At 39.7% G+C, this 57,671-nt stretch carries 30 protein-coding genes, 8 tRNA genes, 3 rRNA genes and 10 pseudogenes (1 of these 51 only partly in view); 42 read left to right on the top strand and 9 right to left on the bottom strand.

Features of this window, described 5'->3' with window-relative positions; genetic code table 11:
* A pseudogene (locus P4S65_RS15860) lies at positions 1 to 1,174 on the bottom strand (bifunctional alpha/beta hydrolase/OsmC family protein); it reaches 28 nt to the left of the window's first position.
* 267 nt (positions 1,175 to 1,441) lie between these two features.
* Between P4S65_RS15860 and P4S65_RS15855 the strand changes: the two are divergent.
* Both P4S65_RS15855 and P4S65_RS15850 read left to right on the top strand, forming a co-directional pair.
* Entirely contained in the window at positions 1,442 to 2,281 is an 840-nt protein-coding gene (locus tag P4S65_RS15855) for an isopenicillin N synthase family dioxygenase (protein WP_337120555.1), read from the top strand.
* Positions 2,282 to 2,481: 200 nt separating this feature from the next.
* Positions 2,482 to 3,876 (top strand): DEAD/DEAH box helicase, encoded by a 1,395-nt coding sequence (locus P4S65_RS15850; RefSeq protein ID WP_008139081.1) that lies wholly within the window; start codon positions 2,482 to 2,484, stop codon positions 3,874 to 3,876.
* 71 nt (positions 3,877 to 3,947) lie between these two features.
* On the opposite strand, the gene P4S65_RS15845 is transcribed toward P4S65_RS15850, so the two are convergent.
* Positions 3,948 to 4,703: a DUF3307 domain-containing protein gene (locus P4S65_RS15845; protein ID WP_007377986.1), complete on the bottom strand. Its 756-nt coding sequence runs from the start codon at positions 4,701 to 4,703 to the stop codon at positions 3,948 to 3,950.
* Positions 4,700 to 5,317 (bottom strand): hypothetical protein, encoded by a 618-nt coding sequence (locus P4S65_RS15840; RefSeq protein WP_007377985.1) that lies wholly within the window; start codon positions 5,315 to 5,317, stop codon positions 4,700 to 4,702. The genes P4S65_RS15845 and P4S65_RS15840 overlap by 4 nt, the downstream gene beginning before the upstream one ends.
* Positions 5,318 to 5,402: 85 nt before the next feature.
* Between P4S65_RS15840 and P4S65_RS15835 the strand changes: the two genes are divergently transcribed.
* The 8 genes and pseudogenes from P4S65_RS15835 to P4S65_RS15800 all read left to right on the top strand — a co-directional run bounded on the left by P4S65_RS15835 (position 5,403) and on the right by P4S65_RS15800 (position 14,515).
* The gene (locus P4S65_RS15835; RefSeq protein WP_007377984.1) at positions 5,403 to 5,891 is read left to right on the top strand and encodes a LabA-like NYN domain-containing protein; all 489 of its coding nucleotides are present in this window, start codon (positions 5,403 to 5,405) and stop codon (positions 5,889 to 5,891) included.
* 174 nt (positions 5,892 to 6,065) lie between these two features.
* Entirely contained in the window at positions 6,066 to 6,986 is a 921-nt protein-coding gene (gene nudC, locus P4S65_RS15830) for an NAD(+) diphosphatase (RefSeq protein ID WP_096794121.1), read from the top strand.
* Positions 6,987 to 6,995: 9 nt separating this feature from the next.
* Positions 6,996 to 8,177, top strand: a complete 1,182-nt coding sequence (locus tag P4S65_RS15825) for a cystathionine beta-lyase (protein ID WP_337120554.1) — start codon at positions 6,996 to 6,998, stop codon at positions 8,175 to 8,177.
* Positions 8,178 to 8,319: 142 nt separating this feature from the next.
* Complete coding sequence (locus P4S65_RS15820) at positions 8,320 to 9,147, top strand: ABC transporter permease (RefSeq protein ID WP_007377981.1); 828 nt, start codon at positions 8,320 to 8,322, stop codon at positions 9,145 to 9,147.
* A pseudogene (locus P4S65_RS15815) lies at positions 9,144 to 10,051 on the top strand (ABC transporter ATP-binding protein). Before P4S65_RS15820 ends, P4S65_RS15815 begins: the two are co-directional and overlap by 4 nt.
* Complete coding sequence (locus tag P4S65_RS15810) at positions 10,051 to 10,425, top strand: PH domain-containing protein (protein ID WP_007377979.1); 375 nt, start codon at positions 10,051 to 10,053, stop codon at positions 10,423 to 10,425. The pseudogene P4S65_RS15815 and the gene P4S65_RS15810 overlap by 1 nt, the downstream one beginning before the upstream one ends.
* 241 nt (positions 10,426 to 10,666) lie before the next feature.
* The gene (locus P4S65_RS15805) at positions 10,667 to 11,470 is read left to right on the top strand and encodes a putative porin (RefSeq protein WP_007377978.1); all 804 of its coding nucleotides are present in this window, start codon (positions 10,667 to 10,669) and stop codon (positions 11,468 to 11,470) included.
* Between the two features lie 769 nt (positions 11,471 to 12,239).
* Positions 12,240 to 14,515, top strand: a pseudogene (locus P4S65_RS15800) (acyl-CoA dehydrogenase).
* A 343-nt stretch (positions 14,516 to 14,858) separates the two neighbouring features.
* Here the strand turns inward: P4S65_RS15800 and P4S65_RS15795 are convergent.
* The gene (locus P4S65_RS15795; protein WP_033023777.1) at positions 14,859 to 15,293 is read right to left on the bottom strand and encodes a hypothetical protein; all 435 of its coding nucleotides are present in this window, start codon (positions 15,291 to 15,293) and stop codon (positions 14,859 to 14,861) included.
* Positions 15,294 to 15,438: 145 nt separating this feature from the next.
* Positions 15,439 to 16,407 carry a cysteine synthase A gene (gene cysK, locus P4S65_RS15790; protein ID WP_337120553.1) on the bottom strand — a complete coding sequence of 323 codons (969 nt, stop codon included), beginning with the start codon at positions 16,405 to 16,407 and terminating at the stop codon, positions 15,439 to 15,441.
* Positions 16,408 to 16,767: 360 nt separating this feature from the next.
* On the opposite strand from cysK, the pseudogene P4S65_RS15785 reads away from it, so the two are divergent.
* The 12 genes and pseudogenes from P4S65_RS15785 to P4S65_RS15730 all read left to right on the top strand — a co-directional run bounded on the left by P4S65_RS15785 (position 16,768) and on the right by P4S65_RS15730 (position 22,223).
* Positions 16,768 to 17,918, top strand: a pseudogene (locus P4S65_RS15785) (dicarboxylate/amino acid:cation symporter).
* Between the two features lie 107 nt (positions 17,919 to 18,025).
* A complete protein-coding gene (gene uvrY, locus P4S65_RS15780; protein WP_007377972.1) occupies positions 18,026 to 18,676 on the top strand; it encodes a UvrY/SirA/GacA family response regulator transcription factor in 651 nt (216 codons plus the stop codon).
* Positions 18,677 to 18,686: 10 nt separating this feature from the next.
* Positions 18,687 to 20,509, top strand: a pseudogene (uvrC, locus tag P4S65_RS15775) (excinuclease ABC subunit UvrC).
* A 41-nt stretch (positions 20,510 to 20,550) separates the two neighbouring features.
* Entirely contained in the window at positions 20,551 to 21,096 is a 546-nt protein-coding gene (gene pgsA, locus P4S65_RS15770) for a CDP-diacylglycerol--glycerol-3-phosphate 3-phosphatidyltransferase (RefSeq protein WP_033016396.1), read from the top strand.
* A gap of 213 nt (positions 21,097 to 21,309) precedes the next feature.
* Positions 21,310 to 21,385 (top strand) — tRNA-Gly (locus P4S65_RS15765).
* A 31-nt stretch (positions 21,386 to 21,416) separates the two neighbouring features.
* Positions 21,417 to 21,490, top strand: a tRNA-Cys gene (locus tag P4S65_RS15760).
* A gap of 37 nt (positions 21,491 to 21,527) precedes the next feature.
* A tRNA-Leu gene (locus P4S65_RS15755) sits at positions 21,528 to 21,614 on the top strand.
* 64 nt (positions 21,615 to 21,678) lie between these two features.
* Positions 21,679 to 21,754: transfer RNA gene (locus P4S65_RS15750), tRNA-Gly, on the top strand.
* A gap of 39 nt (positions 21,755 to 21,793) precedes the next feature.
* Positions 21,794 to 21,880 (top strand) — tRNA-Leu (locus tag P4S65_RS15745).
* Between the two features lie 49 nt (positions 21,881 to 21,929).
* Positions 21,930 to 22,005, top strand: a tRNA-Gly gene (locus tag P4S65_RS15740).
* 19 nt (positions 22,006 to 22,024) lie between these two features.
* A tRNA-Cys gene (locus P4S65_RS15735) sits at positions 22,025 to 22,098 on the top strand.
* 38 nt (positions 22,099 to 22,136) lie between these two features.
* Positions 22,137 to 22,223: transfer RNA gene (locus P4S65_RS15730), tRNA-Leu, on the top strand.
* 921 nt (positions 22,224 to 23,144) lie between these two features.
* Here the strand turns inward: P4S65_RS15730 and P4S65_RS15725 are convergent.
* The gene (locus tag P4S65_RS15725; protein ID WP_337120552.1) at positions 23,145 to 24,560 is read right to left on the bottom strand and encodes an alanine/glycine:cation symporter family protein; all 1,416 of its coding nucleotides are present in this window, start codon (positions 24,558 to 24,560) and stop codon (positions 23,145 to 23,147) included.
* A gap of 615 nt (positions 24,561 to 25,175) precedes the next feature.
* Here P4S65_RS15725 and P4S65_RS15720 point away from each other — a divergent pair.
* The 8 genes from P4S65_RS15720 to ihfA all read left to right on the top strand — a co-directional run bounded on the left by P4S65_RS15720 (position 25,176) and on the right by ihfA (position 35,985).
* Positions 25,176 to 26,711 (top strand): 16S ribosomal RNA (locus P4S65_RS15720).
* 300 nt (positions 26,712 to 27,011) lie between these two features.
* Positions 27,012 to 29,902 (top strand): 23S ribosomal RNA (locus P4S65_RS15715).
* Between the two features lie 211 nt (positions 29,903 to 30,113).
* Positions 30,114 to 30,228, top strand: a 5S ribosomal RNA gene (rrf, locus tag P4S65_RS15710).
* Together the 16S, 23S and 5S rRNA genes form the textbook arrangement of a ribosomal RNA operon.
* A 221-nt stretch (positions 30,229 to 30,449) precedes the next feature.
* The gene (locus tag P4S65_RS15705; RefSeq protein WP_033039151.1) at positions 30,450 to 31,505 is read left to right on the top strand and encodes a DUF2066 domain-containing protein; all 1,056 of its coding nucleotides are present in this window, start codon (positions 30,450 to 30,452) and stop codon (positions 31,503 to 31,505) included.
* The gene (gene hda, locus P4S65_RS15700) at positions 31,505 to 32,215 is read left to right on the top strand and encodes a DnaA regulatory inactivator Hda (RefSeq protein WP_007378325.1); all 711 of its coding nucleotides are present in this window, start codon (positions 31,505 to 31,507) and stop codon (positions 32,213 to 32,215) included. The genes P4S65_RS15705 and hda overlap by 1 nt, the downstream gene beginning before the upstream one ends.
* An 84-nt stretch (positions 32,216 to 32,299) precedes the next feature.
* Positions 32,300 to 33,280, top strand: a complete 981-nt coding sequence (pheS, locus tag P4S65_RS15695) for a phenylalanine--tRNA ligase subunit alpha (protein WP_007378326.1) — start codon at positions 32,300 to 32,302, stop codon at positions 33,278 to 33,280.
* Positions 33,281 to 33,295: 15 nt separating this feature from the next.
* Positions 33,296 to 35,683 carry a phenylalanine--tRNA ligase subunit beta gene (pheT, locus tag P4S65_RS15690; RefSeq protein WP_033039153.1) on the top strand — a complete coding sequence of 796 codons (2,388 nt, stop codon included), beginning with the start codon at positions 33,296 to 33,298 and terminating at the stop codon, positions 35,681 to 35,683.
* A gap of 2 nt (positions 35,684 to 35,685) precedes the next feature.
* Positions 35,686 to 35,985: an integration host factor subunit alpha gene (gene ihfA, locus P4S65_RS15685; protein ID WP_002960690.1), complete on the top strand. Its 300-nt coding sequence runs from the start codon at positions 35,686 to 35,688 to the stop codon at positions 35,983 to 35,985.
* Positions 35,986 to 36,063: 78 nt separating this feature from the next.
* Here the strand turns inward: ihfA and P4S65_RS15680 are convergent, their stop codons facing one another.
* Positions 36,064 to 36,864 (bottom strand): DUF2989 domain-containing protein, encoded by an 801-nt coding sequence (locus P4S65_RS15680; protein WP_096793394.1) that lies wholly within the window; start codon positions 36,862 to 36,864, stop codon positions 36,064 to 36,066.
* 142 nt (positions 36,865 to 37,006) lie between these two features.
* Between P4S65_RS15680 and P4S65_RS15675 the strand changes: the two genes are divergently transcribed.
* The 10 genes and pseudogenes from P4S65_RS15675 to ccoG all read left to right on the top strand — a co-directional run bounded on the left by P4S65_RS15675 (position 37,007) and on the right by ccoG (position 50,151).
* On the top strand, positions 37,007 to 38,449 hold the full coding sequence (locus P4S65_RS15675) for a glyceraldehyde-3-phosphate dehydrogenase (protein WP_096793393.1): 1,443 nt from the start codon (positions 37,007 to 37,009) through the stop codon (positions 38,447 to 38,449).
* Between the two features lie 216 nt (positions 38,450 to 38,665).
* Positions 38,666 to 39,793 carry a M14 family metallopeptidase gene (locus tag P4S65_RS15670; RefSeq protein ID WP_008136269.1) on the top strand — a complete coding sequence of 376 codons (1,128 nt, stop codon included), beginning with the start codon at positions 38,666 to 38,668 and terminating at the stop codon, positions 39,791 to 39,793.
* Between the two features lie 376 nt (positions 39,794 to 40,169).
* Positions 40,170 to 41,672 carry an alanine/glycine:cation symporter family protein gene (locus P4S65_RS15665; protein ID WP_337120551.1) on the top strand — a complete coding sequence of 501 codons (1,503 nt, stop codon included), beginning with the start codon at positions 40,170 to 40,172 and terminating at the stop codon, positions 41,670 to 41,672.
* A 139-nt stretch (positions 41,673 to 41,811) separates the two neighbouring features.
* A pseudogene (locus P4S65_RS15660) lies at positions 41,812 to 42,137 on the top strand (hypothetical protein).
* 1 nt (position 42,138) lies between these two features.
* A complete protein-coding gene (locus tag P4S65_RS15655; protein WP_007378333.1) occupies positions 42,139 to 42,420 on the top strand; it encodes a YeaC family protein in 282 nt (93 codons plus the stop codon).
* Positions 42,410 to 45,090 (top strand): annotated as a pseudogene (locus tag P4S65_RS15650) (DUF349 domain-containing protein). The gene P4S65_RS15655 and the pseudogene P4S65_RS15650 overlap by 11 nt, the downstream one beginning before the upstream one ends.
* 95 nt (positions 45,091 to 45,185) lie before the next feature.
* Positions 45,186 to 45,740, top strand: a complete 555-nt coding sequence (locus P4S65_RS15645) for a DUF1439 domain-containing protein (protein WP_337120550.1) — start codon at positions 45,186 to 45,188, stop codon at positions 45,738 to 45,740.
* A gap of 68 nt (positions 45,741 to 45,808) precedes the next feature.
* Entirely contained in the window at positions 45,809 to 47,113 is a 1,305-nt protein-coding gene (locus tag P4S65_RS15640) for an ABC1 kinase family protein (RefSeq protein WP_008136261.1), read from the top strand.
* 93 nt (positions 47,114 to 47,206) lie between these two features.
* Positions 47,207 to 48,624: pseudogene (locus tag P4S65_RS15635) on the top strand (sigma-54 interaction domain-containing protein).
* 145 nt (positions 48,625 to 48,769) lie between these two features.
* Positions 48,770 to 50,151: pseudogene (gene ccoG / locus P4S65_RS15630) on the top strand (cytochrome c oxidase accessory protein CcoG).
* Positions 50,152 to 50,221: 70 nt separating this feature from the next.
* On the opposite strand, the gene P4S65_RS15625 reads toward ccoG, so the two are convergent.
* Both P4S65_RS15625 and P4S65_RS15620 read right to left on the bottom strand, forming a co-directional pair.
* Positions 50,222 to 51,139, bottom strand: coding sequence for a M14 family metallopeptidase (locus P4S65_RS15625; protein ID WP_008136255.1), 918 nt, complete (start codon positions 51,137 to 51,139; stop codon positions 50,222 to 50,224).
* Positions 51,140 to 51,250: 111 nt separating this feature from the next.
* The gene (locus P4S65_RS15620; protein ID WP_337120549.1) at positions 51,251 to 51,964 is read right to left on the bottom strand and encodes a hypothetical protein; all 714 of its coding nucleotides are present in this window, start codon (positions 51,962 to 51,964) and stop codon (positions 51,251 to 51,253) included.
* Between the two features lie 234 nt (positions 51,965 to 52,198).
* Here P4S65_RS15620 and P4S65_RS21950 point away from each other — a divergent pair.
* Together P4S65_RS21950 and P4S65_RS15605 are read left to right on the top strand one after the other, a co-directional pair.
* Positions 52,199 to 55,066, top strand: a pseudogene (locus P4S65_RS21950) (UvrD-helicase domain-containing protein).
* Positions 55,067 to 55,205: 139 nt separating this feature from the next.
* A complete protein-coding gene (locus tag P4S65_RS15605) occupies positions 55,206 to 57,455 on the top strand; it encodes a putative bifunctional diguanylate cyclase/phosphodiesterase (RefSeq protein ID WP_337120548.1) in 2,250 nt (749 codons plus the stop codon).
* Positions 57,456 to 57,671 lie beyond the last annotated feature (216 nt).

Below are 57,671 nucleotides of genomic sequence, written 5' to 3'. Positions count from 1 at the left end.
GGGTTATTATGTAGTGTTTTATGCACAGGGCATTTGTCGGCTATTTCGAGTAAACGCTGGCGTTGTGGCTCTGTTAAGTCGCCACGTAAGGTGATTTTACGGGTAATTGCTTCAAGGTTACCTGTTTGCTCACAATCGTCGCAATCTTTGTTGTAATCGCGAGTGTGATCAAGCTCTACTTTTACATGCTCCAGTGGTAAGTTTTTACGTGTAGCGTACATACGCAATGTCATTGCTGTACAGGCACCAAGCCCCGCTAATAAGTGATGATACGGATCAGGACCTAAGTTTTCACCACCTACTTTTATTGGCTCATCTGCAAGCCAAGTATGATCTTTTGTACTTACGTGCTGAGTAAATACATGGTCTTTTTCTTCAACAAGTACATTACCACCCGTTAAACTTGCCGTGTATTTAGTTTTGTCGTACTTAACATAACGGTTTGCCCACGTTGCAATTATTTGTGCAGCGTAGTCGGCATCGTTTTTATTTGTTAAAAGGTGATCGGCGTTATCTAGGCTAATAAAGCTTTTAGGATGCTTAGCTGATGCATAAATTTTTTCAGCTTCACTAATATTTACCGTCGCATCAATAGGGAGTGCATTACTAATAATGCGCGCTTAAGTTTACTTATGTGGCTTTTATCGTACTTGGCTATATCGTCAATAAATTGCTTTTTAATGGTAAATTCACGACCAGCTAAGTTAACTTTAGCTTCACCTGCTGCGTTAATTTCATCAAGGTGTGCTTCAAAGTTATGCGCTACGTGCTGCGCATCTGACGGTGCGCCAATGGTTGTAATAGCCGATACTTCAGGAATATGCTCAGCAGCAGCAAGAACCGCAGCCCCGCCTAAACTGTGGCCAATGAGTAGTTGCGGCGCCGCAAAATGCTCACGTAAATGATCAGCGGCTGATACTAAATCTTGAATGTTCGATGAAAAGTTACTGTTAGCAAAGTCGCCATCACTATTACCTAAACCAGTAAAGTCAAAACGCAGTACGGCGATACCTTGTTGTGTGAGTGCACGGCTAATCCGTGTAGCTGCTGCAATGTCTTTACCGCATGTGAAGCAGTGTGCAAATAGCGCGTAAAACTTAATATCGCCAGATGGGCGTTCAAGTTGGCCGGCAAGTTCTAAATCGCCGCTTTTAAAAGATACTCTTTGTCGCATGGGGAGCCTTATTTACACAAATAAAATATATTCTAATAATAGACCAGAGATAGTTACTAAACCTTGCAAATTCAACGTTTTTTTATTAGTTGATCTTGATCAAATCAAGCGATGGTGGCGCAGCTTTGCGGACATATGTCCTTATTTTTTTGAGGTCATTTGTCTATCCTCGCATAGCGCTATAATGAAGGCTTTGCTACTTTATATAAGTAATTTAGCACTATTAAAAGCAACTCACTTCACACAACCTATTCACTGGAACGTACAATGCAATTACCTACTGTTGATTATAAAGCTCCCGATGCGGCTGCACAATTTGTTGAATCGTTAAGAAATACTGGATTTGGCGTTTTAAAAAACCACCCAATCCCACAGTCTTTAGTTGAGTCTATTTACAAAAATTGGCAAGACTTTTTTAACTCAGAGCAAAAGCACGACTTTTTATTCTCTAAAGAAACTCAAGACGGTTACTTTCCGCCTTCAGTATCTGAAGTAGCGAAAGGCTTTACAATAAAAGACATTAAAGAGTACTTCCATGTGTACCCTAAAGGTCGCGTTCCTGCCCAGCTTGAAGCTGATGTACGTGAATACTACCGTTTAGCAAGTGAATTTGCTGGCACGTTGTTAAGCTGGGTTCAGGCTGAATCTCCGGCTGATGTACGTGCTAAGTTTTCAATTGATTTAAAAGACATGATTGCCGATTCTGAGCAAACATTGTTACGTATCCTACATTACCCACCAATGACGGGTGATGAAGAGCCAGGTGCTATTCGCGCAGCAGCCCATGGCGATATTAATTTATTGACTGTATTACCAGCTTCTAATGAGCCTGGTTTACAAGTTCAAAAAACAGATGGCGGTTGGTTAGACGTGCCATGTGATTTTGGCAGCTTAATTATTAATATCGGCGACATGTTACAAGAAGCGTCGGGCGGGTATTTCCCATCGACAATTCACCGTGTAATTAACCCAACGGGTAAAGCATCTACTAAATCGCGTATTTCACTACCGTTATTTTTACACCCGCATCCAGATGTTGTGCTTTCAGAGCGCTACACGGCAGATAGCTACTTGCAAGAACGCCTGCGTGAGTTAGGTGTTAAGTAACTCTTATACTTAGAGTAATTAAGTATAAACAAAAAACGGCTTATGGCCGTTTTTTGCATTTTTAAGCAACTTGAGCACAGGTTTAATTTTATTAAGCTATGCTCAATTGCTCGCAACGTAAATAATGGCATGCATTCTTAGCTACTACAGGTATAATGCGCGCAACTGGCTAACGTAGCCTAATTTAAAAGAGAGTTTATATGAGTTTTGAAGGTTTAGGTTTATCACAGTCTTTGGTTAATGCGGTTTTAGAAAAGGGCTATGAAACGCCAACGCCGATTCAGGCTCAAGCAATTCCTGCAATTATTGAACGCCGTGATGTTATGGCAGCAGCGCAAACAGGTACAGGTAAAACAGCGGGTTTTACATTGCCACTTATTGAGCGTTTGTCGTCAGGCCCTAAAGCTAAAAGTAACCACGTACGTGCACTTATTTTAACGCCTACGCGTGAGCTTGCTTTGCAAGTAAGCGAAAACGTTGAAGAGTACGCTAAGCATTCAGATGTGAGCTCATTTGTAGTTTACGGTGGCGTTAAAATTAACCCACAAATGCAGCGTCTTCGTAAAGGTGTTGATATTTTAGTAGCAACGCCGGGTCGTTTAATCGACTTACATAATCAAAATGCAGTTAAATTTGATAGCGTTGAAGTGCTTGTACTCGATGAAGCTGACCGCATGTTAGACATGGGCTTTATTCACGACATTAAACGCTTAATTGCTAAAATGCCTGCTAAACGTCAAAATTTGATGTTTTCGGCTACATTTTCTGACGAAATTCGTGCATTAGCAAAAGGGTTAATTAATGACCCAGTTGAAATTTCAGTTGCAGCAAAAAATACCACAGCGAAAAGTGTTACTCAGTGCGTTTACGCGGTAGATAAAACACGTAAAACAGCATTGCTAAGCCACTTGATTCGCACTAACGATTGGCAACAAGTCTTAGTGTTTAGCCGTACAAAGCACGGTGCTAACCGCTTAGTTAAACAACTTGAGCGCGATGACATTGTAGGCGCGGCTATCCATGGTAATAAATCACAAGGCGCACGTGTTAAAGCACTTGATGGTTTTAAAAGTGGTGAAGTACGCGTATTAGTAGCAACAGACATTGTTGCACGCGGCTTAGACATTGTTGAATTACCGCATGTTGTTAACTACGACTTACCAAACGTATATGAAGATTATGTTCATCGTATTGGCCGTACAGGCCGTGCTGGTGCGTCGGGTCATGCGATTTCGTTTGTAACAACAGAAGATGCTGTTGATTTATACGGTATTGAACGCTTTATTGGTGAGCTTATTCCACGTGCTGAAGAAGACGGTTTTGAGCCTATTAATCCAGTAGCTGAACGCGCATTAGATGCTCGCCCACTGCCGGCTAAAAAGCCTAAGAAAAAGCAGCCTTTTAATAAGCCTAAATCTGATAGCAGCAAGCCTAACAGTAAAAAGCCGAACAATGGTGGAAATGGTACCGGCCCACGCCGTGGTGGTTCTAAAAAGCCAGCAGCTAAAACAGATGATAATGCGCAAAACCCATGGGCAAAGCGTGAATCTGTTGGCGGTAATGGCCAACGCCGTCGTCGCACAAATAATGATTAATTGCAATTGCGTTTAGTAAAACGCAATTGCAAAAAACGCGCTTACTTTTACAGGTAGCGCGTTTTTAGCGATTAAATTAGCTTAATAAAGTATAAGGTGGTAACACCAATAAAGAGTGTGACGATGACGCTTAATAAAGTACCTAGCATGACGTATTCGCTTTGCCCTTTACCCTCATTATGTTTTAAGTCCCCGAATCTAAAAATAGACTTTGCAGCTATTAGAAAGCCAATGCCAGAGTATTCTCCAATGAGGATAAAACTAAGAATTAGCACTCTTTCAAGTAGTCCTAAGTAATGACCAGACTTTGCAATACTTTTTCTTGAGGCTTTAAAGTTTCCTGTTATTTTATCTAGGATGAGACCAATTAATAAAGAACTTGGTTTTAAAACTAATAGGTATGAGCAGATAAAAATTAATGTATCGATAGCAACGAGTTCTTGCCACATTAAGACATAAAACTCATTTTTATCTGCAAGCCACACGACAAGTACTAATATTACAATAAGGTGTGTTATCTGGTCGACTAAAAAAGGTACCACGCCTTTATTTGAATATGACTTGGCTAGATCAATAAAATAATGGGTCAACATAATAGTGAGGGTTGCCAAAAACACTCTTGCAAATTCTTGCCAGCCGTAAGTATATTCCCACATTGTAAGCACCGTTAATGATGTCAGGCCGTGTATTACTGCGTGGACGTAGAGCTTTTTCGCACGAAAATGGTGTTTGTTTCTGTCGTGTACCCAGCTCATTGGTTGCCAATAAAAGTCAGCAAGCAAATGGCCTAGTATTAAAGCGGTGAGTAATAAAGTAAAACTGCTCATAGCAATCCTTTGAGTGTTGTTTGGCTGTAGTTTACAAAGCGATCAATGAGACGATAATGGGCTAGGTTTAGTAACTTAGTGACATTCTCTCTGCTAGTGATGAGCTCTATGGCAAGCTCTGCATGGTTGTTATTTTCTGCGGTTAGATAATAAAACAGTGCATTAGCTTGCTTTTGGCTCATTTTTTGAAGCAATATGTCGATCAAAGCGATATTAAGTGTAAAGCCTTCCTCGATGGCTTTGTTTTCAAGGTTTAGGACTAAGCGTTGCTGGCCCATGGCATCTAAACCACGGCCAGATAATGTATAAGCACTGCCTGTGGCTGTTTTTATATCAGCGCGAGGATTGTCGAGTGAGCCTATAGCAAGGCTTTGCCGCAGTTCGTAATTTGCTGCTTTCAATTGTAAATACAATAAGATTGCGGCTTGACACACTTGCTCAGGCTCTTGTAGCTGTAGTTGTAACGCATCACCACGGTAAATGCTAAAGCTTGCATTAAAACGTTTGGCGATAAAGCGCAAGCTTTGATCAAGCTGATAAAGCATTGCATCGTATTCTTGTTGTGGAATATTTTGTGATTTAATTAAGTCTCCAGTGATGACCGCAATTCTCACAACTTAAATCCTTTATATTTTTGAACTATTAAACTTTGTATTCTTTTTTATGCTAAATTATAGCAAAACGAATATAAAGTAAATTATGGCAGCATTAGATAAGCCAAAAGTAGGTATTTTTGTCGATGTACAAAATATTTATTACACGTGCCGCGAAAGCTACGGAAAAAATTTTGATTACAATGCGTTTTGGCGGGTAATGCGGGCGCAATACAATATTGAGTGTGCTTTTGCGTATGCAATTTATCGAGGAGATGAAAAGCAAAATCAGTTTCAAAATATTTTGCGTGCGATTGGTTTTGAGGTAAAGCTAAAGCCATTTATTCAACGCCGTGATGGAAGTGCTAAAGGCGATTGGGATGTAGGCATAACAATAGACATGTTAGAGCAGGGTAAAAATCTTGATAAAGTTATTTTGCTCTCTGGCGATGGTGACTTTGCTTTGTTACTTGGGCATTTAAAAAATCAATATAATGTACCGTGCGATGTATACGGTGCTGACAGGTTAACTGCTGAGGTATTAAAACAAAGCGCAGAGCAATTTCATTTAATTGATAATACTTTGCTACTTTAACAGTAAAAAATAGTTAAAAAAGTGCAAGCTAAGTGCCTGCAACATGAGAGATTTTAATACAAAGCCGTAATAGATGAATTAAGCCTTATATAGGCTTTTTTTATTACTATAATCAATTGGGTTTGCTAAATGATTATGGTAATTTTAAAGCATAACGAGTTACCAAGGACTTACATGCTTCATTACAGCAACATGCCACTAGATAGAGGTTCAAATTTTCGTAAAGACCCATCGTGGCTTAAAGCGCAAATGTCGGCGCAAAGTAAATGGGTTTTAGTTAAAAATAATCAAACCCTATTTATTAAAGATACCCCTAAAGTAAGCTATTTAACGTATCAGCAAGTGGCGCATTTAGATTTAACGAGTGCTATTTTTGTTGGTTTAAACAATGCTAAACATGGTGTGTTTGCATTGGATGTTTCTGATCTGGATGAAAGCGTACTTTCGCCTTTAATAGAGGGCGCTCAGTTTTTTGATATTCGCCAATATGGGCCTCAAGTAACCATTAAATATGCCTCAATAGCCGCCCTTGCGAGAGGGTTATGTTATTGGCATGCCACGCATCGTTTTTGTGGGCGCTGCGGTAGTAAAAACCGTTCAGTGGAAGCCGGGCATTCTAGAGTCTGTGAAAACGAAAACTGTAAGCATCCTACATTCCCTCGTACCGATCCTGCGGTAATTATGGTCGTTACTAAAGTCTTTGCTGACGGAGTAGAACGCTGTTTATTAGGTCGCCAAGCTGCGTGGCCCACTGGTATGTATTCGTCGCTTGCTGGATTTGTAGACCCAGGGGAGACACTGGAACAAGCTGTTGCGCGTGAAGTTAAAGAAGAGGCAGGCATAGAGGTTGATAACGTAAGGTATGTTGCATCTCAGCCATGGCCGTTCCCATCGTCAATTATGCTAGGTTTTTTTGCACAGGCGACATCTGAGCAAATTAACGTAGATAAAGAAGAGCTAGACGATGCAAAATGGTTTAGTCGTGAAGACTTAGCGCAATTTGGTAATTGGCACGAAGAAGGCGAGCATTTAAAGCTGCCTAGAACCGATTCTATCTCTCGTTATTTAATTGAGCATTGGCGCACAAACCCTTAAGGATTAACAATGTCGAGTAAAAGTAATAAAAACACTCAGCTAGTATCATCAGGGCGAAAAAAAGCCTATACACATGGCGTAGTAAATCCCGTTGTACAGCGTGCATCTACCATTGTATTTGATACCGTAGCAGATTTAAAAGAAGCAGCTAAAACCCGTGGCGATAAAACGTTATTTTATGGGCGCCGAGGAACAACAACACACTTTGCGCTACAAGAAGCGATTACAGAACTTGAAGGCGGCGAAGGGTGTGCATTGTACCCTTGTGGCGCTGCGGCGATCAGCCAAGTATTTTTATCGTTTTTAAAAACCGGTGATCATATTTTAATGGTTGATAACGTGTACGAACCAACTCGCGATTTTTGCGATAAAATTTTAGTGGGGCTGGGCATTACAACAACCTATTACCCGCCAACCATTGGCGCAGGTATTAAAGATTACATTCAGCCAAATACTAAAGTGTTGTTTTTAGAATCTCCAGGTTCTATTACGATGGAAGTGCAAGATGTGCCCGCTATGGTAAAAGTAGCCAATGAGCACAACGTAATGACCATGCTTGATAATACCTACGGTAACGGTCTGCATTATCGCCCGTTAGAGCACGGTGTTGATATTAGTATTCAAGCTGCAACAAAGTATATTGTTGGCCATTCAGACGTGATGATGGGGGTGGCTGTTGCTAATAAAAAGTATTGGCCAACCTTGCGCGAAAACTCATACTTATTAGGGCAATGTACCAGTGCCGATGATGCGTATTTAGCACTTAGAGGCCTGCGTACAATGGGTGTGCGTTTAAATCAACATGAAAAAGCAGCAATAGAAGTAGCTAAATGGCTTGAACAACATGAGCTTGTTGATCATATTCGACACCCTGCATTTGAAAGCTGCCCAGGGCATGAGTTCTTTAAACGTGACTTTGATGGCAGTAATGGGTTGTTTTCATTTGTGATGAAAACCGGCAATCAAAAAGCGATTGATGCATTTTTAGATAGCCTTGAGCATATCAAAATGGGCTTTTCGTGGGGCGGTTTTGAAAGTTTAGTAACGGCTAATTTAACTATGAAAGGGCTGCGCTCAAATACAGGCTGGTATTTAGGGCCGGTTATTCGCCTGCACATAGGCCTTGAAGATGTAGAAGATTTAATTAGCGATTTAAGCCAAGCACTTGAGGTTTATAAGCAGTATTTATAATTTATATCGCAATTTATGTTGTTACATTTAAATGTATTGTTACAAAGCTCACCACAGGTGAGCTTTTTTTGCTGGTAATTCAAGGTGTTTACACTTAGTGTGGATAAATACACAGAAAATAAAAAGTCATTAAGGATAGTCAATGGCAACACCATTACCGATAAACGTAGGGCGATTAACGCAAATAGCGGGATTTGAGCTTGTACGTATGTTTTTAACTAAACGTGGACTTATTGCATTAGCTGCCTTTGCATTGGTGTGGCTAATAATACTGCGCTACCCAATAGGGCAGGCAGTAGGCATTGTAAGTGCGCCCGATTTTGAGCAAATAGCCCGTGATATATCAGGTTCTATTGGTTTAAGTAAATTATTGGATTGGCCTGAGGCCGAATTTGCTATGTACTGGTTAATAGCCCTGTATAGCTTTCCTGTTTTTGGTTTATTTATTTGTAGCGACCAAACGGTAGGCGACAGAGAGCGCGGCACACTAAGGTTTTTATCACTGCGCTCCACTCGCTTTGAAATACTGTTTGGCCGTTTTTTAGGGCAGCTAGGAGTATTAGCCTGCTTGGTGGGTATAACGCTTGTGGCTACGCTCGCGGTACTAGGGTTTAGAGATCCAAGTTTACTGGCTGGTGGTTTTGCTCGTGCGCTTTCTATATTTTTAATATTAGTGATTACTCTGTGCCCATTTGTAGCACTTATGACGTTAATTAATACCTTTGCTCGCTCATCGCGTTTATCTATTGTATTGGCAATTTTATATTTTGCAGCAGGCGGTATTGTTGTGGGAATACTACAATGGCAAATACCCGCATTAGGCTTGCTTGATTATTTATTTCCGGGTGTGCAATTAGAGCTATTAGCGGGGCAAAATTTACCATTATTGAGCGCTGTGGCTATTCCCCTTGTGCAAACTGCAGTGCTACTAAGCGTTGCTCAACGTATTTTTGCAAGGAGCTCACTATGAGACCATTAATTACAGCTAGCGGTTTGAGTAAATCGTATGGTGCAAAACTTGCGCTTAATAATGTGGACTTTGAAATTAACAAAGGCGCGCCAGTGGCGCTTGTTGGGCCAAATGGTGCGGGTAAAACTACCTTATTTAGTTTGTTGTGCGGCTATATAGCACCAAGTAAAGGCAGCCTTGAAATATTAGGGCATAAACCTGGTAGTGCTGCTTTATTTAATAAAGTAAGTGCATTACCGCAAGATGCACAGCTTGACCCTCGTTTTAATATAGACAAGCAACTCGCCTTTTATGCAAAGCTACAAGGTATGGGGGCAAGCAAAGCCAAACTGAGGCGCTACGTGTACTTGACTTGGTTGGCTTAAAAGAAATTGCAAAGCAGCGTGCAGGGGATTTATCGCACGGTATGCGCAAGCGCGTTACGATAGCGCAAGCACTTATTGGCGCGCCACAAATTGTAATGCTTGATGAAGCAACCGCAGGGCTTGATCCGATTCATGCCAGAGAAGTACGTGAGCTTGTATCTGAATTAAGTGAACAAGCTACGTTTATTTTAAGCTCTCACGATTTAACTGAGCTTGAGCGACTATGCTCACAGGTACTGCATTTAGATAAAGGCGTACTAAGCGAGCATCAAACAAAAACAAATAATACCGATAAACACTTTTATACATTAATGCTAAGCGAGGCTTATCAAAATGTTGAGCAACAGCTTCAAGCAATTGCAGGTGTGAGTCGTGTGTATATGAGCCAACATAAAGAATATGTAGTTGAGTATCAGCCAACGAGCGATCCACTTGATATTGCACTACTGAATTTTTGTCATCAACAACACTGGCAGTACAGGCAGTTAGTTAATGGTCATACATTAGAGAATCAAATATTTAAACAGGAGAAAGTATAATGGGTTTACTTAGCGGACTTATGGGTAATGCAAGTGAAGTTGACGATTCTGATTTAGAAAAAATCCTCGCCAATACATTAATTGACGGCGAGCAAGTAGAAAAAGCATATAAAGTAGTACGTGATATGTTTATTTTTACTAATAAGCGCTTAATTTTAATTGATAAGCAAGGTATGACCGGCTCTAAAATGGAAATGGTGAGCATTGCTTACTCTAAAATAACTAAGTTTAGTAAAGAAAGTGCAGGCCATTTTGACTTAGATGCCGAGCTAAAAATATGGGTTGGCTCAGATCCTACACCAATTAGTAAAGAATTTAAGTCTGGCGATAACATTAATGATGTTTATCGAATTATTAGTCAACATGCACTTTAGGTACAAATTGCATTGTATTTATTGGCTTTTTTATTGATGCATATTTTAAGTAGTTGTTGACTAAATGTAGCAACTACTCTAAGTTAACATTTAGTAACAATAATTTATAATTTATCTAATAAATACAGGTGGTTAGTTGAGCTGCCGTTCAGTTTTGATTCAGTTTTTAGGCGCTAGGATGTGCCCCGACTTTAGCAACACAGCTAGAGCGTAAAAAGTAATATACATAGGGAAATTAAAAATGAAAAAGTTAGCCGTTATTATTTCGAGCATTTTATTATCAAGCGCTGCAACCACTGCAATGGCCGCAGATACTTACCAATCAATCAGCCATGTAGGATACATGGACACTGATGGTAATGACACGGTGAGCGTTGACTCAACTTATTATTTTTCTCCAAAAGCGACTTTAGGTCCTTACGATCAATTTGAGTACATCAATAAGCAAACAAATGTTTATGGTGCATACAGTGATAATGACTTTGGAGATGTTACTCGCGTTGGCGGTGAGTATTTTGTAGAAGATTTTGTATTAGGTGCACAGTACAATAATATCGATAGTGATTTTGGCTCAAGCACGGATGTAATTGAACTTTCTGCTGGTTACTTCTTTAATCCAAACCTTGTACTAAAAGCAACGTTTGTAGATTTCGAAGATGCTGACAATCATTTTATGTTTGACTTAGCATATAATCACGAATTAAACAGCACTGATTACATCGGCTTTACAGTAACATCAGATGATGAGTTTGATTACCGTGCAGTAGCAGCAAAGTACTTTGTTGATTTACAACAAGGTAACTACTTAACTGTTGAAGGTAAATTTGAAGATGTTGATGGCGGTTCAAGTAACTGGGAATTAGCATCTAACTACTATTTCAGCAAAGCAACATCGGTTTTTGTTACAGTTAATAAAAATGATGATTACACTCTTGGTGCTCAACACTTTTTCAACAACAATGTTGGTTTAGAAGTAGGTTATGGCAATAACTGGGATGATTCTGATTATGATGCTTACTTTGCAAATGTAAGCTTACAGTTCTAATTCAGCTGTAAATTAGTAATATAATACTAAAAGCCCGCTCAATTGAGCGGGCTTTTGCGTTTAGCACTATTTATCAGCGGCAGTTACGGCCTTCATTTTGCTTCGCGTGTACTTCTTTTGAGTTTTTCAAGTTTGCGTATATTCATACCAATTCCAATAAATAGCTGATCTATTTTACTTGCTAAAAACAACCCATTTCTTTGTTGTAAATTTCGCAAAGGGAACAACCATTTACATCAATTTACGCCTAGAACTGAATTATTTTTTCGGCGTAAAATTTAGATCACATACTTAATGGAATTGGTATCGCACTGCACGGTTCAGTTCTTTTTCTGTTTTTGTTATAAATGCATTTGCATCTTAAGCAGTTACGGCTTTTTAATTTGTGTTGAATCTCTCGTATCTATGATATTCCTTAATTTATTATTTAACCTGAACTCTGGTTAAGAGATTTAGTAACGTATTGAATCATGGTGATATTTAAATTTATTTTCTCTAGCCAGAGGTTTTCAGTGAAAACAAGGCGAATTTACGCGTCAACAGCGGGCCTATTGCAAGTAAATTCAACACAGTTAGCGCTGAAAATAGCTGCTTGAGATAGATTTATTATCCATAACCCAGCTTATTTAGATCAAAGATAATAGTAGTGAATTTTTAAATAATAGAATGAATGCGTTGAGGCAATAGAGTCACTGCGCAAGGATTGTATTTAAACTAAGATGGGTCATAATTGAGCTACTATTTAATTCAATGTGTAAGGAATGTGCGCATGTCAGTATTTATTATTTTACTGGTTGTGGTGGTGGTTATTTTTGCAGTTAAAGATATACGCCTTAATCTGATCAGTAGACCCACGTTTAAAATGTTCAAAAAGGTACTTCCGCCGCTATCGCAAACAGAGCGAGAGGCGATGGAAGCAGGTGATGTTTGGTGGGATGGTGAGTTATTTAGTGGTAACCCAGACTGGCAAAAACTGCACCGCTTTCCTAAACCAGAGCTTAGCGATAAAGAAAACGCATTTATGGCTAACCAAGTAGAAACCTTATTGGCGATGCTTGATGATTATCAAATTGTACAAAAAGACAAAGACTTACCAAAAGAAGTGTGGGATTACCTAAAAACAGAAGGTTTTTTTGCACTGATCATTCCTGAAAAATTTGGGGGCGTGAGTTCTCCGCAATTGCTAATTCAACGATAGTGTCAAAAATTTCGACTAAAAGTCTAACTGCCGCAGTCACTGTTATGGTGCCTAATAGCTTAGGTCCAGGCGAATTGCTTCTTCATTATGGTACTAAAGAGCAGCAAGATCGTTGGCTGCCAAGTTTAGCTAATGGCACAGATGTGCCTTGTTTTGCATTAACGGGCCCAGAGGCGGGTTCTGATGCTGGCAGCATTCCTGATTCAGGCGTGGTGTGTATGGGGGAGCACAATGGCGAGCAAGTAATAGGCCTGCGTTTAAATTGGTCAAAGCGCTACATTACACTTGCACCAGTGGCTACTGTACTAGGCTTAGCGTTTAAAATGTATGATCCAGATGCTTTATTAGGTGATAAAAAAGAGCTGGGTATTACGTGTGCGCTTATACCAACCGATCATCCGGGTGTTGAAACGGGTGAGCGTCATTATCCGCTTAATATGGCCTTTATGAATGGCACAACGTACGGTAAAGATGTATTTATACCACTGGATTGGATTATTGGTGGACAAGAGTGCGCAGGACGTGGTTGGAGAATGCTTGTTGAGTGTTTAAGTGCAGGGCGTGGTATATCGCTACCAGCATTAAGTGCAGCAACCGGGCACTTAGCTTCAAAAATGACATCGGCATACGCCATGGTACGCCAGCAGTTTGGTGTATCTATAGGGCAATTTGAAGGTGTGCAAGAGGCACTTGCGCGTATTGGTGGTTTAACTTACACACTTGAGTCGTGCAGATTAATGACCGCAGGTGCGATTGATTTAAAATTAAGCCCGTCGGTTGTAACAGCGATTGCTAAATACCATATGACTGAAATGGGTCGTACGGTAATGAACGATGCAATGGATATTCATTCAGGTAAAGGAATTCAAGTAGGGCCTAATAACTATTTGGCGCATGGTTATATGGGGATTCCGGTATCAATTACGGTAGAAGGCGCGAATATTTTAACGCGTAATTTAATGATATTTGGCCAAGGTGCAACACGCTGTCATCCATTTGTTTTAAAAGAAATGGAAGCCGCTGCAATGGAAGATGACGACGCAGCACTTGAACAATTTGATGGTTTATTAATGAACCATATAATATTTGCAGCAAGTAATGCAGGTATGGCATTTGTGCATGGCTTAACACGTAGTTATTTTGCTAAAGCGCCTGTAGGTGGTGAAACGGCTATTTATTATAAACAACTGAGTAGAATGAGCCGAGGCTTAGCTATTTGTACAGACGTTGCAATGTTAATGCTTGGCGGTGAGCTCAAACGTAAAGAAATGATATCAGCGCGTTTGGGTGATGTATTAAGTCATTTGTACTTAGCATCAACTGTTTTAAAACGTTATGAAGACGAAGGGCGCCAACAAGCTGATTTACCATTTGTAAAATATGCAATTGAGAACTCATTATTTGAAATTGGCCAAGCGTTTAATGGCTTCTTTAAAAACTTTTCAAATCCGGTTGTTAATTTTACCCTTAAACGTATCGTGTTCCCGCTTGGAAATCATTACCACAGACCAAGTGATGAAATAGCGCAAAGTATTTGCGAGCGTATGACTCAACCTGGAGTATTTAGAAACCGCTTAACGCATTTATGTTATGTAGATGAAAATGCAGGTACAGGGGTAATGGAAAGTGCATTTTTAGCTATGCATGATATGCAAGCGCAGTTTAAAGACCTAAAACAATGGCAGCGTAAGGGCAGTGTACCTGCAACGCTTGATATTGAAGGCGCTATAAATTATGCACTTGAAAATAAGTTGTTAGAGCAAACGGATGCTGATGCTATGCATCATGCTAATAAGTTACGAATGAAAGCCATTGCAGTTGATAACTTTCAACCAGGTGAGCTGTAGCGCAGTACTTTAAATACTAGGGCGTGTTGACCCTTCGTGGTTGAATTTGCAGCAGGCTGTTTGGTTTTTAGGCAAGGCAGAGCCTATGTAGTGTGGTTATTCCCCATAAATGGGCGATAACGCAGCATAAATGCCAAACATGCGCTGCCCTTTGGGTTCTTTCTAGGGACGATTAACTCTTTGTTGCTCGGTTTTTACTTAGCCCACTAGGTTACAAACCTCGCGCCGCGATTAAATCGCCCCTAGATTGAACAAACTTCAATCCACAAAGATCAACACGCCCTAGCTAAAGCGAAAAAGGCCTTACAAATGTAAGGCCTTTTTTATGTGTAATACATTTATTTTAACGAGCGTACGGGTCGGCAACTATTTTATCTACGTACCATTTTCCTTTTTTACGAAGCATTTTAACACTGCGCATTTCATCAATTTTCCCGCCATTTAGGGTGCCAGTAAAAATCAAATTTATTTTAGCTTTATCACCATATTGTTCTCGTAAACTCATATTTGACATGTCGACTTCAATAACTACCTCATCATATTGCATGTTTATCAAGTTACGAGAGAATTGTTTAGCTGTTCCGTAAGATTTCATTATGCGAGTTAGGTTAGGTGTTGCCATTTTGCTGGCTTTTTGAAGGTCTTTTTGGTTATAAAGTGCATCAAAATAAGCGGTTGCTGTATCACCTGGACTATCGCTAGATATTTTGGCATCGTCGCCGCAACCTACAATAAATAGGCAAGTTATGACACTTAGAATAGTTAGTAGTTTTTTCATTGTTATCATTATTGTTGTTGATTAAGCTTTTTAAAGTGTGTGGCTAAATTATGAATATGTAAAGAGGGAGGCAATATTTAAGGGCTGATCTTTCGATAAATAATAAAAAAGGATGCCATAAGCATCCTTTTTAAACATGTGTAGATTACTGTACTAGCTCTTGTTCACTAAACTCTTCATCAAACATTGGGCTTGATAAGTAACGCTCAGTTGCACTAGGTAGGATAACAACAATATTTTTATCTGCGTTTTCAGGTTTTTCTGCGATACGTTTAGCTGCAACAACGGCTGCACCTGATGAAATACCCACCAAAATACCTTCTTTTTTCATTAATTGATGCGCCATAGCTATTGCGTCTTCGTTAGATACAAGCTCTGCATCATCAATTAAATCCATATCTAAGTTGCCAGGAATAAAGCCTGCACCAATCCCTTGGATTTTATGAGGGCCTGGTTTGATTTCTTCACCGGCAAGCGTTTGGCTAATAACAGGAGAGTTAGTTGGCTCAACAGCAATAGACTTAACGTTTACACCTTTTTCTGTTTTAAGGAAGCGGCTAACACCTGTAATAGTACCACCAGTGCCTACACCCGCTACAAAAAAGTCTACTTTGCCGTCAAGCGCATCATAAATCTCAGGACCTGTTGTTTCAAAGTGAATTTTAGGGTTTGCAGGGTTTTCGAATTGCTGTAATAAAATATATTTATCAGGTGCCGTTGCTTGAATTTCTTTTGCTTTTTCAATTGCGCCATTCATACCTTTAGCACCGTCGGTAAGCACTAGATTTGCACCTAATGCTTTTAATAGCTTGCGACGTTCTAGGCTCATAGTATTAGGCATAGTAAGCGTTAACTTATAACCGCGTGCTGCTGCAACAAATGCAAGTGCAATACCGGTGTTACCCGATGTTGGTTCAATAAGCTCCTTACCTTCAACAAGCTGACCTGATTTTTCAGCTTCCCAAATCATTGATGCACCAATACGGCATTTGATGCTAAAGCTAGGATTACGAGATTCAACTTTAGCGTATACATTCCCACCTGTAACACGGTTAAGTTTTACTAGCGGCGTATTACCAATACTTAGTGAGTTATCTTCAAAAATAGTAGACATAATGTTCCTTTGGATACAATCTGATCAACGTGTTAATAGCCTTTGCCACTAACTATATAGACACACTTTACTGAGAGTTTAAAAAACTAAAGTAAAGTTTGGCTATAACATATATCTATTGAGCTTATAACTAAGTGAAATTAAAATCCACAATAGCTGATACTTTAGTTATTAAAGGTGTGTACTAAATTTTTAAAGTAAGTGAGAGAAGATTAGTTGAGCAATTTAAGTTAAAAATTAACTTAAAATAAGTGCAATTGATGTTTATTTGTGCAAATGAACTTCACTTGAACAGTTTTATGACACAAGCTAGGTAAAACATGATAAAAACACGTATCTAAATTCAATTAAGCAATCACAATGAAGTTAATCTTAAAATTAATTGCCGGTATTGTGGCCGGTATTTTAGTCGGACTTTACGTACCTATAACGGGTGTTGAACTTTTATTCACAGTAAAAGAGCTGATTGGTCAAATTATCTCCTTTACCATTCCACTTATTATTTTATTTTTTATTGCATCGGGTATTGCAGGCCTACCAAAAGGGTCAGGGCACTTACTTGGCAAAACCGTCGGCTTTGCTTATAGCTCTACAATTATTGCCGGTACACTTGCATTTTTATTAGTAAGTGCTGTTATCCCTTTTTAAGCGGTGGCATTACATTCGAGGCAGAAGTTGCTACAGAAATTGGCAGCTTTATTGATTTAGAAATTCCACCTCTGATGGGGGTAATGACCGCATTAGTAACTGCTTTTGTATTTGGTATAGGCATGAGCCAATTAGAACTTGATACGCTTAAAAAGGTGTCTGATCAGGGCCGTGATGTGATTGACGGTTTATTATCAAAAGTGATTATCCCTGCTTTACCATTTTACATTGCAGGTGTATTTGCCGAAATGACGGTGGCAGGCACTGTGGTAGATACATTGCAAACATTTGGTGTAGTACTAATTGCAGCGCTTGTTATGCATTGGTTATGGTTAAGCGTTTTATATATAGCGACAGGTATATTGTTAAAACGTAATCCAATCGAATTAGTTAAAAATATGCTACCTGCCTACTTTACTGCACTGGGGACAATGTCGAGTGCGGCAACAATTCCAGTTTCGCTACAATCAAGTAAAGCAAACAAGGTAAAAGATGATGTAGCAAACTTTACCGTACCACTGTGTGCAACCATTCATTTATCTGGCTCAACTATTACTATTGTAACGTGTGCAATGGCTGTTATGTTTTTATCGCCAAACATGGAAGTACCTTCATTAATGGGGATATTGCCATTTATTATGATGCTCGGCGTCGTTATGATAGCAGCACCGGGTGCTCCAGGTGGTGCAGTCATGTCGGCGCTTGGTTTATTAACAAGCATGCTTGGGTTTAATGAAGGCGCTGTTGCATTAATGATTGCTCTTTATTTAGCACAAGATAGCTTTGGTACTGCATGTAATGTAACCGGTGATGGTATCATTGCATTATGGGTTGATCGTTTTAGCGATAAAAAATCATCTTAAACTATTAGATTGAGACAATAATATTAGTTATTGTCTCGCTTTATATATGTTACTGTGGCAAATTAATTTATTAAATTGCATGTTGTTAGGTAAATGAGGATGTTCCATTGATTAATGTACTTTTAGTTGATGACCATGAACTTGTACGAACAGGCATCAAGCGCATTCTTGATGACGTACGAGGGTTTAAAGTAATTGGCGAAGCTAAAACCGGCGAAGAGGCTGTACAGTTTTGCCGTCAGCATGCGCCAAACATCGTATTAATGGATATGAACATGCCAGGTATGGGCGGATTAGAAGCGACTAAAAAGATTTGTCGTTACTGTCCCGATGTAAAAATTATTGTGCTCACTGTTAATTGCGAAGACCCATTTCCTAGTAAAGTAATGCAAATTGGCGCGCATGGCTTTTTAACTAAAGGTGCAGGTTCTGACGAAATGGTGCGTGCTATTCGCTGTGTTCATGCAGGTCAGCGATACATAGCTCCTGAAATAGCGCAGCAAATAGCGCTAGCGCAAGTGACCGGCCGTACAGATGAAAACCCTTTTCAGAGCTTATCTGAACGTGAGCTGCAAATTATGCTTATGATCACCAAAGGTGAAAAAGCACAAGATATAGCTGAACGTTTGAACCTAAGTTCTAAAACAGTAAATAGCTATCGTTACCGTATGTTTGAAAAGCTTAATGTAGGTGGTGATGTTGAGCTTACCCACTTAGCTATTCGTCATAAAATGATTGATATAGACGTGTCGTACTAACCTATAATTTATGTCTGAATTTGATCACGTACATTTCCTCAAAACGCTATCAAGCGAGCCTGGTGTTTACCGTATGCTTGATAGTGATAGCCAAGTTATTTATGTTGGTAAAGCCAAGCATTTAAAAAGCGTGTCAGCAGTTACTTTAGAAGTAACATTACCGACAGTAAAACACGCGTTTTAGTGAGTAATATTTGTGATATTGACGTCACACTTACTAATACTGAAACCGAAGCGCTGCTGCTTGAAAATAATCTAATAAAAAAATATCAGCCTCGCTATAACATATTATTACGCGACGATAAGTCGTATCCCTATATTTTACTAACGAGCCATAAACACCCTCGTTTAGCGTTTCATCGTGGTAGTCGTAAAATTAAAGGCGAATACTTTGGGCCATTCCCTAGTGCAGGAGCTGTATCTGAAAGCTTGCGCTTAATGCAAAAAATATTTCCTGTTCGTCAATGTGAAGATGCTTATTACCGCGCAAGAAGTCGCCCGTGTCTGCAATATCAGCTTAAGCGTTGCTCAGCTCCGTGTGTGAATAAAGTTACGGATGATGATTACAGCGAGCAAGTTGACTATGTCCGTAAGTTTTTAACGGGTAAATCTCACGAAGTTATTGCTGATTTAATAAAAAAAATGGAAGCAGCCAGCCTACAATTAAATTTTGAACTGGCGGCAAAAGTTCGCGACCAAATAATGCTACTTCGTAAAATGCAGGAGCAACAGTCTATATCTGGTAATTTTGCTGAAATGGACGTAGTTGGTTTTGCCCATTTAAACGGATTAAATGGCATTCATTTATTAATGATCCGCGATCATAAGGTACTGGGCAGTAAAACGTATTTTCCTAAAGTACCTAAAGATTCAAGTGAGCAAGAAATCCTAACCTCATTTTTAGGCCAATACTACTTAGCGCCTGGAGCAACAGGGCGTATTGCAAAAGAAATCATATTACCGTTTGAAATAGAAGAGAGCGATGCACTCGGCGAAGCACTCACACAAGTAAGTGAGCGCAAAGTAATACTTAAAGTAGTTACCCGTGGTGAGCGTGCTCAATACTTACAACTGGCCAACAAAAATGCATTAAACAGTATTGCAGTTAAGCAAAGTACCCAAGACTCTATTAATAAACGTTATGCACAATTAAAAGCAACACTGCGACTTGACGATATTACTCGAATGGAATGTTTTGATATAAGCCACACCATGGGAGAGAACACTGTTGCAAGTTGTGTTGTATTTGATTCTCAAGGACCAAATACTAAAGAGTACAGGCGCTATAACGTAACGGGTATTACCGGTGGTGATGATTACGCTGCAATGGAGTTTGCGCTTAATAAGCGTTACAACAAATTAGTAGATGAAGACAAAATTCCAGACGTTATCTTTATAGACGGTGGTAAAGGGCAACTGGGGCGTGCGGAGCAGTACTTTTCTAACTGGCCGCATACAAAAATGCCATTATTGGTCGGTGTTGCTAAAGGTACTAGCCGTAAACCAGGCCTTGAAACACTATTGATTGACGGTGGTCGAAAAACTATCCCAATGGATTCTGATGCACCAGCACTGCATTTGATTCAGCATATACGCGACGAATCTCATCGCTTTGCTATTGCAGGGCATCGTAATAAACGTCAAAAACAACGAACACAATCACTATTAGAAGAAATAAATGGAGTAGGTTCTAAACGTCGCCAAACATTATTAAAATATTTAGGGGGCATGCAGGGAGTAAAAGCTGCTAATATAGAACAGTTAAAGAAAGTTCCTGGGATCAGCCCTGACATGGCTGAGAAGATATTTAACCATTTGCATGACAAGGGCTAGCCCTACATGCGAATATAGAAAAAAGACATATCCAAGTAGTTATGTGGAATATTCCAAACACACTCACAACATTTAGACTTTTTCTTATCCCCGTTTTTTTGGTGATATTTTATTTGCCTTATAGCTGGGCTTTTTTTGCTGCCGCTTTTATTTTTTGGCTTGCATCAATAACCGATATACTCGACGGTTATTTAGCAAGAAAGCTTGAGCAATCAACTCCTTTTGGTGCTTTTTTAGATCCCGTTGCTGATAAAGTAATGGTATGTGCTGCGCTAGTCGCATTATCTGATCAGTACCAATCAATGTATATGACAATACCCGCTCTTATTATAATAAGTCGTGAAATTATCATATCTGCACTTCGTGAATGGATGGCAGAGCAAGGTAAGCGTGGTAACGTCGCCGTATCAAATATGGGTAAAATAAAGACGGCTGCACAAATGTTAGCCATTATCGGTTTGATTTGGCAATATGATACGTGGATGAACTATTTAAGTTTTGGACTACTGTATATTGCGACCTTTTTAACCTTGAGTTCAATGCTGCAATATTTACGTGCAGCGTGGGGCGAATTGACTAAAAATTAACTCTAAATGTATAATAACGCACCGTTTTAGATAAAAAACAAGCAAACAGTTCAAAACTAGCATTTTTTGTATTGACGCGTTTAATAATCTCTGTAGAATGCGTCCGTGTTGAGAGGGCATAGCCCCCTAGATAAACAAAACGGTAATTAATCAGTTACCTAAATGACTCGCATAAGTAATCATGTGATAATTAAAATAACTGATAAATAAAATGCGGTACTAGCTCAGTTGGTAGAGCGCGACCTTGCCAAGGTCGAGGTCACGAGTTCGAGCCTCGTGTACCGCTCCAAGTTTATCTTAAGGTTAATACCCCGTACAGGGGCGGAATGGCAGAGTGGCCATGCACCGGATTGCAAATCCGTCTACCTCGGTTCGACTCCGGGTTCCGCCTCCATTTCAACACTCCACACGCTTTAATTAGCAAACTCGATGCCCGAGTGGTGGAATTGGTAGACACAAGGGATTTAAAATCCCTCGACTAACAAGTCGTGCCGGTTCAAGTCCGGCCTCGGGCACCACTTTGTGGTTTAATTGCATTACCAAGTGTAATTTATAAAATGGTTAATTTAGAATTAATATGATGCGGTACTAGCTCAGTTGGTAGAGCGCGACCTTGCCAAGGTCGAGGTCACGAGTTCGAGCCTCGTGTACCGCTCCATATTAGTTTTATCCACTTGCTTTTAATAGCAAACTCGATGCCCGAGTGGTGGAATTGGTAGACACAAGGGATTTAAAATCCCTCGACTAACAAGTCGTGCCGGTTCAAGTCCGGCCTCGGGCACCACTTTAAATTATTTTACCAAGATGATTTAAAGTTGATAAAACAGTATTTTGCGGTACTAGCTCAGTTGGTAGAGCGCGACCTTGCCAAGGTCGAGGTCACGAGTTCGAGCCTCGTGTACCGCTCCAAATTATTTGGACACATTTAGGCGGAATGGCAGAGTGGCCATGCACCGGATTGCAAATCCGTTTACCTCGGTTCGACTCCGGGTTCCGCCTCCATATAATTTACTCCACACGCTTTAATTAGCAAACTCGATGCCCGAGTGGTGGAATTGGTAGACACAAGGGATTTAAAATCCCTCGACTAACAAGTCGTGCCGGTTCAAGTCCGGCCTCGGGCACCATCTTTATATTAAGTACTCCGCTTAAAAACCATTTAATACACCTTCTAATATATAAAAAATACCCAGCAAGAACCTGATTTACTATTTTTATGTTTTCTATGATTTATATTATCTTGATATGCACTATTTTATGCATAGTCTACCCAATAATAGCGTTGTGTGATAGTGCATTAAGAGTTTGTATATCTATTGTATTAAAGATATATATGAGTAAGCATAATGTAATATTTCCAAACCCAATCCTATAGCGCCTCAAATAAACCAGCCATGCAATCCTTAGCGACACACAGTACTAATGCTAATGAATACACTTTGAACTGAACTAAGCGTCATAGACTTATGATACCAACCAGTAAAGTAGGCCATTAGCTTTAAAAAATTCAAAACAGTAAAGCAATCTACACCTCGAGAGCAAACAACCTTGAAAGCAAAGTTCAAACACTCATGTACTGGTAGCATAAAGTAATACCAATCTGCTTATATATGGGGTCTATTTAAGGTTAAGAAAATTACGTTAGAACTAGACAAAATTTTTTGTATCTGGTTGTTCTAAATAAAAAATTTTTAACGACGTTATAGTGCAATTTAATTTGTTAAATTGCTTAAAGATTTATGCAGGTTGGTATAATTATCGAATTGGTTAGTAATACATGTTCATTGGAAGTTAAAAATCACGGGTAATAGTAAGTCTAGAGTTATGGTGAGAACTCCAAATAGGCAATCAATAAAGCACTTATGCAGAATTATTGGCATTGAACACCTATTTTTTGTAGGTTGTCTTATCTAAGCTAATAATTAGATAATATCTATATAGTACATATCGTCCGTAACTGCTTTTCATTTATAAAGGGTAGAGTGACTTAATGTAAGTGCTTTTTATTTTAGAACTAAAAAAGCGAGCCGTAGCTCGCTGGTTGTTGTTTATTTCCAGGCCTCAGGATCGACCTCTTTAGCAAGTTTAGGATGCTTACTTTTGTCAAAGGTGGGTATTAAGCCCTTTTTGTGTTGTTCGTTATAGTCTTTTGAAAGCCATACAACAACACCTGAAAGCATAAATAGCGCTATAACGTTGACAATGGCCATTAAGCCCATTGATATATCTGCCAGCGTCCAAATTAAACCAAGCTCACCAACAGCACCAAACATCACCATACCTAAAACCACCAGTCTAAAGATAAACATACCTTTATTAGAGTTGTGCTCTAAAAACATTAAATTTGTTTCAGCGTAAGAGTAATTAGCCACAATAGAAGTAAAAGCAAAAAACAATATAGCAATAGCAATAAAGTAAGTACCCCAATCGCCAACATGTTCTTGTAATGCTGCTTGTGTAAGTTCAATCCCCATAACACCAGATTCAGGTACTAATTGCTGAGATAGTAATATAAGAGAAGCAGTCGCTGTACAAATAACAATAGTATCGATAAATACACCTAACATTTGCACATAACCTTGTGATGCAGGATGAGGAGGGTAAGGCGTCGCAGTAGCTGCGGCGTTAGCTGCACTACCCATACCGGCTTCGTTTGAGAATAAGCCACGCTTTATACCTTGGATCATCGCTTGTGTGACACCGTATCCAATAGCACCAGCACCAGCTTGTTCAATACCAAAAGCACTTTTTATAATAAGCACTAGCACATCTGGTAGTGCAGTAAAGTTAGTGGCGCATACATAAAGAGCAACCAGCAGGTAAGCTAATGCCATAAATGGCACAACCATTTCAGCAAAACGTGAAATGGTTTTTAGGCCACCAAAAATAATGATGCCAGAACCAATAACCAACAAAATGCCTACTATATACTTAGGTACATCAAACGCGACTTCAAATGCTGCAGCAATAGAGTTCGATTGTACGGCGTTAAATACTAAACCAAAGGCTAAAATTAAACATAACGAGAATAAAACGCCCATCCAGCGTTTACCTAAACCATTTTGCATATAATAAGCAGGGCCACCTCTAAAATTGCCTTCGGCGTCTTTTGTTTTATAAGCTTGTGCTAAGGTACTCTCGGCAAAGCTTGTAGCCATACCAATTAAGGCTATAGTCCACATCCAAAAAATAGCACCTGGGCCACCCAAATATAAAGCAACAGCAACGCCAGCCATGTTACCCGTGCCAACACGTGCAGCTAATGAAGTACAAAAAGCCTGAAAAGATGAAATTTCGTTGTCGGCACATTTACGAGAGCCAAACATAACTTTGAACATATGTGGAAATTGCACAAATTGAATAAAGCCTAGTCGAAAAGTAAAGAAGAGGCCCGCTGCTATTAATAAGTAGACGAGAACTTGCCCCCATAGAAGGGCACTTATATTATTTATTATGTCTGTCATGGATACTGCCTAAATACATGAGTTAAAAAAAGTGACCGCAACTTATCACATCAAGATAAAAGTGTTTAGTTTTAAAGTTCAAAAACAGAGTTATCAACAGGCTTTTGTGGGTAACTTGTGCTTATCATGTGCGCTTGCTTGGGGCTTAATTTTAATTACTATTTTATGAAAATAACGCTTGCGTAAAATCCGCCGCTCCCTATAATGCGACCCCACTGAGACGGGAAAGGCCAACGCATAGCGAGGCAGGAACTACTTAGAGAGTTAAATAAAACTTCGGTTTTAAATCTTCTAAAAAGAAAGTTTAAAACAAAGTATTGACTCGAAAAATAAAGGGTGTATTATTCGCATCCCTTGAGACGCTAAAGCGACTCAAAACGTTCTTTAACAATATAAAGCAATCATCTGTGTGGGCACTCGTACAGATTGAGTTCTAACAGCCAAACTACTTACTCTTTATGGGTAATTAGCGAGGCAAACAAATTAGAGTCTCAATTGAAAACTGAGTGACCAACAGAATAGTTATTTCGGTAATTATTCGGCACAGTCAATTCAATATCGAAAGATATTAAAAAATTCAGAATTCATTGAGCTGTCGAAAGACATAAAACTTTTTAATTGAAGAGTTTGATCATGGCTCAGATTGAACGCTGGCGGCAGGCCTAACACATGCAAGTCGAGCGGTAACAGAGAGTAGCTTGCTACTTTGCTGACGAGCGGCGGACGGGTGAGTAATGCTTGGGAACATGCCTTGAGGTGGGGGACAACAGTTGGAAACGACTGCTAATACCGCATAATGTCTACGGACCAAAGGGGGCTTCGGCTCTCGCCTTTAGATTGGCCCAAGTGGGATTAGCTAGTTGGTGAGGTAATGGCTCACCAAGGCGACGATCCCTAGCTGGTTTGAGAGGATGATCAGCCACACTGGGACTGAGACACGGCCCAGACTCCTACGGGAGGCAGCAGTGGGGAATATTGCACAATGGGCGCAAGCCTGATGCAGCCATGCCGCGTGTGTGAAGAAGGCCTTCGGGTTGTAAAGCACTTTCAGTCAGGAGGAAAGGTTAATGGTTAATACCTGCTAGCTGTGACGTTACTGACAGAAGAAGCACCGGCTAACTCCGTGCCAGCAGCCGCGGTAATACGGAGGGTGCGAGCGTTAATCGGAATTACTGGGCGTAAAGCGTACGCAGGCGGTTTGTTAAGCGAGATGTGAAAGCCCCGGGCTCAACCTGGGAACTGCATTTCGAACTGGCAAACTAGAGTGTGATAGAGGGTGGTAGAATTTCAGGTGTAGCGGTGAAATGCGTAGAGATCTGAAGGAATACCGATGGCGAAGGCAGCCACCTGGGTCAACACTGACGCTCATGTACGAAAGCGTGGGGAGCAAACGGGATTAGATACCCCGGTAGTCCACGCCGTAAACGATGTCTACTAGAAGCTCGGAGCCTCGGTTCTGTTTTTCAAAGCTAACGCATTAAGTAGACCGCCTGGGGAGTACGGCCGCAAGGTTAAAACTCAAATGAATTGACGGGGGCCCGCACAAGCGGTGGAGCATGTGGTTTAATTCGATGCAACGCGAAGAACCTTACCTACACTTGACATACAGAGAACTTACCAGAGATGGTTTGGTGCCTTCGGGAACTCTGATACAGGTGCTGCATGGCTGTCGTCAGCTCGTGTTGTGAGATGTTGGGTTAAGTCCCGCAACGAGCGCAACCCCTATCCTTAGTTGCTAGCAGGTAATGCTGAGAACTCTAAGGAGACTGCCGGTGATAAACCGGAGGAAGGTGGGGACGACGTCAAGTCATCATGGCCCTTACGTGTAGGGCTACACACGTGCTACAATGGCGCATACAGAGTGCTGCGAACCTGCGAAGGTAAGCGAATCACTTAAAGTGCGTCGTAGTCCGGATTGGAGTCTGCAACTCGACTCCATGAAGTCGGAATCGCTAGTAATCGCGTATCAGAATGACGCGGTGAATACGTTCCCGGGCCTTGTACACACCGCCCGTCACACCATGGGAGTGGGTTGCTCCAGAAGTAGATAGTCTAACCCTCGGGAGGACGTTTACCACGGAGTGATTCATGACTGGGGTGAAGTCGTAACAAGGTAGCCCTAGGGGAACCTGGGGCTGGATCACCTCCTTATACGATTTAGAACTTATTTGTTCGTAGTGTCCACACAGATGATTGTTAATTAGTGCGTGTCCCTTTGGGATAACTAATTAATATGCTCTTTAAAAATTTGGAAAAGCTGATAATAAAATTCTGATGAATACATTGTATTTATCAAGAGTTTTCAAAAGTAAAAAAACAATGGTAGCAGTACCATTGAGTGCCATTTAGTTAACGTCTTATGAGTTGATTGATTGGTATCTACTTTAGTATTCAATATTGACTTCTGGCGAAGTTAAACTGTCACAAAACAAAGACCCGTTTGGGTTGTATGGTTAAGTGACTAAGCGTACACGGTGGATGCCTTGGCAGTTGGAGGCGATGAAGGACGTATTAACTTGCGATAAGCTTAGTCAAGCTAGTAAAAAGCGCTTGAGACTAAGATTTCCGAATGGGGAAACCCACCTGCTTGCAGGTATCGTTAACTGAATACATAGGTTAACGAGGCGAACGCGGAGAACTGAAACATCTAAGTACCCGTAGGAAAAGAAATCAACCGAGATTCCGAAAGTAGCGGCGAGCGAAATCGGAACAGCCCTTAAGCTTATTATGTGTTAATGGAAGGCTGCTGGAAAGCGCCACGATACAGGGTGATAGTCCCGTACATGAAAAGACATTTTAAGTGAAATCGAGTAGGTCGGAGCACGTGAAACTTTGACTGAATATAGGTGGACCATCATCTAAGGCTAAATACTCCCAACTGACCGATAGTGAACCAGTACCGTGAGGGAAAGGCGAAAAGAACCCCTGTGAGGGGAGTGAAATAGAACCTGAAACCGTGTACGTACAAGCAGTAGGAGCCCACTTGTTGGGTGACTGCGTACCTTTTGTATAATGGGTCAGCGACTTATATTTTGTAGCGAGGTTAACCGAATAGGGTAGCCGTAGGGAAACCGAGTCTTAACTGGGCGATTAGTTGCAAGGTATAGACCCGAAACCCGGTGATCTAGCCATGGGCAGGTTGAAGGTTGAGTAACATCAACTGGAGGACCGAACCCACTAACGTTGAAAAGTTAGGGGATGACCTGTGGCTAGGAGTGAAAGGCTAATCAAACCGGGAGATAGCTGGTTCTCCCCGAAATCTATTTAGGTAGAGCCTCGGACGAATACTTACGGGGGTAGAGCACTGTTAAGGCTAGGGGGTCATCCCGACTTACCAACCCTTTGCAAACTCCGAATACCGTAAAGTAATATCCGGGAGACACACGGCGGGTGCTAACGTCCGTCGTGAAGAGGGAAACAACCCAGACCGCCAGCTAAGGTCCCAAAGTCATAGTTAAGTGGGAAACGATGTGGAAAGGCCCAGACAGCCAGGAGGTTGGCTTAGAAGCAGCCATCCTTTAAAGAAAGCGTAATAGCTCACTGGTCGAGTCGGTCTGCGCGGAAGATGTAACGGGGCTAAACTATGCACCGAAGCTGCGGATTCAGAATTTATTCTGAGTGGTAGGGGAGCGTTCTGTAAGCCGTTGAAGGTGTACCGGGAGGTATGCTGGAGGTATCAGAAGTGCGAATGCTGACATGAGTAACGATAATGGGAGTGAAAAACTCCCACGCCGGAAGACCAAGGGTTCCTATCCCATGTTAATCAGGGTAGGGTAAGTCGACCCCTAAGGCGAGGCCGAAAGGCGTAGTCGATGGGAAACAGATTAATATTTCTGTACTCGATATAATTGCGATGGGGGGACGGAGCAGGCTAAGCAAGCATAGCGTTGGTAGTCTATGTGAAAGTGAGTAGGGCGTTTGTTTAGGTAAATCCGGACGAACACTAAACCTGAGACACGAGACGAGTCACTACGGTGATGAAGTTGCTGATGCCATACTTCCAGGAAAAGCCTCTAAGCTTCAGATTATATGGAATCGTACCCCAAACCGACACAGGTGGTCAGGTAGAGAATACTAAGGCGCTTGAGAGAACTCGGGTGAAGGAACTAGGCAAAATCGTACCGTAACTTCGGGAGAAGGTACGCTCCTATCTGTGATGAGACTTGCTCTCTAAGCGGACGGGAGCCGCAGTGACCAGGTGGCTGGGACTGTTTATTAAAAACACAGCACTGTGCAAAATCGCAAGATGACGTATACGGTGTGACACCTGCCCGGTGCCGGAAGGTTAATTGATGGGGTTATCCTTAGGGAGAAGCTCTTGATCGAAGCCCCGGTAAACGGCGGCCGTAACTATAACGGTCCTAAGGTAGCGAAATTCCTTGTCGGGTAAGTTCCGACCTGCACGAATGGTGTAACCATGGCCACGCTGTCTCCACCCGAGACTCAGTGAAATTGAAATCGCAGTGAAGATGCTGTGTACCCGCGGCTAGACGGAAAGACCCCGTGAACCTTTACTACAGCTTGGCACTGAACATTGAACCTACATGTGTAGGATAGGTGGGAGACTTTGAAGCAGCGACGCTAGTTGTTGTGGAGTCAACCTTGAAATACCACCCTTGTAGTTTTGATGTTCTAACGTTGGCCCCTGAATCGGGGTTACGGACAGTGCCTGGTGGGTAGTTTGACTGGGGCGGTCTCCTCCTAAAGAGTAACGGAGGAGCACGAAGGTTGGCTAAGTACGGTCGGACATCGTACGGTTAGTGTAATGGTAGAAGCCAGCTTAACTGCGAGACAGACACGTCGAGCAGGTACGAAAGTAGGTCATAGTGATCCGGTGGTTCTGAATGGAAGGGCCATCGCTCAACGGATAAAAGGTACTCCGGGGATAACAGGCTGATACCGCCCAAGAGTTCATATCGACGGCGGTGTTTGGCACCTCGATGTCGGCTCATCACATCCTGGGGCTGAAGTCGGTCCCAAGGGTATGGCTGTTCGCCATTTAAAGTGGTACGCGAGCTGGGTTTAGAACGTCGTGAGACAGTTCGGTCCCTATCTGCCGTGGGCGTTTGAGAATTGAGAGGGGTTGCTCCTAGTACGAGAGGACCGGAGTGAACGAACCGCTGGTGTTCGGGTTGTCATGCCAATGGCATTGCCCGGTAGCTACGTTCGGAACTGATAAGCGCTGAAAGCATCTAAGCGCGAAGCAGGCCTCGAGATGAGTTCTCACTAGACTTTTAAAGTCTCTGAAGGGCCGTTGAAGACTACAACGTTGATAGGCAAGATGTGGAAGTGGTGTGAGCCATTAAGCTAACTTGTACTAATTACCCGTGAGGCTTAACCATACAACGCCAAACGCGTTTTATGTGATAGTGAAGCAAGCGAAGAAGTTAATATGACTAAAGTAGAAATTACTTAGAAAGACTTAAAAAATATTATCAGATATTTTCCAAATTCAAGAGGTGACTCTTAGCGCGTAGCGTTAAAGTTGAGGCACCTTGCGCAAAGAAAATGGTAGCACTACGTGCTTGTCATTAATTCTTTGCACCATATTTGCTTGGTGACAATAGCGTTTTGGACCCACCTGATTCCATGCCGAACTCAGTAGTGAAACGAAACAGCGCCGATGATAGTGTAGCATTTGCTATGTGAAAGTAGGACATTACCAGGCTTCAAATTGTAGAGAGCCCGACTAGAAATAGTCGGGCTTTTTTACGTCTGCAATAAAGTTAAGGGTAGGTGAATAGCGTACTACGCACTTATTTATATTTAATCTTTTTACTTTCTACAAAAGCCAATTACTTTCATTTCCTTAGATAACAAATTTAATTTTGCTTTGTTACTGTCTTTGATTTAGGATCAAATCAGTTTAAAACCAAGAACTAATAGCCTGTGTATAGATTATTAATTAGTGCCATATCCATTTTATTTTGTTTTTCTGTAACGGCAGTTGAAGTAACTGATCTATATCAAGATATTTTAAAAGTGGATGATAAAACACGAGATACTCGATTAGCGGCGAGTCGCAAAGCTTTACTCAATGTTTTAGTGAAAGTAAGCGGTGATGAAACTGCGGATCAAAATAAATTAGCACAGCAACGCACTAAAGATATTTCTGATTATATGCTTAAGTTTGAATATGACGAGAGAGCAAATGGACAATTGAAACTCGTTGTTAAATTTGAAGCTCGAAAGATCAACGCGCTAATCAAAGAATTAAACTTACCTTTATGGGGAGTGCAGCGCCCATTAGTTGCAATATGGCTAGGTATTGAAGACAACTGGCGCAGAGAATTAGTAACACAAGAAAGTTACCCGCAGCTAGAGCAGTTAATTTATGACAAGGCAGGACGCCGGGGGCTACCCGTTGTAGTGCCATTACTTGATTTACAAGATAGACGTTTAGTAGGTATCCCTGAAGTATGGGGTAACTTTTCAGAACCAGTAGAAGAGGCTTCTAAACGCTACAGTGCTGAGCGAAGTATTACGGCAAGAATGTATAAAGAAGCGGATAGCGAAAATTGGATTTTAGATTGGCGTTTTACAAATGATGATTTATTTGATTCAAATAGATTAACGGGTGATAAGCAGCAAATAGTAAGCCAAATGATCGATACCTTAGCACGAGGTCTTGCAAGCGAGTACGCTATTGATCCAAATGCTTATTATGAACAAGCTACTGCTATGCTTACGCTAAAGGGCACGCAAAGTTTTATTGATGTTGAATTAGCAAAACGAAGGTTATTGAGTTTAAGCGTTGTTACTCAAGTTAAAATTGTGCGTAAAACACCGGAGTTTGTAGAGTTTAAGCTAAACCATACTGGTAACCTAAGCGATCTTAAAAAAGGATTAGGGTTAGACTCCTCATTTAAAGATTATGAGGATCCACGCGCTTTTTATCATGTTGTTGATAAAAATAGCTTAGAGTATCAATGGATAACGCCATAATGCTAACTTCTGAGCCGATGCAAATGGCATTACCGGTTACTTTACCGGATGACGAAACATTTGCATCGTACTTTGGTGGAGAAGATTCGTTAGAAGTTAACCATTTGAAAGATAGTTTTTCGAAGTTAGCAAAAACGTTTCAGTATACCTATTTATGTGGATTAGGTGACTCGGGTAAGTCTCACCTTTTGTATGCGACCTGCATTAAAGCTCAAGAGCGTGGCCTGTCTAATATGCTACTGTCTATGCGCGAAGTGATTGATTTTGGACCTATGGTACTAGACGGTTTAGAAGCGCTTGATGTTTTATGTATTGATGACGTGCATTTAGTTGCAGGGAATGATGCATGGGAAAAAGCACTATTTAACTTTTTTAACCGGTTTAACGAACCCGGTAAGATGTTAGTAGTAACTGCCGATTTACTTCCTAGCATGCTTAATATTACGTTGCCAGATTTAGAGTCTCGCTTAACGTGGGGAACAACCTTTCAAATTCGCTCTATGAGTGATGACGATAAAGCACAAGCACTTGTTAAGCGCGCCCATATGCGCGGCCTTGAATTAAGTGATGAATGTGCACGTTTTTTATTAACGCGTTTAAGCCGTGATATGCGTGCTTTGCTCGATGTACTCGACAAATTAGATCATGCGTCAATGGCTGCACAGAGAAAATTAACAATTCCTTTTATAAAATCAACGTTAAAGCTGTAGTAGGTCTAGAATCTAGACCCTGCTTTCAGTTATCATAAGCTATTACTTAACAGCAATCACCTTCTGTGAAAGATCAGGTATCGAATGAACTTAGAAAACATATTAGCGCAAGCACTTGAGGCGGTAGCCAGTGCCAGTGAAATCGCGCAGTTAGAAGAAATCAGGGTTAATTACCTTGGCAAAAAAGGCGAAATCACAAGCTTGCTTAAAACGCTAGGCAAAATAGCACCTGAAGAACGTAAAGAAGCAGGCCAAGTTATAAACCAAGCTAAACAAGATGTACAAGCTGCTATCAACGAAAAGCGTGAATTGCTAGCAAGTAAAGCACTTGAAGAAAAGCTAGCTGCTGAAACTATAGATGTAACTCTACCTGGGCGTGCTATGCCTACTGGCGGTTTACACCCAGTTACGCGCACTATTGAGCGCATAGAAAGCTTTTTCGGTGAGTTAGGTTTTGAAGTTAAATCTGGTCCAGAAATCGAAGACGATTTTCATAACTTTGATGCGCTAAATATTCCAGAGCACCATCCAGCACGTGCTGATCATGATACCTTTTATTTCAATCCTAAATTAGTACTACGTACACAGACAAGTGGCGTGCAAATTCGTACTATGGAAACTGAGCAGCCACCACTGCGCATCATTTCACCTGGACGTGTATACCGTAACGATTACGATCAAACACATACACCTATGTTTCATCAGGTTGAAGGTTTAATGGTTGATACCGATGTTAGCTTTACTGAGCTAAAAGGTATTTTGCATGATTTTTTACGTAACTTTTTTGAAGAAGATATGGAAATTCGTTTCCGTCCTTCATTCTTCCCATTTACAGAACCTTCAGCTGAAGTAGATGTTATGGGTAAAGACGGTAAGTGGTTAGAAGTACTAGGCTGCGGCATGGTACATCCAAATGTACTTAAGTCTGTGGGCATTGACCCAGAAAAATACACCGGCTTTGCTTTTGGTATGGGTGTAGAGCGTTTAACTATGTTGCGCTATGGCGTAAACGATTTACGTGCATTTTTCGAAAATGACTTAAAATTCCTGAACCAGTTCCGTTAAGAGTGAAACAATAAAATGAAATTTAGTGAAAAGTGGTTAAGAGAGTGGGTAAATCCTGCTATTGATACGCAAGCTCTTTCGGAACAGCTTTCAATGGCTGGTCTAGAAGTTGATGGCGTTGAGCCTGCTGCGGCCAAATTTAATGGCGTAGTTGTGGGTGAAGTTGTTGAATGTGGGCAACACCCTGATGCAGATAAACTACGTGTTACCAAAATTAACGTAGGTGGCGATGAGCTACTTGATATCGTATGTGGTGCAGCAAATTGTCGTTTAGGTATTAAAGTTGCTGTTGCAACTGTGGGCGCTGTACTTCCTGGTGACTTTAAAATTAAAAAAGCTAAACTACGCGGTCAACCTTCAAACGGAATGCTATGTGCTTTTGTTGAGCTAGGTATTAGCGAAGAAGGCGACGGCATTATGGAATTGCCAAGCGATGCACCAGTAGGGACTGATTTACGTGACTACCTAGGTCTTGATGACAACATTATAGATGTTGATTTAACGCCAAACCGTGGTGACTGCTTAGGTATAAAAGGTCTAGCACGTGAAGTAGGTGTTTTAAACAGCATTGACGTAAGTGTATTAGATATTCCTGCGGTTACGCCAACAATTGATGACAAAGTATCAATTGAGCTAGTTAACGAAGATGCATGTCCTCGTTACCTTGGCCGTGTGATCAAAGGCATTAACCTTGATGCAGAAACACCACTTTGGATGGTTGAAAAGCTACGTCGTAGTGGTGTACGTTCAATTGATCCAGTAGTTGATGTGACTAACTATGTATTACTTGAGCTTGGTCATCCAATGCACGCGTTTGATTTAAATGCGATTGAAGGTGGTATTAAAGTTCGTAGTGCAAATGCAGGTGAAGAACTTGTTTTATTAGATGGTAATACCGCTAAATTAAACGACACAACACTTGTGATAGCCGATCATAACAAAGCACTTGCAATTGCGGGTGTTTTTGGTGGTGAGCAATCAGGCGTTACAGATAAAACATCTGATATTTTACTCGAAAGTGCATTTTTTAATCCTGTTGCAATTGCAGGCCAAGCACGTAGCTACGGTTTGCACACTGATGCTTCACACCGTTATGAACGCGGTGTTGATTTTGCTCTGCAACACGATGCAATGGAACGTGCGACAGCACTTCTTCTTGAAATAGTAGGCGGTCAAGCAGGTCCTGTTGTCGAAGCTGTCGCAGCTGACAAACTACCAAAAGTGACTGAAGTACGCCTTCGTCGTGCACGTTTAGACCGTGTTATTGGCCATCATATTGAAGATGCTAAAGTAACCGATATTCTTACGCGTTTAGGACTTGATGTAAAAGTAGAAAATGATAGCTGGAGTGCTGATGTACCAAGCTACCGTTTTGATATTCGCATTGAAGAAGACTTAATTGAAGAAGTAGCACGTGTTTACGGTTACAACAGCATTCCTAATGTTGCGCCTACAGCAAAACTTAAAATGACGACACATAACGAAGCAACGATTGCGCTTAGCAAGTTCCGCAATACGTTAGTGACTCGTGGTTACCAAGAAGCAATTACATACAGTTTTGTAGACCCTAAGGCACAAGCTATTTTGCATCCAGAATGTAAAGCAATGGTATTACCGCACCCTATTTCAATTGAAATGTCGGCAATGCGCGTAAGTTTAATGCCGGGTTTATTAGCGTCTGTAGCGTATAACCAAAATCGCCAACAACCTCGTATTCGTTTATTCGAACATGGTCTTAAATTTATAAGCGACGAAAGTGCAGAAAACGGTGTTTACCAAGTACCGGTTATTGGTGGTGTTATTACTGGTCTTGTAAATGGTGAACATTGGGTTGAAGAGAAACGTAATGTTGATTTTTATGACCTAAAAGGTGATGTTGAAGCCTTACTTGCAATTACCAATGACGTTACTCGTTTTGAAATTAAAGCAGAGCAGTCAGATGGGCTTCACCCTGGTCAATCAGCAGTAATATATGTTGATGGTAAAAAGGTTGGCTTTTTTGGCGCTTTACATCCACAAGCTCAAAAGTTGTTAGATATCAACAACGCAACTTTTGTTTTTGAAATTGAAATGTCAGCAATAGAGAAAAGAAATTTACCGCAAGCAGAAGGGGTGTCTAAATTCCCTTCAAATCGCCGCGACATCGCGATTTTAGTGGCAGACAGCGTTAAATCGGGTGACATTTTAAGCGTGATCGAAAAAGTTGGCGGAAATCAATTGGTTGACCTAAACTTATTCGATGTGTATAAGGGCAAAGGTATTGAGCCAAATTATAAGAGTTTGGCGATTGCTCTAACACTGCAAGCGGTTGATAGAACACTCGAAGAGAAAGATATCAATCTAGTAGTTGATAACGTGGTGGCCGAATTGGCCGAACAGTTTAATGCATCGTTGAGGGACTAGATATGGCGCTTACTAAAGCCGACATAGCTGAACACCTATTTGAAAAGCTCGGGATCAATAAAAAAGATGCCAAAGATTTAGTTGAAGCGTTTTTTGAAGAAATCCGCTCAGCGCTAGAAAAAGGCGAGCAGGTTAAGCTCTCTGGATTTGGTAACTTTGATCTTCGAGACAAAAAAGAAAGACCAGGCCGCAACCCGAAAACAGGCGAAGATATTCCTATTTCGGCGCGTCGTGTGGTGACCTTTCGACCAGGTCAAAAGCTTAAAACCCGCGTAGAAGTGGGCACAAGTAAAGCAAAATAAAAAAAGGCAGCGTAAGCTGCCTTTTTATTTTACATGAATAAGCTAACTAAAAAGTTAGCTTATTTTTATACTAATAAATTAAAACTCTCTAGGTGATACAAACTCACCGTTTTGTATTTGCAAATATGTTTGCTCTGCAAGTATATCTAAGCTGTCTAAGCTTTTACCGCTACTAATTAGTTGATGTTCTATTGGCAGCAGTTCAATATTTTCAATACCGAACATTTGGGCCACTTTAGAAAATATATATGCATGCTTAAATTTATCATGTTTATAAAACAGGCTAATTAATGAGGTAAGGACTTCGGGGTTAGGTACGGTGTCTTTTTTATTTAACTCTAATGTTTTGTAGAGTAAATCAATGGTTTTTTCATCATCGAATTTAATGTAATACGACGCTAAGAAAAATTGCATTTCAGCACTTTGTGTCACACTCGTTTCGTTTTCTAGCGAAAGAAGTTTAGTTAGTGCACTTTGATTATTATTGCGCGACCAATGGTAATAAAGTAAACCTGGGTGGTTAGTATTTTTAGTATCTCGGTATAAGCGTGTTATTTCTTTAATACTAGTTAGTTGTCCATCAATACGAGAGGTTGTTTTTTCTTTGAGTTTTACGTGCTCGATTTTTGCAGCCAATGTTATGCATTGATTGTAATCTTCAAATCCTTTAAGTAATTGGTATTTATTTTCATCTGTCGGGTCTTTATATTCTGTGTAGCGTTTTATAATAACCTCTGCGCGAGGCTCCTTACAGTGGCTATCTTTATTTAGATCGGCACAAAACCCTGGTGTTTCTTTGCATACCTTTGAGAGTGTCAACTGATCTCCACACCCAGTTAGGGCTACCAACCCTAGTAAAACACTTGCTTTTAGAAACATCCCTTAACCCCAAATGAATATATACCCTCCTATTCTAGCTCAATCATTTAACTCCTAACAGTAGAGAATAACGTCAGATTAAATTAGAATGGCAGTGCCCATTTGGGCTATCCGTTCAAAATGTTTAACTTAGGTAAATAAAATGACCTCATCTCACGAGTTAGAATACACAAATAGTTGGCAAGAGCGCCAAGATTACGCAGAAAGTATGCAACCAATCATTGGTAAGCTTTACCGTAATCGTGGTATTGAAATTGCGGTATATGGCCGTCCTCTCGTAAATGCCAGTACTATCGATATTATCAAATCTCACAAAACCGTTGCTCAGTTTGAAGGCACTAAATTACGTTTGCGCGAAAGCTTCCCATTTTTAGAAGCTATCAGCAAAATGGAATTAAACTCTGCACGTATTGATATTGGTAAGCTTGCATATAGTTATTTATTCACTGAAGCCGCAAATGGTCGTTCAGTCGAAGAGTTTGTTAAAGACGAACTTGCAGAAATAGCTGATTTACCAGCGAAAGAACCACGCGATGTTGTGTTGTATGGTTTTGGTCGTATTGGTCGTTTACTCGCGCGTTTATTAATTGAAAAATCAGGTCCATATTCAGATTTACGTTTGCGCGCTATTGTTGTGCGTGGTGGTAAAGATGGTGATCTTGAAAAACGTGCAAGCTTATTGCGTCGCGATTCAATTCACGGTCCATTCAATGGCTCAATCACGATTGATAAAGAACGTAATGCAATTAAAGCTAACGGTAGCTACATTCAAGTTATTTACGCTAACTCTCCTAGCGAAATTGATTACACCCAATACGGTATCGACAATGCATTAATCGTTGATAACACCGGTATTTGGAAAGACGAAGCGGGCCTTGGCCAACACCTAGAGTGTCAGGGCGCTGCAAAAGTATTATTAACAGCACCAGCAAAAGGTAATATCAAAAACATCGTATATGGTGTGAATAACAAAGATATTTTACCTGAAGATAAAATTGTTTGTGCAGCAAGCTGTACAACCAATGCAATTACACCAACGCTTAAAGCATTAAACGATAAGTTTGGTATTAATAATGGCCATGTTGAAACTGTACACTCGTACACGAACGATCAAAACCTTATTGATAACTACCACAAAGCAGAGCGCCGAGGCCGCGCCGCAGCACTTAACATGGTAATTACTGAAACGGGAGCTGCAAAAGCGGTTTCAAAAGCATTACCAGAGCTTGAAGGTAAGTTAACAGGTAATGCTATCCGCGTACCTACGCCTAACGTATCGTTAGCTATTTTAAACCTTAATTTATCAACAAGTACTTCTGTTGAAGAGCTAAACGCATTTTTACGCGACACAGCACTTCATTCAGACTTACGTGATCAAATTGATTACACTGCATCAACGGAAATTGTATCTACCGATTTAGTCGGTAGCCGTTACGCAGGTGTTGTTGATTCACAAGCAACAATTGTTGAAGATAACCGTATTGTTTTATATGTATGGTACGACAATGAGTTTGGTTACAGCTGCCAAGTAGTTCGTTGTATGCGCGATATGGCCGAAGTGTCATTCCCAAGCTTACCTCGCTAATTTGTTTGCAGTGATGTAAAAGCCAGCATGTTGCTGGCTTTTTTGGTCGTGTATTATTTTTAAAGCGTATGCCTTGTGATAGGCTTTAATTATTCAAATGTTAGCAATGCTCAGTTTTTATTAGTATTGCAATATTTTACTACGTGTATTTAATACCTGTAGTGTTAGTTCTGCAGAGTAAAAGCAGATAAACTTATTCAACCTAAAGGTTTTTTCATGAAAATCAGCAGCAATTTCGACAGTGGTAATATCAAAGTTATTGAAGCCACCGATCCTTTAAATATTCAATTAGAAATTAATAAAGATCACCAGTCTGAATTTTATCAGTGGTTTCACTTTCGTCTTGAAACAACGCCTTACCAATTGCATAAGTTAAATATTAATGAGCTTGATAAATCAGCTTACCCCGATGGTTGGGAAGGGTATCAAGCCGTTGCATCATATGACCGCCAAACATGGTTCCGTGTACCATCAAGCTATGAAAATGGCACATTAAGCTTTGAAATTGAACCAGAGTGCGGCAGTGTGTATTTTGCTTACTTTGCACCATATAGTTACGACCGCCATTTAGATTTATTATCTTGGGCACAAAGCCAAGGCGCTTGCCAATTAATAACGCTTGGTGAAACACTCGATGGCCGTGATATGAGTGTGCTTAAAATTGGTGAACCAAGTGAAGACAAGAAAAACATCTGGATCACAGCACGCCAACATCCAGGTGAAACAATGGCGCAGTGGTATGTAGAAGGTCTATTGCACAAACTTCTTGATGACGAAGACCCACATGCAGCTGCGCTTCTATCAAAAGCAGTATTTTACGTTGTGCCAAATATGAATCCAGACGGTAGCGCACGCGGACATCTTCGTACTAATGCTAAAGGCGTTAACTTAAACCGTGAATGGCAAACACCAAGCATGGAAAATAGCCCTGAGGTTTACCTAGTGCTAAATAAAATGCGCGAAGCTGGCTTAGATATGCACCTAGACATACACGGCGATGAAGCGATTCCGTATAACTTTGTGGCAGGCAGTGAAGGTATTCCAAGTTACGATGCACGCCTAAAAGGCCTTGAAGATAGCTTTAAAGCCGCGCTTTTAACGATTACTCCAGAGTTTCAAGATGAGCATGGCTATCCAAAAGATGAGCCAGGCCAAGCTAACCTAACGGTAGGTTCAGCAGCAACCGCTGAAGAATTTAAAGCATTAACGTACACAATTGAAATGCCATTTAAAGATAATAACGATTTACCTGATCCAGACTATGGCTGGTCAGACCGTCGTTCGTATCAATTTGGTCAAGATACGTTAGCGGCAATTGTTAATGTTGTTGATAATTTAAGATAAAACATTTATTTGAAGGGTATCAATAGTTTTGATGCCCTTTTTGTTTTTAGTAAAACCCCTTTTACAAAAAATAATAATCATATAGCAACTTCATTCCAAAACGTTTTTAACGTTTCTTCGCTGCGTATCATCACCGTATCGGTACAAATCAATCTACTTTCCTTTAAATACTGCTGATGTAGTGCCTTGCAATAGCTACGTAATTAGATATTTTGAAAATTAAGTGTTAACAAAGTTAGGTTACTTAAGTTAAGATTAATTAAATCATGAGTCGGGACGGGAGAGGCAAAACCTTATTTCGTAAAGCTTATGTTGCGTAGTAGCTAAAGCAGAGTCTCGTAACTAAAAATAATAAATATAACTATAGAGGATATCCATGGAAGCTATTGTAAGCGCTGTTAATGATGTTGTTTGGAGTAATGCACTCATTTATTTATGCCTAGGCGCAGGCTTGTTTTATTCAGTATTAACTCGATTTGCTCAAGTTAGACATTTTAAAGAAATGTGTAAGTTATTATTTAGTCCTAACACGTCTGATAAAGGTATCTCATCTTTTCAAGCCCTTGCAGTCTCGTTGTCTGGACGAGTAGGCGTCGGTAATATCGCTGGCGTTGCAGCGGCTATTGGTTTTGGCGGACCAGGCGCTATTTTCTGGATGTGGGTTGTTGCTTTTCTAGGCGCAAGTACCGCATATGCAGAATCTACTTTAGGTCAAATTTATAAAACAGAAGAAGACGGGCAATACCGTGGTGGCCCAGCGTATTATTTTGACCGTTGTTTAGGACAAAAATGGCTAGCTATTTTATTCGCTGTTTCGGCAATTATAGCATGTGGTGTCTTTCTGCCTGGCGTACAAGCAAATGCGGTAGGTAATGCGTTTACCCAAGTGTTTAGCAATGGCAACATTGTTTCTACTAGCTTTGGTGATGTAGGCAGCTTTAAATTAGTCGCTTTAGCAATTATTCTTATTGTTTTGGCATTTATTATTTTCGGTGGTATAAAACGTATTGCGAACTTTACGCAAATTGTAGTGCCATTTATGGCGCTTGGTTACATAGTACTGGCATTAATCGTGGTATTTTTAAATTTAGATAAAGTGGGCGATATATTTTATTTAATTATTAGTGATGCATTTACTGCGCAGGCAGGTTTTGGTGCCGCTATTGGTTGGGGCGTTAAACGTGGTATATATTCTAATGAAGCTGGCCAAGGTACTGGGCCTCATGCAGCAGCTGCAGCAGAAGTTGATCACCCGGCTCAACAGGGTTTAGTACAAGCTTTTTCTGTTTATGTTGATACCCTCTTTGTATGTACTGCAACTGCATTAATGATTTTAATAACGCAGCAATACAATATTGTGGGTGAGCTACCAGCAGGGCAATTTATTGTACAAAATGTTGATGCAGCCACTGAAGTGGGATCAGCAGCCTTTACTCAAATGGCTCTATTTAGTGTATTTGGCAGCTTTGGACAAGCATTTGTCGGTATTGCATTATTCTTCTTTGCCTTTACCACAATACTTGCTTATTACTTTATTGCAGAGACTAATATTGCTTACTTAAATCGTTATTTTAAGGGCAGTATTCCGCTTGTTCTTGTGAAGTTTGTAATTATGTTTATGGTTGCATACGGCATGGTAAATAATTCAGGTTATATTTGGACTATTGGTGATATTGGCGTTGGCTTAATGGCTTGGATTAACATACTCGGTATTTTAGCCATTTTCTTTGTCGCTAAGCCTGCTTTGCTATGTTTGAGCGATTATGAAGAACAAAAGAAAAAAGGCGGAAAAGTCATATTTGATCCAGTTAAATTGGGTATAAAAAACGCCACATTCTGGGAAAAACGCTTAGAAAAGCAGTCAAAAGACGCAGAGTAATTAAACTTAGTGGGCAACTTGGAAAATTATCGCCCCTAAATTAGTTATTGGTTTGAATTCAAAAAAGACAACGAGAAATAAAACACGTACAATAAAGGCGCCGAAAGGCGCTTTTTTTATGCGTAGTATGGAGAGAAGTATGGCGATTATTCGTTGCCCAAAATGTGCAAAATCAATTTCAGATAAACATAAGCAATGTCCGCATTGCGAAAGCAACATTGCAGAGCTAAACGACGAGCAAGTTTTACAACTTCAGCGCGAACAGCGAATTAAAAAAAGCAGATGTTTATAAATCACTCCTTTTTGGCGCTTATTTTATTTTTAGGTGGTTTTTTCTGTTTGTACTTTCTACAACCGCAAGAAGAAACACTGCAGTGGTACGCTTACACCGCCGCAATTGGCGTAGGGTGTATTTGGTATCTTATAAACCGTATTGTTTTAGTGACTCTAAAAAAGAAAAAATGACATGAACATCGACAATCTTGTACAAAATATTACTCCCGAATTATTCGAACGCTTACAATACGGTGCCTCTACTGGTAAATGGCCAGACGGTACCGTTTTATCAGATGAGCAAAAGCAACAAACAGTGCAGTTGGTTATGTTGTATCAAGCAAAAGTGGCTCAATCAAACGAGCAATTTACGATTGGTGCTAATGGTGAGATGATCCAAAAGACAAAAGCTCAACTACAAAAAGAATTTAAATCAGACAACGAAATAGCTAGGTTTAGTGAACATGATCTTTAAGCACCTTTTTACACCAAAATGGAAACACCCTAAGCAACAAGTACGTCTTGATGCTATCGAAAAATTAGACATTGAACGTGATGCAACCATATTAAACACGTTAGCACTTGAAGATAGCTCCGCTGAAATACGCCGTAAAGCGCTCCAAAAAGTGAACGACTTACCACTTTGGTGGAAAGCGTATAAACAAGATCAAGCATTAAAAGATATAGCCGAGCTACAAATATCTAATGCTGTTTTAAATAGCGAAAGTACGCTAACAGCAAAAATTAAAAACGAATACATAGAGCGTTTTGCACCCGTTAAAACACTTGAAAAGTTAGCGTTTGCAGAAAAAGAGCTGCAAGTACGCGTTAAATTACTGAAACGTTTAGCAAATCCAAAACTAGTAGAAAAAGCATTTAAAGAAGGTAGCGAAGAGCTACAAACTCAATTAGTTGAACTTGTTATTACTCATCAATTAATTAAATCATTAGTAAAGCATGCAAAGGGTGGTGCAAAAGCAGCACTTGAAACGCATATTGAAAATGAACGTTTAGCAATTGAAATGCCACTTGAAGTTGAAAATGCAACACGTGTTATTTTAGCTAAGTTAAATGCTTTACGTGAAAAAACAGATTTTGGTATTGTTAATCCACAAGCGAGCGATTTAATCGCTCAGTGGCAAGCACTTGAGCTTAAATGGTTAAGTGATGAGCGCGTTAAGCTGCTTGACGAAAAATATACTTCTATCACCACCAAGTTATATGCACACATTGAACAGCTAAAAGCGGTACATGACAAAGAGCAGCAGCAATTAGCGCAACAACAGCGTCAATTATTAGCACTTGCAACACTTGAAGCTTTGGGTGAAGAAATTGAAAATGCCTTACAGCTTGGTCTTGAAACGCCAGAGCAAATTCAACAAGATTGGCTTGATGCAAAAGTAGCGCAAGCTAAGCAAGCTATTAGCGAAACAGAACTTGCTAATAATGCACAATCAAAACTCGCTGTAAGCAAGTTAGAAAAACTATTTACTCAAGTTGCTAAGTTACCTGAGTTAACAACGGCTATTAAAGAGTACAAACTCGCTTTTGCAGCGCTATGCGAAATTACGCCAGCAGAAGATTTGACGCAATACGATGCAACTTTAACTGAATTTAATAATGGCTTTAAAGCAGCGCGTAATCATTTAAATATTTTAGATGGCGCACTACAAAGTACGTTTAAAACACAGTTAAATGCGCATAAAAAGCAATTTTTAGCACCAATGAATGAGCTAGTTAAGCCACTTGAAAAAACCAAAGCCAAGCAAAGCGCAAAGCGCGTGATGTTAAACGCCTAATTGAAGAAGGTCGTTTTAACGTTGCTTTTGGTGTGTTTAAAGGCTTTGAAGAGTTATTTAATACACTTACTGAGCAATATCAACAGCCGCTTGTAAACATAAAAGCGGAACTTGAAGCGCAACTTGCTGATGCTAAAGATTGGCAAAAATACGCAGCAGCACCAAAGCGTGAAGCCTTATTAGAAGAAGTAAGTGCATTAGTAAGTGAAGAATGCACCGACCCACAACAACGCGCAGAGCAAGTAAAAGCGCTACGTAAACGTTGGAATGAGTTAGGTCGTTTAGATACAGATGAAGAAAAGCAACAAGGCGTGCAGTTTGATGAACAAATCGAGCTGTTATTTGCGCCTTGCCGTAGTTACTTCGCAGAGCAAGAAGTACAACGAGAAGCATCAAAAGCACAACGTGAAAGTATTATTAACGACATGCATGCGCTCCATTTACAGCCAACTGCTGAGGATGACTTTGATTGGAAGCAATATGAAAGCCAATACAATCGTTTAAATAAAGCGTGGCGCAGTGTGGGTAAAGTTGACCCTAAAACATACCGTACACTAAACGATCGTTATAAAAATGAGCAACAACAAGTACTGGCTTTGTTAAATGCATTTCATAAAACTAATGCCACACTTAAAAACGAACTAGTAGAAAAAGCGCAGCAATTATCACAAAGCGATGATTTAGCCGCTGCATGCCAAGAGTTGAAGCAAATGCAACAACAATGGCAAGCTATCGGTTTTGCAGGTTTAAAAGCTGAAAATGCGTTATGGCAAAAGTTTCGTCAGTTTAACGATGAAACATTTACCAAGCGTAGCAGTGAGTTTGAGCAGCAAAAACTCGAGCAAAACGAGTCAGATAAGCAAGCAGTTGCAGAACTTGCTGAACTTGAAGCAGCATTGAGTGATGTTAATCAAAGAGCGCAGTTGCACGACCTCGAAACAAAAGTGAAAGGGTATACGCAATTTAGATCGTTAGCGCCAAAGGTTACTAAGCTACTAGCTGCTATTGACGATAAACTTGCATTGCTAACAAGTAAATCAGAGCAAGCTAATTTAGATGCATTAATTACTGCACTTGAGAACAATGAAGCATTACCAAGTCAGTATCAAGCACCGCTTAAAACAGCATTAAATACTGAGCAGCTTATTACGCGCATGGAAATACTAGCGAACGTAAGTTCAATCGATAAGTCACTTAGAATGGCAGAACAAGTAGCCATGCTAGATGACAAACATCGTGGCGATCATGCTGATTTAAACTATTATTTAAAACAGTTATTAGCGCTCAGTGACGGTTCAGTTGAACCTGACACACTAACGCGACTTAAAGCGACACTTGCAGCTTAATAAAACCAGCATAATATGTGCTGGTTACTATTTTACTAAGCCGCTTTAATAGCGGCTTTTTTATGTATCACTAATTCATAAACAAAAGGGTTCTCATGAGAATTTTAGTTATTATTGCAGCGTTATTTTTAACTGCCTGTAATACCACGCAAGGCATATCAGTATATTCATTTACTAACTCTGAGGTTGAATCTGTACTGGGTAAGCAATTACCAAAGTTAAGTGAAAAAGTAAGCTTAATGGGTTTACCCGTTCAGTTTGATGTAAACGACTTAAGTGTCAACATTGGACCTGATAACCGCGATGTTGTTGTGCTTGGTGCTGATTCAAGCGCTGAAATTAATGCATTCGCACTTAAATACCCAGTGCTTTTAAAGCTACAAATTGAAGGAAGCCCATTTTACGACAGTGAGAAAAAAGCGGTGTTTTTACGTAATATTAAATTACTTGATTCGAGTGTAGATGCCGGTGGTTTTAAAGGTAATTTAGGTGCACTTGATAGCCAAGCAATGGATGTTATTAATGCTTTTTTAGCGGTTAACCCAGTTTATACTCTAAACATGGATGACCCTAAAATGATGCTACTTAGTAAACTTCCACTTGATATGAAGGTGGTTGAAGGCGCAATTAAGCTAGTACCTCGTCTATAAGTAGATCGACCTACTTACAATATACGTATTGATTAGCCTGACTTTCAGGCTAATTAGGTTTTAATATTATGGCGGCTCCTCGCACTGTTCCCACTTCTCGGCTTTCTCGATTTGCAAAATTAGGCTCACTTGCAACAGGTGTTGCTACCAACATGTTAGTTGATGGTGCTAAGAGTGCGCTAACAGGTAAAGGTTGGGATAATAAAAGCTTACTACTACAACCTAAAAATATTGAAAAATTAGCCACACAGCTATCACATTTACGTGGTGCAGCAATGAAACTGGGGCAATTGCTTTCAATGGATGCCGGTGATCTACTTAGTCCTGAATTAGCTCAGTTACTTGCTTTACTGCGCTCAGACGCGAACCCAATGCCTCATAAGCAGCTTGTTGAAGTGTTAAAAGAGCAATGGGGGGATGAGTGGCTAGCGCGTTTTTCTCACATTGAGCTAAGACCTTTTGCAGCGGCTTCTATAGGGCAAGTTCATTTAGCTTATAAAGAAAATGGCGATCAGCTTGCTGTTAAAATTCAATACCCTGGTATTGCAAAAAGTGTAGTAAGTGATGTCGATAACGTTATTTCTTTATTAACGATTTCTCGATTATTGCCAAAAGATCTTAATATTAAACCACTTATTAGTGAGGCTAAAGCGCAGCTATTAGCCGAGGCTGATTATAAACGGGAGGCTCAGTACTTAATACGTTATAAAAATGCACTAGCAAGTAATCCCCACTTTAAAGTGCCTAACGTATATCCAGAGCACAGCACACAACACGTGCTAACTATGGAATATATAAAAGCAGAGCCCATTGAGAGCATTACAGAGCTACCTGATAGTCAAAAAAGCTTTGTTGCAGAGCAGCTCATTGATTTATTTTTTAAAGAAATGTTTGAATTTAAATTAATTCAAACCGACCCTAACTTTGCCAACTTTCATTATCAGCTTGATACACAAAAAATTGTTTTATTTGATTTTGGTGCAACGCGAGAAATATCAACCGAGCTTAGCTTAGCGTACTTAGCCTTATTTAAAGCGGGTAGTGAAAACAACCGAGAAGGTGTACTTAAAGCGGCATCACACATAGGTTATTTTAAAAATGACTTAGTTGATGAGTATAAAAACAACGTCATTGATTTATTTTTAATGGCGTGCGAGCCACTAAGAGCAGAAGGGGAATTTGATTTTAAAAATAGCGAACTCGCGCTCAAAATTAAAAATGCAGGGCTTGCTCTTAGTGGGCAATCTCAGCAATGGCATACACCGCCCGTTGATGCGCTATTTATTCACCGAAAACTTGCAGGACTTTACTTAATAGCCGCAAGGCTAGGTGCAAAAATAGATGTAAAAACGTTATTTAAGCACTATTTATAGCTTTTTAATTTACGCGTAAGTGCGCTTTAAGTAATGAGTGCACTTAGCGTATAAAATTGCCATAATACTCGCGATATTTCGCGAGGTGTATTTATGATAAAACAATTTTTAAACGATCCTAAATTATTGCTAAACGCAGTCGGTGAGGGTATATACGGTTTTGACCTGTCGGGTAATGCGGTGTTTGTTAATCCTGCCGCTGAGCGCATGACAGGTTGGTGCGCTGAGGAACTATTAGGTAAAAAAATACACCAATATCATCACCATACTCATGCTGATGGCACACCTTATCCCGCTGATGAATGCCAAATTTACTGCACCATGTTTGACGGAAAACGTCGTGAAGTTAAAAATGAAGTTTTTGGCGCAAAGACGGTAGCTCATTTGCAGTTCAATACACCTCAACACCGGTTTATCAAAATGATGAGTTAATTGGTGCTGTAGCTGTATTTCGCGACATATCACTGCAACAGCAAACACAAAATGCACTGCAAGAGGCACTTGAGCAAGTAAAGCATTTAAGTGAGCAGCTAAAAGATGAAAACAACTACTTAATTGCAGAACTTAACGAAGATTGGCAAGACTCAGGGCTAGTTGGACAAAGTCATATATTTCAAACCATGTTAGATCAAATAAAACTGGTGAGTGAAACCGACAGCACAGTGCTTATACTTGGCGAAAATGGCACGGGTAAAGAGTTAGTAGCTCGTAATTTGTATAGGCTAAGCAAGCGTAGCGAACAAGCCTTTATAAAAGTAAATTGCGCCGCATTTACCCCAAGTTTGCTAGAATCGGAATTGTTTGGCCATGAAAAAGGCGCGTTTACAGGTGCAAATGAACGCCGTAAAGGGCGTTTTGAACTTGCTGATAAGGGCACCTTGTTTTTAGATGAAATAGCAGAGCTGCCACTTGAGGCGCAAAGTAAACTACTAAGAGTTCTGCAAGAACAAGAGTTTGAACGTGTGGGTGGCAGCAATACGCTAAAAGTAAATATTAGAGTGATTGCAGCGACTAATCGCGACCTGTGGGAAATGGTACAAAAAGGCACGTTTAGAATTGATTTGTATTATCGGCTTAATGTATTTCCTATAAAAGTACCCGCCCTTAAAGATCGAAAAGAAGATATTCCTTATTTATGCGCTAATTTAATTGCGCAGCTAAATAAGCGGCTCGGGAAAAACTTAAAAGGGCTAAGTAAAAAAGCAATTACGCAGCTGCAAGCTTACGATTGGCCAGGCAATATTAGAGAGCTGCAAAATGTACTTGAACGCGAAGCTATTTTATCTAATCAAGCGGTACTTCAGCTAAGTCAGCCTTTGCAAGCGGGTGGTGAAGTAGTTATTAATCCTTCACTTACGCTCGATGAAGCACAAAAGCAGCATATAACTTCTGTTCTTGCGTTATCGCACTGGCAAATATCGGGTGATAAAGGAGCGGCAGTTAAATTGGGTTTACCTGAGAGTACACTACGTTCAAAAATGCGAAAGTTAGGGATTGCTAAAAATTCGTGATATATCGCGAATTACGCTTTATATCGCGAGGTTGGTTTTTGTTTTTTAAAATAATTTCTTTAATATCAATTAAGTAATTAAAGTTTCAGCTTGGTCTGAAAGTTGCTAATACTTGCTTAATACCCGTCATTATGAAGCAAGTACTATGAAGTTTGATATTAAAGAAGAAGACATGATCATTAAGCCCTATAACACCGAAGGGCCAATTTATATCCGCGAGCAAAAAGGATTTTTTCAGCGCATACGCCGTAATTTAGGTTGGCTGCTAATGCTAACTTTTATTGCAATACCGTGGATCCAATATAACGGTCAACAAGCTGTGCTGCTTGATGTGGCAACGCAAACTTTTACTATTTTTGGTCTAACACTCCTTCCTCAAGATTTTATGATTTTAGCCCTGCTATTTATGGTGGGGGCTTTTGCATTATTTTTTGTAACTAACTGGCTTGGTCGGGTTTGGTGTGGATATACGTGCCCGCAAACAATATGGATGCTCATGTTTTCGTGGGTAGAGCAACGCTTAGAAGGCACTCGAAATCAGCGTATTAAATTAGATAAATCACAGTGGACGCTGAGCACTTGGCGCAAAAAAATTACTAAGCACAGTGCATGGATTGTTATTTCGATTTTAACCGCCACCTCGTTTATGGCGTATTTTATTCCGGCAAAAAGTTTGTATATGGAAATGCTTACGTTTGAATGGTCAGGTATTACGAGCTTTTGGGTGTTTTTATTCGCTTTTGCACCTACGGTAATGCAGGGTTTTTACGCGAAAAAATGTGCACTATTGCTTGCCCGTATTCTCGTTTTCAGGCTGTTATGTTTGATAAAGATACGTTGCTTGTTACCTATGATAGCAAGCGCGGTGAAAGCCGAGGACCACGTAAACGCAAAGCCGATCCAAAAGAGCTTAACCTAGGTGACTGTGTAGACTGTAACTTATGTGTAGAGGTATGCCCTGCAGGAATAGACATTCGAAATGGCTTACAATATGAATGTATAAACTGTGGCTTATGTATTGATGCTTGCGACGATACCATGGAGAAATTTGGTTATCAAAAAGGCTTAATTAAATACGCGAGTGAAAAACAAATGGAGGGTAAAAAAACCAATCCATTTAGATTAAAACTAATAGGATACGGCGCATTAACGGCTTTGTTAATAATTTCTATGTTTGCATGGATGCTACAACGCACACCAATAGAAGCCTCAGTACTACGAGATAGAAATGCGCTTTATAGAGTGAACTACGAGGGCCTGGTAGAAAACCCTTATACACTTACTATTATTAATAAAACGCAGCAAGCACTGCATTACAGTATTGCCATAGAGGGCTTGCCAGAAGCAACACTCTCAAGTCCAAGTTCTACACTTATACAGCCAGGTGTGATGAAAAGAGTCCCCGTTACTGTAACTGCCGATGGTTACGATATTGAGCGCAAAGTTAGCAAGTTACAATTTGTAGTAACGGCGCAAGAAGACGCCAGTATAACCATAACTAAAGATAGCCAGTTTTATAAAAACTAAGATTGATAAAATTTCATAAACAACATGCCCAAGTCGATATTCTTCTTGGGTATTTTATCTGTAGTTTTTATTACGTGTTTGCATTTATATATTTGAGTGCGCTTGTTATAACGGCCACTTGTGCCAAAATACATTCTTCATCGGTGGCTGTTGGGCTATCTGGGTACACTTCGGTAGTGGTTACATAAGGCGCGTCAGTAAAGCCCATACACAAACCTAACTCACGTGCCGCATAGTTAATAACGCCAAATTGCTCTTGAGGGACGCCTATTAGCTGGTTGTTTTCATCGCTCGGGGCAATGTGCGTGACCTTTTCCACATCTTCGATAATTACTTTTTGAAATTCAGGCTCAGGCTTATTGGTATCGGCCACTAAATAAAACCCATCAGGTATGTTCCAATTAGTGTTTGTAGTGCCTTCACGGGCAGCAAGTGCGGGTCTAAATTCACTGTTATCGCTGTCGGTTGTTTCGTGTAAATCAATATGAGCAACTAAGTCTATATCGAGTGATTTTACATACGTCATAATAGCTGCTGACTCTTGTGCTGGGCTGCCTTCGTAAAATGAGCGGTTAGGATCAATAGCATCAGGGTTCCAGCGGTTTATAGTCTCATATCCCCAAGGGCTAATGCAGGGCGCAACAATAATATTAAACTGCTTTGAGTGTTGCATAGCCGATGTTTTAGCAAACCTAAGTGCGCCATGTACGCCACTGGTTTCGTAGCCATGCACACCTCCGGTGATTAAAACTGTTGGTTTATTAGCATTAAAGTTAGGCGTTTTTAATATATATAATGGGTAAGTGCCAGCGGCGTAATTAAGCTCGCCGTATTGCTCTATATCTAAGGTGCTTTTAAGATCATTAATTAGCGTTACTACTTCATTTTGGTAACTGCGTTTAATGTTTTGGCGTGCTAACCACTGGGCTTTATCGTTGTTATTCCATTTTTTTCCAGGTGTGCCAATAGGGTATGTGCTGTTAGTCATAATAAACCTTTATATCAATTGTTATTAGCCCATATAAAAAAGCAGACAATTACAATTGGTAAAATTACTTAATAAAGGCGTAGCTTAACGCTGAGTAAATTGGCGCGCAAATTAAAACGTTAAAGTCATATTATTTATTGTGCGCTGTTGTTTAGCTTGAATATAACTTTGACTAGCAAACTCCCCTGAAATAGCACCAGAGCGAACCCGCTCAACCAAAATAGTTAAATTGCATGCCTTACTTTTATCTATTTGCGTATCATTAAACATTATCAAATTATTTAGATTAAATGAATAACTCGACGATGTAACAGATGAAGACGTAGATTGTATTAATGTAGAGTTGTTATTTGTGGTGCAACGACTGCTTAACTCAATTGTGCTGGCGCTATTGGTATCTATACCATCAAGTTGTACTGTTATTGTGTTTGTTATGCTAAAGTTTTGCTCACTACTTGGTGTTAAAATAATAAAGTTATGAGGAAGTTCAACAGTTGAGCGTGTGCTTATTTCATCATCACGGTTAAACAATATATCAAACGGCTCGTTATCATCAGTTATGTTGATGTAGGCTTGGTAATCTACATCTAAAAAATCTGTATCTTTACTAAGTTCAACAGCTGTGCCTCGCACGATTACTTGTAATGTGTCGCTATCGCTTAATACGATGTTAGACCCATTCATATCACCTGCATTTAGCTCTGCATTAATACGAGTACGACTTCCGTCAGACACAAGCTCAAAACCCGCCCAAATACCTTTCGTTTTAATTAGATCTGATGCTGTTTCTGATGTGCAAGCACACAGCATTAATATGATGCCCACGAGGGAAAAGCTTTTTTAAACATGTTAGCTCCTTTATTTGTGAGCGTATTGTTACACAAGAAAGTACTTTTAGATGTTTAAAATTGTTAACAACTGTAAAATAAATTTTAAATAAAAGATCTTGGTAGGCAGTGTTGTTTTATTTTTAGTAAAATAACGGCCAGTATTGTGAGTAAATTTATTATAAAAGAGTATGTTACAATTAGTTTATAGTCTGCTTTTGTATTGAGTATTATGGTGCAGTATGTTGCCACACCAAGTTGGTTAGGTCGTTTTTTTACCCGTATTAAGTGGGTAAGTATTGAGCAAGACGTGCTTGTTGTCCACTTTAGAGATATGACTAAACAGCAATTTTTATTAAGTGATTTCAGTAACTTTTCTGTGCTGCAAAATAGCTTGTTTAGCGCAAAAATTTATTTATGTGATCCTAATAACACATGCGTTAGTTTTTTAAAAAAAGCCGAAGCAGATGTGCTTAATAAAGCGTTAAATAAATATTTCTCAAATACGTTAGAACAAAAAGTGAACAATGCGAAAGCACTTTTAAAGCGTTATGCCCTTGATGAATTTTTACGCGACAGTTCCATTGAAATCTTAAATAAAGCTGTTTTTTCTTTAAGTAAAAATTACGCACATAATCAAACCGTGTGGCAACAGCATTTATCGCCTATTAGCGTAAAATTTTTAAGTATTTTAAGTAGTACACCAAAAACAGCAGACGCTGTAGCGCAATTACGCCATAAATATGAACAAAAGCAGCTTACCCTAAGAGATAACTTTTATAATAATGTTGAGTCTAACCCGCTCACTACAGAGCAGCGTTTAGCGGTTATACGCGATAACGATAAAAATCTAGTACTTGCAGCAGCCGGCACAGGAAAAACCTCAGTTATGGTTGCCAAATCGCTTGATTTAATCGCACGTGGAATAGCACTGCCAGAGCAGGTATTGGTACTTGCTTACAATAAAACGGCTGCACAGGAATTAAAATAGCGCTTTATTAAACGTGCAGCACACGCCAATTTAAGTATTAAACCACCTGCCATTTTAACGTTTCATGCACTAGGATTGAGGCTATTACAAGACGCGAAAAAATCAACGAAGCTTTCTACATTTGCAACCGATGAAATACAGCAAAAAACATGGTTAACCGCATGGCTTTATAAGCAAATGCAGACCGACTCTACATTTTTGAAAAACGTTGTTGATTTACTTCACGAACCAGTCGATATTTTTAGTTTTAAAAGCAGTGCTGAGTATGAGCGCTACCTAAGAGATAACGAATATAGAAGCCTTGCAGGGCTTAAAGTTAAAAGTTATCAAGAGCTACTTATTTCAAACTGGTTATATTTACAATCAGTTGAGCATGAGTACGAGCCTCACTACAAAAATAAGCTAGAGGTTTCAGCAGAAGACATAACCCTAAACGCACAATATAATCCCAATTTTCACTTATCAAAATACAATATTTATCTAGAGCACTTTGACATTGATAGAGAGGGTAATGCACGCGCCGATATAAATAAAAAACGCTATAACGAGCAAATAGCTTTTAAGCGAAAACTGCATAAAAATAATAACACTATTTTACTTGAGACTTTTCACTACAATTGGTTCGAAGGCAAGTTAGAGCGGCGCTTAAGTAAACTTTTAAAGCAACATAGTGTGGCGCTTGTACCTTTAAATGACGATGAAGTATTTAGCACGTTAAATAACTCAGGGCTGCTACAACAAGGGGTTGAAAAATACTTAAAGTGCTTGCAAGCCATAAGAGCTGAGCAGCTCACTAATACGCAAATAAAACAACGTATAAAACAAAGTGGACTCAAAAACCATCAACGTTATGCCGCAATGCTTATAGCTATACATAATGCTTATATGCAAGAGCTACATACGCAAAACGCCATTGATTTTGACGATATGATTATTCATGCAACAAAGGCTGTAAAAAAAGGTGAATTTAGTGTGCCTTGGAGCCATATTTTAGTTGATGAGTTTCAAGATATATCAGATGCGCGTATGGCCTTTTTAAACACACTTATTAACAAGGGCAAAAGTGTACGTTTTACTGCCGTAGGTGATGATTGGCAGGCAATTTATCGTTTTTCGGGTGGTAAGTTAGCGTTTACAACGCGTTTTAATGAGCTGGTGGGTGGCCACTCACTTACTATGTTGCAAAAAACATTTAGATATAACAACAGTATTAGCGATGTAGCAGGGCGTTTTGTAATGCAAAACCCTGAGCAATATAAAAAGCTGATCAGCACACATACACAAGTAACCACACCACACGTTATTTTATTAGACGATTTATACCAAGGTACTAAATCGATAGAAATAAAAGTGCAGCAGAGCATAAGCACGATTCAAAAAAACGATGCATCAGCGAGCATTGCCATACTTAGTCGATATCGATACATGTTAAATAGCGTACAGCAGCATTTAAAAGATAAAAAGCATACAAACTCTCTTTATTTTTGGACATTACATAGTGCTAAAGGGCTTGAAGCCGATTACTGTATTATTATTGGTTTTGAACAAGGTAAATTAGGCTTTCCTAGCGATAATCAAAATAGCGTGCTGGTGGAGTCGTTATTACCAGAGCAAGATGAATTCACTCACTCAGAGGAAAGGCGTTTGCTTTATGTAGGCATTACACGTGCTAAACATAAAGCGTACTTAATTGCAGACCCTTATGCATGCTCAGCGTTTGTAAAAGAACTAGTAAATGACGATTATCCTATTCAGATCGCTTCAACATTGTTTAACAAGTCGCAACTAAAGCAAAGAGAGTGTAATACATGCAGCGACGGATTAATCGTGCCAAAAACGGGTCAGTATGGTAATTATTATAGCTGTACTAACACGCAAATTTGCGAAACTAAACTACGAGTGTGTAAAAGTTGTAGTAGCCCATCGGTTGATAAAAGCACGTATTCACAATGTGTAAATATAGAATGTAAAACACAGCATCCAATTTGTGAAAAATGTGGGCGTGAAATGCGGAAACGCAAATCTAAGCATGGTGAATTTTTAGGATGCAGTGGCTTTGAGCTCAAAGAAGACAGCTGTAAAAACACTCGAAAGCTAACTGTTACATGAATAGCCTATTTAAATTAATCTTAAAGTAGTACTTAAATTGTAATTAGTCGTATTTTATTGCTTTTATTTAGTATCAATGTTTAATTAACGCTACCTGAGTCTCATTATTGATTACCATGCACTTTTTCAGTCGATTTTTTTGCTTGAAGACCATCATTTACCAACAGGGCAAATACCTAATTGGCGTGTGAGTGCTTTACGTATTATTTTTGCAACCGGTATTTTATTATGCCTAGCTATATCGCTTCATAAATCTAAACAAGCTGCTGAATTTAATATTTTATACTTTGTAGGACTAAGCGTTAGTTTCTTTTTTATAACGACCTTATTATTAGCAGCAAGCAAAAGGTATTATATATTTTGTGCGCATGCACTGCTGCTCTCTATAGTTGCAGCAAGTCTGTGTATTAACTTATTCGTGACCGATTTAGAGCTGGCAAAAATTGGCTCGATATATATGTTTTCGTGCCCTTTAATCGCACTAATGTTAATAGGGTGCAGAACGGCCATTTTTTATGCTGTGTTAAATATAATTCCTTTTTATATTATAGTTAACGACATAAATCTATCTTCTTTATCTGGTGTCTCAACTAAACTTTCTGATGAAAAGCTGTATATTACAAGCCTTATATTTTTATCTTTAAATGTTTGTATTCCACTTGCTTTTGCTCGCACTATTGTTGCGGCAAAACGCTTAAATAAAAGTATGAAGAGCGCTAATACTTACCTCAAAGATAAAAACGATCTTTATAGGGCTCTTTTTACTGAATCAAACAAAGCGAAGATTATTGTAGATGAAAATTTTGTGATTACAGATTTTAATCAACATGCTATTGATATGTTTGATATTAAAAAACATTTAAAAGAACATGGCGTTAAACTATTCAATTTATTACCTTCGCTTGATGTTGATGAGCTTGATGCTCAAGATCAAATTGTTAAACACAAAAACAGTTTTTTTCGGACTAACTACCAGCACGTAATGAGTGCTAATTATCGTGTTTATGATTTTTATGATTGTACTCAAGAACAGTTAATCAAACAAAACTTAACTATAATGGAGCAAGAAAACAAGCGCTTACGCTTTAGAGATCCACAAACAAAGCTACCAAATAGAGGATGGTTTGAAACACAGTGCAACAGATTAACCATTAAATATCACAAAGGCTTTTATATTGTGGTTACACAAACGGCTAATAGTGAGTATTTAAATTTAAAGTTTACTAAAATTGATTCACAAGCTTTGCTAATTAGTGCATTTAAGCGTTTAAAAAAGATGCCAGAAGGTCCTTTGTTGTGTGCGCATGTAGGAGTGGGGAAACTGGCTTTTATTGTTGGAACACATTCGGCAAACGAACTAAAAGATAAACTTTTGGTAAATATAAAAAACACGTTAGACGAAGCATATAATGTACTTGGAAATAAGTGTCAGCAAACTTTTTTATTTGGTTTTGCGCGCTACCCAAATCATGGGAAAAGTAGTGCTGAAGTGTTAACAAATGCCTGCGAAGCACTTAAATTAGCAAACAGTAATTCTCCTATTTGCAGCTATAGTGAAGAACAATCACAAGCGTTTATAGAAAAATACGAAATATCAATGTTGCTCGATGAAGCGCTTCAACAAGGTGATTTATCGGTGCATTACCAACCAAAAGTGAATGCTAAAGGAGAGTGTATAGGGCTCGAAGCACTCACGAGGTGGCATAGTTCAATACTTGGCAACGTATCACCAGTTGTATTTATACCTATTGCAGAAGAGTACAGAATGATCAGTAGGTTAACTGATTTGATTATTCAAAAAGTGTGTGCTCAAATTGCTCAGTGGTCTACAGTAGATATGCCAAGTGTGCCTATAGCAATAAATATATCTTTAATTGATTTCAGCCAGCCTGACTTTATTTCAAAACTAGTAAAATCTTTAGCTGATTTTAACGTAAAGCCGCAGCAAATAGAGTTAGAGCTTACTGAGACCTCACTTGAAGCAAATCAAGGCCATTCATTAAAGCTAATGCAAACATTGCAATCGTGGGGTTTTATAATATCAGTTGACGATTTTGGGGTCGGATACTCAAATATTGCTCGTCTTGCCCATTATCCTATAAATAAGCTCAAACTCGACCGTTCTCTTATCAGTCAAATTACTCATTCTTCACGTCAAAAGAGTTTAGTGAAAGCGATACTCGTTATGTGCGAAGAATTAGATATAAAATGCGTTGCCGAAGGTGTTGAAACGCAAGAACAAGTTGCTATTATGGCGGAAATGGGTTGTAAAGAGTTCCAAGGTTTTTATTTTGCACAACCTATTACAGTTAAAAATTATGAGGCTCATATAAATAAACACGGAACAAAATTTATAGCTGCTAAAAATAATGAAAAACAAGTCTTTTAATTCCGGTAGTAATTGACGACTACTTTATTGAGTTAATGTTTTAGATTTAACTGAACGGCTCAATCTACTAACCATTACTATATAAATTAACCTAAAATCTGGTTAAGATATTTACTAACATATTGAATCATGATGATATTTTAATTTATTTTCTCTAGCCAGAAACTTTCAGTAAATTCAACGCAGTTAGTGCTGAAAATAGCTGCTCGAGATAGA

It is taken from the genome of Pseudoalteromonas sp. B131b (assembly GCF_037162545.1).
Classification (GTDB): Bacteria; Pseudomonadota; Gammaproteobacteria; order Enterobacterales; family Alteromonadaceae; genus Pseudoalteromonas; species Pseudoalteromonas fuliginea.
The sequence above is the reverse complement of the archived record's forward strand: the minus strand, read 5'-3'. Positions and strand labels throughout refer to the sequence as shown.

Coding starts and splice junctions, on each gene's coding strand:
- P4S65_RS15855 (WP_337120555.1), top strand. CDS start 1,442: ATGCAATTACCTACTGTTGATTATAAAGCTCCCGATGCGGCTGCACAA.
- P4S65_RS15850 (WP_008139081.1), top strand. CDS start 2,482: ATGAGTTTTGAAGGTTTAGGTTTATCACAGTCTTTGGTTAATGCGGTT.
- P4S65_RS15845 (WP_007377986.1), bottom strand. CDS start 4,703: ATGAGCAGTTTTACTTTATTACTCACCGCTTTAATACTAGGCCATTTG.
- P4S65_RS15835 (WP_007377984.1), top strand. CDS start 5,403: ATGGCAGCATTAGATAAGCCAAAAGTAGGTATTTTTGTCGATGTACAA.
- nudC (WP_096794121.1), top strand. CDS start 6,066: ATGCTTCATTACAGCAACATGCCACTAGATAGAGGTTCAAATTTTCGT.
- P4S65_RS15825 (WP_337120554.1), top strand. CDS start 6,996: ATGTCGAGTAAAAGTAATAAAAACACTCAGCTAGTATCATCAGGGCGA.
- P4S65_RS15820 (WP_007377981.1), top strand. CDS start 8,320: ATGGCAACACCATTACCGATAAACGTAGGGCGATTAACGCAAATAGCG.
- P4S65_RS15810 (WP_007377979.1), top strand. CDS start 10,051: ATGGGTTTACTTAGCGGACTTATGGGTAATGCAAGTGAAGTTGACGAT.
- P4S65_RS15805 (WP_007377978.1), top strand. CDS start 10,667: ATGAAAAAGTTAGCCGTTATTATTTCGAGCATTTTATTATCAAGCGCT.
- P4S65_RS15795 (WP_033023777.1), bottom strand. CDS start 15,293: ATGAAAAAACTACTAACTATTCTAAGTGTCATAACTTGCCTATTTATT.
- cysK (WP_337120553.1), bottom strand. CDS start 16,407: ATGTCTACTATTTTTGAAGATAACTCACTAAGTATTGGTAATACGCCG.
- pgsA (WP_033016396.1), top strand. CDS start 20,551: ATGTGGAATATTCCAAACACACTCACAACATTTAGACTTTTTCTTATC.
- P4S65_RS15725 (WP_337120552.1), bottom strand. CDS start 24,560: ATGACAGACATAATAAATAATATAAGTGCCCTTCTATGGGGGCAAGTT.
- hda (WP_007378325.1), top strand. CDS start 31,505: ATGCTAACTTCTGAGCCGATGCAAATGGCATTACCGGTTACTTTACCG.
- pheS (WP_007378326.1), top strand. CDS start 32,300: ATGAACTTAGAAAACATATTAGCGCAAGCACTTGAGGCGGTAGCCAGT.
- pheT (WP_033039153.1), top strand. CDS start 33,296: ATGAAATTTAGTGAAAAGTGGTTAAGAGAGTGGGTAAATCCTGCTATT.
- ihfA (WP_002960690.1), top strand. CDS start 35,686: ATGGCGCTTACTAAAGCCGACATAGCTGAACACCTATTTGAAAAGCTC.
- P4S65_RS15680 (WP_096793394.1), bottom strand. CDS start 36,864: ATGTTTCTAAAAGCAAGTGTTTTACTAGGGTTGGTAGCCCTAACTGGG.
- P4S65_RS15675 (WP_096793393.1), top strand. CDS start 37,007: ATGACCTCATCTCACGAGTTAGAATACACAAATAGTTGGCAAGAGCGC.
- P4S65_RS15670 (WP_008136269.1), top strand. CDS start 38,666: ATGAAAATCAGCAGCAATTTCGACAGTGGTAATATCAAAGTTATTGAA.
- P4S65_RS15665 (WP_337120551.1), top strand. CDS start 40,170: ATGGAAGCTATTGTAAGCGCTGTTAATGATGTTGTTTGGAGTAATGCA.
- P4S65_RS15655 (WP_007378333.1), top strand. CDS start 42,139: ATGAACATCGACAATCTTGTACAAAATATTACTCCCGAATTATTCGAA.
- P4S65_RS15645 (WP_337120550.1), top strand. CDS start 45,186: ATGAGAATTTTAGTTATTATTGCAGCGTTATTTTTAACTGCCTGTAAT.
- P4S65_RS15640 (WP_008136261.1), top strand. CDS start 45,809: ATGGCGGCTCCTCGCACTGTTCCCACTTCTCGGCTTTCTCGATTTGCA.
- P4S65_RS15625 (WP_008136255.1), bottom strand. CDS start 51,139: ATGACTAACAGCACATACCCTATTGGCACACCTGGAAAAAAATGGAAT.